44 protein-coding genes (1 of these 44 running past the window's edge) are annotated in these 52,104 nt (G+C 70.1%); 28 read left to right on the plus strand and 16 right to left on the minus strand.

Annotated elements, in window-relative coordinates; translation table 11 throughout:
* The 18 genes from AB0B68_RS03370 to AB0B68_RS03455 all read left to right on the plus strand — a co-directional run.
* Nucleotides 1-22: the 3' end of a demethylmenaquinone methyltransferase gene (locus AB0B68_RS03370; protein ID WP_196920656.1), read on the plus strand. It extends 689 nt beyond the left edge of the window; 22 of the gene's 711 nt are visible here — the last part of the coding sequence; its start codon lies beyond the left edge, outside the window; it ends in the stop codon at nucleotides 20-22.
* A gap of 87 nt (nucleotides 23-109) precedes the next feature.
* Entirely contained in the window at nucleotides 110-334 is a 225-nt protein-coding gene (locus AB0B68_RS03375; RefSeq protein WP_357196577.1) for a hypothetical protein, read from the plus strand.
* 139 nt (nucleotides 335-473) lie between these two features.
* Nucleotides 474-1,751 (plus strand): geranylgeranyl reductase family protein, encoded by a 1,278-nt coding sequence (locus tag AB0B68_RS03380; RefSeq protein WP_357196575.1) that lies wholly within the window; start codon nucleotides 474-476, stop codon nucleotides 1,749-1,751.
* Between the two features lie 135 nt (nucleotides 1,752-1,886).
* On the plus strand, nucleotides 1,887-2,252 hold the full coding sequence (locus AB0B68_RS03385; protein WP_007454588.1) for an NADH-quinone oxidoreductase subunit A: 366 nt from the start codon (nucleotides 1,887-1,889) through the stop codon (nucleotides 2,250-2,252).
* A gap of 14 nt (nucleotides 2,253-2,266) precedes the next feature.
* Nucleotides 2,267-2,944 (plus strand): NADH-quinone oxidoreductase subunit B, encoded by a 678-nt coding sequence (locus AB0B68_RS03390; RefSeq protein WP_124821345.1) that lies wholly within the window; start codon nucleotides 2,267-2,269, stop codon nucleotides 2,942-2,944.
* Nucleotides 2,941-3,678: an NADH-quinone oxidoreductase subunit C gene (locus AB0B68_RS03395; protein WP_357196572.1), complete on the plus strand. Its 738-nt coding sequence runs from the start codon at nucleotides 2,941-2,943 to the stop codon at nucleotides 3,676-3,678. The genes AB0B68_RS03390 and AB0B68_RS03395 overlap by 4 nt, the downstream gene beginning before the upstream one ends.
* On the plus strand, nucleotides 3,675-5,000 hold the full coding sequence (locus AB0B68_RS03400) for an NADH-quinone oxidoreductase subunit D (protein ID WP_357196569.1): 1,326 nt from the start codon (nucleotides 3,675-3,677) through the stop codon (nucleotides 4,998-5,000). The genes AB0B68_RS03395 and AB0B68_RS03400 overlap by 4 nt, the downstream gene beginning before the upstream one ends.
* On the plus strand, nucleotides 4,997-6,061 hold the full coding sequence (gene nuoE / locus AB0B68_RS03405; RefSeq protein WP_357196566.1) for an NADH-quinone oxidoreductase subunit NuoE: 1,065 nt from the start codon (nucleotides 4,997-4,999) through the stop codon (nucleotides 6,059-6,061). The genes AB0B68_RS03400 and nuoE overlap by 4 nt, the downstream gene beginning before the upstream one ends.
* A complete protein-coding gene (nuoF, locus tag AB0B68_RS03410; protein ID WP_357196563.1) occupies nucleotides 6,058-7,374 on the plus strand; it encodes an NADH-quinone oxidoreductase subunit NuoF in 1,317 nt (438 codons plus the stop codon). Before nuoE ends, nuoF begins: the two co-directional genes overlap by 4 nt.
* Nucleotides 7,374-9,881: an NADH-quinone oxidoreductase subunit G gene (locus AB0B68_RS03415; RefSeq protein WP_357196560.1), complete on the plus strand. Its 2,508-nt coding sequence runs from the start codon at nucleotides 7,374-7,376 to the stop codon at nucleotides 9,879-9,881. Before nuoF ends, AB0B68_RS03415 begins: the two co-directional genes overlap by 1 nt.
* Before the next feature lie 61 nt (nucleotides 9,882-9,942).
* Nucleotides 9,943-11,295: an NADH-quinone oxidoreductase subunit NuoH gene (gene nuoH, locus AB0B68_RS03420; protein ID WP_357196557.1), complete on the plus strand. Its 1,353-nt coding sequence runs from the start codon at nucleotides 9,943-9,945 to the stop codon at nucleotides 11,293-11,295.
* A 1-nt stretch (nucleotide 11,296) separates the two neighbouring features.
* Nucleotides 11,297-11,938: an NADH-quinone oxidoreductase subunit NuoI gene (gene nuoI / locus AB0B68_RS03425; protein ID WP_357196553.1), complete on the plus strand. Its 642-nt coding sequence runs from the start codon at nucleotides 11,297-11,299 to the stop codon at nucleotides 11,936-11,938.
* A complete protein-coding gene (locus AB0B68_RS03430; protein ID WP_355004852.1) occupies nucleotides 11,935-12,705 on the plus strand; it encodes an NADH-quinone oxidoreductase subunit J in 771 nt (256 codons plus the stop codon). The genes nuoI and AB0B68_RS03430 overlap by 4 nt, the downstream gene beginning before the upstream one ends.
* Entirely contained in the window at nucleotides 12,705-13,022 is a 318-nt protein-coding gene (gene nuoK, locus AB0B68_RS03435; protein WP_355004853.1) for an NADH-quinone oxidoreductase subunit NuoK, read from the plus strand. Before AB0B68_RS03430 ends, nuoK begins: the two co-directional genes overlap by 1 nt.
* Nucleotides 13,023-13,034: 12 nt before the next feature.
* The gene (gene nuoL / locus AB0B68_RS03440) at nucleotides 13,035-14,960 is read left to right on the plus strand and encodes an NADH-quinone oxidoreductase subunit L (protein WP_355004854.1); all 1,926 of its coding nucleotides are present in this window, start codon (nucleotides 13,035-13,037) and stop codon (nucleotides 14,958-14,960) included.
* Nucleotides 14,961-15,024: 64 nt separating this feature from the next.
* The gene (locus AB0B68_RS03445) at nucleotides 15,025-16,560 is read left to right on the plus strand and encodes an NADH-quinone oxidoreductase subunit M (protein ID WP_355004855.1); all 1,536 of its coding nucleotides are present in this window, start codon (nucleotides 15,025-15,027) and stop codon (nucleotides 16,558-16,560) included.
* On the plus strand, nucleotides 16,557-18,110 hold the full coding sequence (gene nuoN / locus AB0B68_RS03450; RefSeq protein ID WP_357196547.1) for an NADH-quinone oxidoreductase subunit NuoN: 1,554 nt from the start codon (nucleotides 16,557-16,559) through the stop codon (nucleotides 18,108-18,110). The genes AB0B68_RS03445 and nuoN overlap by 4 nt, the downstream gene beginning before the upstream one ends.
* 90 nt (nucleotides 18,111-18,200) lie before the next feature.
* Entirely contained in the window at nucleotides 18,201-19,286 is a 1,086-nt protein-coding gene (locus AB0B68_RS03455) for a polyprenyl synthetase family protein (protein WP_355004857.1), read from the plus strand.
* Here AB0B68_RS03455 and AB0B68_RS03460 read toward each other — a convergent pair.
* On the minus strand, nucleotides 19,262-20,491 hold the full coding sequence (locus AB0B68_RS03460) for an MFS transporter (RefSeq protein WP_357257661.1): 1,230 nt from the start codon (nucleotides 20,489-20,491) through the stop codon (nucleotides 19,262-19,264). The genes AB0B68_RS03455 and AB0B68_RS03460 overlap by 25 nt on opposite strands.
* Nucleotides 20,492-20,645: 154 nt before the next feature.
* On the opposite strand from AB0B68_RS03460, the gene AB0B68_RS03465 reads away from it, so the two are divergent.
* Nucleotides 20,646-21,428, plus strand: coding sequence for an IclR family transcriptional regulator C-terminal domain-containing protein (locus AB0B68_RS03465; protein ID WP_124821331.1), 783 nt, complete (start codon nucleotides 20,646-20,648; stop codon nucleotides 21,426-21,428).
* A 90-nt stretch (nucleotides 21,429-21,518) separates the two neighbouring features.
* Here the strand turns inward: AB0B68_RS03465 and AB0B68_RS03470 are convergent, their stop codons facing one another.
* Nucleotides 21,519-23,645: a PhoX family phosphatase gene (locus tag AB0B68_RS03470; RefSeq protein WP_357207271.1), complete on the minus strand. Its 2,127-nt coding sequence runs from the start codon at nucleotides 23,643-23,645 to the stop codon at nucleotides 21,519-21,521.
* Between the two features lie 215 nt (nucleotides 23,646-23,860).
* Between AB0B68_RS03470 and AB0B68_RS03475 the strand changes: the two genes are divergently transcribed.
* Nucleotides 23,861-24,376 carry a sigma-70 family RNA polymerase sigma factor gene (locus AB0B68_RS03475; RefSeq protein ID WP_051708644.1) on the plus strand — a complete coding sequence of 172 codons (516 nt, stop codon included), beginning with the start codon at nucleotides 23,861-23,863 and terminating at the stop codon, nucleotides 24,374-24,376.
* The gene (locus AB0B68_RS03480; protein ID WP_357207273.1) at nucleotides 24,373-25,080 is read left to right on the plus strand and encodes a zf-HC2 domain-containing protein; all 708 of its coding nucleotides are present in this window, start codon (nucleotides 24,373-24,375) and stop codon (nucleotides 25,078-25,080) included. Before AB0B68_RS03475 ends, AB0B68_RS03480 begins: the two co-directional genes overlap by 4 nt.
* A gap of 95 nt (nucleotides 25,081-25,175) precedes the next feature.
* On the opposite strand, the gene rarD is transcribed toward AB0B68_RS03480, so the two are convergent.
* From rarD to eccE, 4 genes are all read right to left on the minus strand, one after another.
* Nucleotides 25,176-26,099, minus strand: a complete 924-nt coding sequence (gene rarD, locus AB0B68_RS03485) for an EamA family transporter RarD (protein ID WP_357207275.1) — start codon at nucleotides 26,097-26,099, stop codon at nucleotides 25,176-25,178.
* Nucleotides 26,096-26,593, minus strand: a complete 498-nt coding sequence (locus tag AB0B68_RS03490; RefSeq protein WP_357257663.1) for a GNAT family N-acetyltransferase — start codon at nucleotides 26,591-26,593, stop codon at nucleotides 26,096-26,098. The genes rarD and AB0B68_RS03490 overlap by 4 nt, the downstream gene beginning before the upstream one ends.
* A 128-nt stretch (nucleotides 26,594-26,721) precedes the next feature.
* A complete protein-coding gene (locus AB0B68_RS03495; protein WP_091395522.1) occupies nucleotides 26,722-27,108 on the minus strand; it encodes a phage holin family protein in 387 nt (128 codons plus the stop codon).
* A 90-nt stretch (nucleotides 27,109-27,198) separates the two neighbouring features.
* On the minus strand, nucleotides 27,199-29,148 hold the full coding sequence (gene eccE / locus AB0B68_RS03500) for a type VII secretion protein EccE (RefSeq protein WP_357257665.1): 1,950 nt from the start codon (nucleotides 29,146-29,148) through the stop codon (nucleotides 27,199-27,201).
* Between the two features lie 292 nt (nucleotides 29,149-29,440).
* Here eccE and AB0B68_RS03505 point away from each other — a divergent pair, with 292 nt between their 5' ends.
* Together AB0B68_RS03505 and AB0B68_RS03510 are read left to right on the plus strand one after the other, a co-directional pair.
* Nucleotides 29,441-29,761 (plus strand): WXG100 family type VII secretion target, encoded by a 321-nt coding sequence (locus tag AB0B68_RS03505; protein ID WP_091395516.1) that lies wholly within the window; start codon nucleotides 29,441-29,443, stop codon nucleotides 29,759-29,761.
* A gap of 21 nt (nucleotides 29,762-29,782) precedes the next feature.
* Nucleotides 29,783-30,076 carry a WXG100 family type VII secretion target gene (locus AB0B68_RS03510; protein WP_355004864.1) on the plus strand — a complete coding sequence of 98 codons (294 nt, stop codon included), beginning with the start codon at nucleotides 29,783-29,785 and terminating at the stop codon, nucleotides 30,074-30,076.
* 85 nt (nucleotides 30,077-30,161) lie between these two features.
* Here AB0B68_RS03510 and mycP read toward each other — a convergent pair whose 3' ends face one another.
* A complete protein-coding gene (gene mycP, locus AB0B68_RS03515; RefSeq protein ID WP_357257757.1) occupies nucleotides 30,162-31,388 on the minus strand; it encodes a type VII secretion-associated serine protease mycosin in 1,227 nt (408 codons plus the stop codon).
* Nucleotides 31,389-31,540: 152 nt separating this feature from the next.
* Between mycP and AB0B68_RS03520 the strand changes: the two genes are divergently transcribed.
* On the plus strand, nucleotides 31,541-34,408 hold the full coding sequence (locus AB0B68_RS03520) for an SseB family protein (protein WP_357257667.1): 2,868 nt from the start codon (nucleotides 31,541-31,543) through the stop codon (nucleotides 34,406-34,408).
* Nucleotides 34,405-34,770, plus strand: a complete 366-nt coding sequence (locus tag AB0B68_RS03525) for a hypothetical protein (protein ID WP_355004867.1) — start codon at nucleotides 34,405-34,407, stop codon at nucleotides 34,768-34,770. The genes AB0B68_RS03520 and AB0B68_RS03525 overlap by 4 nt, the downstream gene beginning before the upstream one ends.
* Before the next feature lie 4 nt (nucleotides 34,771-34,774).
* On the opposite strand, the gene AB0B68_RS03530 is transcribed toward AB0B68_RS03525, so the two are convergent.
* The 6 genes from AB0B68_RS03530 to acs form a co-directional block, all read right to left on the minus strand.
* Nucleotides 34,775-35,707 carry an alpha/beta hydrolase gene (locus tag AB0B68_RS03530; protein ID WP_112638703.1) on the minus strand — a complete coding sequence of 311 codons (933 nt, stop codon included), beginning with the start codon at nucleotides 35,705-35,707 and terminating at the stop codon, nucleotides 34,775-34,777.
* A 143-nt stretch (nucleotides 35,708-35,850) separates the two neighbouring features.
* Entirely contained in the window at nucleotides 35,851-37,170 is a 1,320-nt protein-coding gene (locus AB0B68_RS03535) for a phosphatase PAP2 family protein (protein ID WP_357257669.1), read from the minus strand.
* A 147-nt stretch (nucleotides 37,171-37,317) separates the two neighbouring features.
* Nucleotides 37,318-38,109 (minus strand): hypothetical protein, encoded by a 792-nt coding sequence (locus tag AB0B68_RS03540; protein WP_357257671.1) that lies wholly within the window; start codon nucleotides 38,107-38,109, stop codon nucleotides 37,318-37,320.
* Nucleotides 38,110-38,371: 262 nt separating this feature from the next.
* A complete protein-coding gene (locus AB0B68_RS03545) occupies nucleotides 38,372-40,813 on the minus strand; it encodes an immune inhibitor A domain-containing protein (protein ID WP_357257759.1) in 2,442 nt (813 codons plus the stop codon).
* A 334-nt stretch (nucleotides 40,814-41,147) separates the two neighbouring features.
* Entirely contained in the window at nucleotides 41,148-43,943 is a 2,796-nt protein-coding gene (locus AB0B68_RS03550) for an immune inhibitor A domain-containing protein (protein WP_357257673.1), read from the minus strand.
* Nucleotides 43,944-44,211: 268 nt separating this feature from the next.
* Nucleotides 44,212-46,176, minus strand: a complete 1,965-nt coding sequence (gene acs, locus AB0B68_RS03555; RefSeq protein WP_357201885.1) for an acetate--CoA ligase — start codon at nucleotides 46,174-46,176, stop codon at nucleotides 44,212-44,214.
* Between the two features lie 361 nt (nucleotides 46,177-46,537).
* On the opposite strand from acs, the gene AB0B68_RS03560 reads away from it, so the two are divergent.
* The gene (locus AB0B68_RS03560) at nucleotides 46,538-47,284 is read left to right on the plus strand and encodes an oxidoreductase (RefSeq protein WP_357201882.1); all 747 of its coding nucleotides are present in this window, start codon (nucleotides 46,538-46,540) and stop codon (nucleotides 47,282-47,284) included.
* A gap of 18 nt (nucleotides 47,285-47,302) precedes the next feature.
* Here the strand turns inward: AB0B68_RS03560 and AB0B68_RS03565 are convergent, their stop codons facing one another.
* Entirely contained in the window at nucleotides 47,303-48,106 is an 804-nt protein-coding gene (locus AB0B68_RS03565) for an HAD-IB family hydrolase (RefSeq protein WP_357201880.1), read from the minus strand.
* Between the two features lie 772 nt (nucleotides 48,107-48,878).
* A complete protein-coding gene (locus tag AB0B68_RS03570; protein WP_357257675.1) occupies nucleotides 48,879-49,139 on the minus strand; it encodes a hypothetical protein in 261 nt (86 codons plus the stop codon).
* 382 nt (nucleotides 49,140-49,521) lie between these two features.
* Between AB0B68_RS03570 and AB0B68_RS03575 the strand changes: the two genes are divergently transcribed.
* The gene (locus AB0B68_RS03575; protein WP_357257677.1) at nucleotides 49,522-50,745 is read left to right on the plus strand and encodes a helix-turn-helix domain-containing protein; all 1,224 of its coding nucleotides are present in this window, start codon (nucleotides 49,522-49,524) and stop codon (nucleotides 50,743-50,745) included.
* Between the two features lie 24 nt (nucleotides 50,746-50,769).
* On the plus strand, nucleotides 50,770-51,237 hold the full coding sequence (locus AB0B68_RS03580) for an NUDIX hydrolase (RefSeq protein WP_357257679.1): 468 nt from the start codon (nucleotides 50,770-50,772) through the stop codon (nucleotides 51,235-51,237).
* 163 nt (nucleotides 51,238-51,400) lie between these two features.
* Here AB0B68_RS03580 and AB0B68_RS03585 read toward each other — a convergent pair.
* The coding region (locus tag AB0B68_RS03585; protein ID WP_357257681.1) for a tetratricopeptide repeat protein at nucleotides 51,401-52,104 on the minus strand (704 nt) is incomplete at its 5' end.

The raw sequence follows: 52,104 nt of genomic DNA on the forward strand, positions 1-52,104 counted from the left end.
GCACCGGGGGATCCGCGAGTAGCTGGCGGACCGCACCAATCGGCACTGACAATTATTCAGGTTCCGTAAATATCGGACTTGGTCCACTTTGCCCGGTACGCTCGATCGCATGACCGGAGCAGACCCGGCGGACCCGGTGGCCGCGACCGATGACGACGCGGCCGAGCTCATCTCCCAGTTGCGCCAGTTGGCCGGGGCCGACCCGGTGGAGGTCCGGCAGGTGGTCGCCGAGGTTCTGGCGGCACTGGACCGGGCGGCGGGTGGGGCGCTCCGCGAGCATCTACCGGAGACAATTCGGGTCGATGCGGGCCTGGACGCCTCCAGCCCGGCCTGACACCTGACCGCTGTGGACGGTGGTGAGGTGTCACATCGGCGAGTTAGGTACCCCTGATCCTGCGCTGGTATGACGCCGGTCATACACTCGTCCCGTCTGGCTTGTGAAGCATTTCACGAGCGTGCGGGAGGAGGCGCGGATGACCGCGGTGGAACATGACGCCGACGTCATTGTCGTGGGCGCCGGTCCCGGTGGATCAGCGACTGCGTACCACCTGGCCCGGCACGGCGTACGGGTGCTGTTGTTGGAGAAGACCGAGTTCCCCCGGGAGAAGGTCTGCGGCGACGGGTTGACCCCGCGCGCGGTGCGCCAGCTCATCCGCATGGGTGTGGACACCTCGCCCGAGGCGGGCTGGCTGCACAACCGCGGCCTGCGGGTCATCGGCGGTGGGGTGCGCCTCGAACTGGACTGGCCGGAGCTGGCCAGCTTCCCCAACTACGGTCTGGTGCGCACGCGCCTGGACTTCGACGACCTGCTCGCCCAGAGGGCGGTGGCTGCCGGCGCGAAGCTTCGGACCAGCGTCAACGTGCTGGGCCCGGTGCTCGACGGCGATGGCCGCGTCACCGGCGTCGAGGCGGAGGTCGGGCCGGGCAAGGAGCCCACCACCTTCCACGCCCCGCTGGTCGTCGCGGCGGACGGCGTCTCCGGCCGGTTCCCGCTGGCGCTCGGGCTGGCCAAGCGGGAGGACCGGCCGATCGGTGTCGCCGTCCGCCGCTACTACCGCTCGCCGGCCAAGCACGAGGACAACTACCTGGAGTCCTGGCTGGAGCTGCGCAGCAAGGACAGCGGTGACAACCTGCTGCCCGGGTACGGCTGGATCTTCGGCCTCGGTGACGGGCGGGTCAACGTCGGGCTCGGCGTGCTCAACTCGTCCTCGGCGTTCGGCAAGACCAACTACCGCCGGCTGCTGACCGACTGGCTCGCCAACACCCCCGAGGACTGGGGGATGACCGACGAGACCAACGCCGACGGCCCGATCCTCGGTGCCGCGCTGCCGATGGGCTTCAACCGGGTGCCCCACTACACCCGGGGAGTGCTGCTGGTCGGCGACTCGGGCGGCATGGTGAACCCGTTCAACGGCGAGGGCATCGCGTACGCGATGGAGTCCGGCGAACTGGCCGCGGAGGTCGTGGTCCAGGCTCTCGCCCGGCCGGCCGGCCCGGAACGCGAGCGCGCGCTGCTGGCGTACCCGAACGAGTTGAAGGCCCGGCTCGGTGGCTACTACCGGCTGGGCGGCATCTTCGTGAAACTGATCGGCCGCCCCGAGATCATGCGGATCGCCACCAAACACGGCATGCCACACCCGACGCTGATGCGTTTCGTGCTCAAGCTGTTGGCCAACCTGACCGACCCGCGCGGCGGGGACGCGATGGATCGGGTCATCAACGCGATGACGAAGGCCGCCCCAGCCGTATAAGTAGGACGGCATCGGTGCTGGTCAAGGCCCCGATGCCGACAAAGATCGACCCCCGCCGACTGCCACTGCGAGGGACGTGAATAGTGTGATTTTCGTCAAGCACCGAGGGCAGGGAAGGACGAGCAGGAGAAAACGATGTCGCTCTCGCCTTACGCACCGATCATCGGGCTGTTCGCCCTCGCCGCGGCGTTCTCGCTGTTTTCCGTCGGCGCCGCCCGCTTCGCCGGTCCCCGTCGCTACAACAAGGCCAAACTCGAGGCTTACGAGTGCGGCATCGAGCCCAGCCCGCAGCCGGTCGGCGGCGGGCGGTTCCCGATCAAGTTCTACCTGACGGCGATGCTCTTCATCGTCTTCGACATCGAGATCATCTTCCTCTACCCCTGGGCGGTCTCGTTCGACGCTCTGCCGATCTTCGGCTTCGTGGAGATGGTCCTGTTCATCGTCGCGGTCTTCGTTGCGTACGCCTACGTGTGGCGGCGCGGCGGCCTGGACTGGGACTGAGGAAGGAACGTCAGATGGGCATCGAGGAGAAGCTTCCCGCCGGCGTCCTGCTCACCTCGGTGGAGAAGCTGGTCAACTGGTCTCGGAAGTCGTCCGTGTGGGGCGCCACCTTCGGCCTGGCCTGCTGCGCCATCGAGATGATGGCCGCCGGTGGTCCGCACTACGACATGGGCCGCTGGGGCATGGAGGTCTTCCGGGCGTCGCCCCGGCAGGCCGACCTGATGATCGTGGCCGGCCGGGTGAGTCAGAAGATGGCCCCGGTGCTGCGCCAGATCTACGACCAGATGGCCGAGCCGCGCTGGGTGCTCTCGATGGGCGTCTGCGCCAGCAGCGGCGGCATGTTCAACAACTACGCGATCGTGCAGGGCGTCGACCACGTGGTGCCGGTCGACATGTACCTGCCCGGCTGCCCGCCCCGGCCGGAGATGCTCATCGACGCGATCCTCAAGCTCCGCGAGAAGATCATGTATGAGCCGCTGGGCCCGAACGGCCGCAAGATGCTGGCGGCCCGCCAGGAGCGCGGCGACGTTCCGATCGTCCCCTACGGCTCGATGCCCTCCTCGTACCGCAGCGACAAGGCCCGGCGCGCCGAGTGGACCCGGGCGGTCCGCGAGGGCCGCGAGGAGCAGCTGCGCATCGAGAACTGGATGAACGCTCAGAACCACCTCCACCCGCAGGCAGGCCCGAAATGACGTCACCCACCGACAAGCCAAACGACGGCGGGGTGCCGGTACCGGTCACTCCGGTCGGCGCCAGCAGCACCGCCCCGGCGGAGTACCCGCCGGCCAGCCCGGCGGGGCGCGGCATGTTCGGCAACCAGGGCACCGGCGACGTGTCCGGCTACGGCGGCCTGGTCCGCCAGCGCCAGCCCATCGAAGAGGCGTCCCGGCCGTACGGGGGCTACTTCGACGAGGTCCGCGACGCGCTGGAGGAGGCGTACCCGGCCTTCAACGACGCCATCGAGAAGGTGGTGGTCGACCGGGGTGAGCTGACCCTGCACGTACGCCCGGAGCGGATCGCCGAGGTGTGCCAGGTGATGCGGGACGACCTGGCGCTGCGCTTCGAGCTGTGCTCCTCGGTGTCCGGTGTGGACTACCTCGGTGCCGACGAGCGTCGGCTGCACGTGGTGTACCTGCTCACCTCGATGACGTACCGGCGGCGGGTCCGGCTGGAGGCCGCGGTCTCCGTCGAAGCCCCGCACCTGCCCAGCGTGACCGCCGTCTACCCGACGGCGGACTGGCAGGAGCGCGAGGCGTACGACATGTTCGGCATCGTCTTCGACGGCCACCCCAACCTGACCCGGATCCTCATGCCGGATGACTGGGAGGGCCACCCGCAGCGTAAGGACTACCCACTCGGCGGCGTGCCCGTCGAGTACAAGGGCGCGGAGATCCAGCCGCCGAGCGAGCGGAGGTCGTACCAGTGACGACGTCGAACTACGCCAGCGAGCGCGAGACCGACGAGGGTCGGGTCTTCACCGTCACCGGTGGGGACTGGGACACCATCGTCTCGGGCACCGACCCGATCAACGACGAGCGGATCGTCGTCAACATGGGTCCGCAGCACCCGTCCACGCACGGCGTGCTGCGGCTGATCCTGGAGCTGGAGGGCGAGACGGTCCGCGAGGCCCGCTCGGTCATCGGCTACCTGCACACCGGCATCGAGAAGAACCTCGAATACCGCAACTGGGTCCAGGGTTCGACGTTCGTGACCCGGATGGACTACCTCGCCCCGATCTTCAACGAGACGGCGTACGCCCTCGCGGTCGAGAAGCTGCTCGGCATCACCGACGACATCACCGAGCGGGCCACCACGATCCGCGTGCTGATGATGGAGCTCAACCGGATCTCGTCGCACCTGGTCTGGCTGGCCACCACCGGCATGGAGCTGGGCGCGATCTCGATCATGTTGTACGGCTTCCGCGAGCGGGAGTACATCCTCGACATCTTCGAGACCATCACCGGCCTGCGCATGAACCACGCGTACGTGCGGCCGGGCGGTGTGGCGCAGGACGTGCCGGACGAGGCGATCGTCAAGATCCGCGAGTTCCTCAAGATGATGCCGAAGAAGCTCAAGGAGTACGAGGACCTCCTCTCCGGCCAGCCGATCTGGACCGAGCGGACGAAGGGCGTCGCGGTGCTGGACGTCACCGGCTGCGTGGCGCTCGGCATCACCGGCCCGGTGCTTCGCTCCGCCGGCCTCGCCTGGGATCTGCGCAAGACCATGCCGTACTGCGGCTACGAGACGTACGAGTTCGACGTGCCGACCCACCCCGACGGTGACGTGTGGGGTCGCTACCAGGTCCGGCTCGCCGAGATCCGGGAGTCGATGAAGCTGGTCGAGCAGGCGCTGGACCGGCTCCGTCCCGGCCCGGTGATGGTCGCCGACCGCAAGATCGCCTGGCCGGCGCAGCTCGCCATCGGCGTGGACGGCATGGGTAACTCGCTGGAGCACGTCGCGAAGATCATGGGTCAGTCGATGGAGTCGCTGATCCACCACTTCAAGCTGGTGACCGAGGGCTTCCGGGTCCCGCCCGGCCAGGTGTACGTCGCCATCGAGGCGCCCCGCGGCGAGCTGGGCGTCCACGCGGTCTCCGACGGCGGCACCCGGCCCTACCGGGTGCACTACCGGGAGCCCAGCTTCGTCAACCTCCAGGCCCTCCCGGCGATGGCCGAGGGCGGTCTGATCGCCGACGTGATCGCCGGCGGCGCCTCGTTGGACCCGGTGATGGGTGGGTGTGACCGATGACGACGACTTTCAGTGACGAGACCCGGGAGCGGGCGCGCGACATCATCGCCCGTTACCCGGCGGACCGGTCCCGCTCGGCGTTGCTGCCGCTGCTGCACCTGGTCCAGGCCGAAGAGGGGTACGTCTCCCCGGCCGGGGTCGCGTTCTGCGCCGAGGTGCTGGGGCTGAACAAGGCCCAGGTCGGCGCGGTGGCCACCTTCTACACGATGTACAAGCGCAAGCCGACCGGTGACTTTTTGGTCAGCGTCTGCACCAACACGATGTGCAACGTGCTCGGTGGCCAGGAGGTCTACGACACCCTCGCCGAGCACCTGGGCGTCGGGCACGACGAGACCACGGCGGACGGCACGATCACGCTGGAGCACGCCGAGTGCCTGGCGGCGTGTGACTACGGCCCGGTGATGACCGTCAACTACGACTTCTTCGACGGCGTGGACGCCTCCACCGCTGTCGGTGTGGTGGACGAGTTGCGGGCCGGCGGTCGGCCGATGCCGACCCGGGGCGCCCGGCTCTGCACGCTGAAGGAGATGGCGGTGCAGCTCGCCGGTTTCGCCGACGAGCGCGACGGTGCGGTCGCCGACGGCGGGCCGGGCGAGCCCACCCTGCGCGGGCTGCGGTTGGCCCAGCAACACGGCGTCTCGGTGCCGGGCTTCGACCCGAACACCCCGATCCGCAGCAAGGCCGAGGCCGACAAGGCTGCCGCCGAGGCGAAGGCGAAGGCGGAGGCCGCCAAGCCGGCGCCCGTCGAGGCCAGCGCCGCGCCGGTCAAGGGCGGCGACGGGGCGTCCGCCCCGACGGGGGCCGGAGTCACCGGGCCGGCAGAGGCCAGTGACAGCCCCGGCACGAAGGTCCCGACGGACGGCACCGGCACCGCGTCCGAGGCTGGCGACGCGCGGTCGGCCGAGGCCGCCGGCGTGGCGGCCAACGCGCCGGCCAGCGACGGCAAGCCCGCCGGCGACGAGGCCGGGGCGCAGGAGCGCAACCTCACCGAAGCGAAGGCTGGGACGGACGCCGACGGCGCCGGCCCGGCGGACGCGAACGAAACGGGGGCCCAGAAGTGACCACTCCCCGCCCGGAGACGCTGGCCAAGCTGACGCCGGTGCTGACCAAGCGCTGGCTGTCGCCGGACGCCTGGCGCATCGGCACGTACGAGCAGTTGGACGGCTACGCCGCGCTGCGCAAGGCGCTCAAGGCCCACCCGGACGACCTGATCCAGCTGATCAAGGACTCCGGGCTGCGGGGCCGGGGCGGCGCAGGCTTCCCGACCGGCCTCAAGTGGGGCTTCATCCCGCAGGGCGACGGCAAGCCGCACTACCTGGTGGTCAACGCCGACGAGGGCGAGCCGGGCACCTGCAAGGACCTGCCGCTGATGACCCACGACCCGCACGCGCTGGTCGAGGGCGTCATCATCGCCTCGTACGCGATCCGGGCCGCCCGCGCCTACATCTACATCCGGGGCGAGGCGGTGCACGCCGCGCGCCGGCTGCGCAACGCGGTCCAGGAGGCGTACGACAAGGGTTACCTGGGCCGGAACATCCTGCGCAGTGGCTACGACCTGGAGCTGGTGGTGCACTCCGGCGCCGGGGCGTACATCTGCGGCGAGGAGACGGCGCTGCTGGACTCGCTGGAGGGGTTCCGGGGTCAGCCCCGGCTGCGCCCGCCGTTCCCGGCCACCCACGGCCTGTACGCGAGCCCGACGGTGGTGAACAACGTCGGCACCATCGCCAGCGTGCCGCCGATCGTGCTCGGTGGGGCCGACTGGTGGAAGAGCATGGGCACCGAGAAGTCCTCCGGGCCGATGATCTACTCGCTCTCCGGCCGGGTCGTCAACCCGGGCCAGTACGAGTGCTCGATGGGTGTCACGCTGCGCGAGCTGCTGGAGTTGGCCGGTGGCATGCATCCCGGCCACAACCTGCGGTTCTGGACCCCGGGCGGCTCGTCCACCCCGCTGCTCGCCGCCGAGCACCTGGACGTGCCACTGGACTTCGAGGGGGTGGCGGCGGCCGGCTCGATCCTCGGCACCACGGCCACCCAGATCTTCTCCGACCAGGACTGCCCGGTCTACGCGACGTACCGGTGGCTGGAGTTCTACCACCATGAGTCGTGCGGCAAGTGCACCCCGTGCCGTGAGGGCAACTACTGGATGGTCCGGGTCTACCGGCGGATCCTCGCCGGTCAGGGCACCCACGAAGACCTGGACACCCTGCTGGACACCTGCGACAACATCCTCGGCCGCTCGTTCTGCGGTCTGGGTGACGGCGCGACCAGCTCGGTGACCTCCTCGCTGCAGTACTTCAAGCAGGACTACCTCGACTACATCGAGGGTCGGACCGCACCCAAGCTGTCGGAGAAGACCCTGGTAGGGGCGCACTGATGACCGACGTAGCCAAGCAGACCGAGACCGTCACCCTCACCATCGACGGCGTCGAGGTCACCGCCCCCAAGGGGACGCTGCTGATCCGGGTCGCCGAGCAGATGGGCACCGAGATCCCCCGGTTCTGCGACCACCCGCTGCTGGCCCCGGCCGGCGCGTGCCGGCAGTGTCTGGTCGAGGTGGAGGGCCAGCGCAAGCCGGTCGCCTCCTGCACCCAGACCGTCGCCGACGGCATGGTGGTGCGTACCCAGATCACCTCCCCGGTCGCCAAGAAGGCGCAGGAGGGGGTGATGGAGCTGCTGCTGCTCAACCACCCGCTGGACTGCCCGATGTGTGACAAGGGCGGCGAGTGCCCGCTCCAGAACCAGGCGATGTCCACCGGCCGCACCGACTCGCGCTTCCACGAGCACAAGCGGGAGTACGAGAAGCCGATGGCGATCAGCAGCCAGGTGCTGCTGGACCGCGAGCGTTGCGTGCTCTGCCAGCGGTGCACCCGGTTCTCGGAGGAGATCGCCGGCGACAAGTTCATCGACCTGATGGGCCGGTCGTCCGCCGAGGAGATCAACATCTACCGGGACGACGCGTACGGCGAAGAGGGCGACGCCGGGGACGTCCCGTTCAACTCCTACTTCTCCGGCAACACGGTGCAGATCTGCCCGGTGGGTGCGCTGACCGGTGCCCAGTACCGTTTCCGCGCCCGCCCGTTCGACCTGGTCTCCAGCCCGAGCGTCTGCGAGCACTGCTCGGCGGGCTGCGGGCAGCGCACCGACTGGCGGCGTGGCAAGGTGCTGCGCCGGCTGGCCGGCGACGAGCCGGCGGTGAACGAGGAGTGGAACTGCGACAAGGGCCGCTGGGGCTTCCAGTACACCCGGGCCGCCGACCGGCTGACCACTCCGCTGGTCCGGGACGAGCGCACCGGTGAGCTGCGGGAGGCGTCCTGGAGTGAGGCGCTCACCGTCGCCGCCGAAGGGCTGCACATCGCTCGCGAGAGCGGGCAGGGCACCGCGGTGCTCACCGGCGGCCGGCTGACCGTCGAGGACGCGTACGCCTACGCCAAGTTCGCCCGTGTCGCGCTGAACACCAACGACATCGACTTCCGGGCCCGCCCGGTCTCCCGCGAGGAGGCCGACTTCCTGGCCAGCTCGGTCGCCGGGGTCACCGACGTCACCTACACCGACGTGGAGAACGCGCCAGCGGTGGTGCTGGTGGGCCTGGAGCCCGAGGAGGAGTGCCCGATCCTCTTCCTTCGGCTGCGCAAGGCGTACCTGAAGAAGACTCTGACCGTGTACGCGCTGGCGCCCTTCGCCACCCGCGGCCTGGAGAAGCTCGGTGCCAAGCTGGCCCGGGTGGTGCCGGGCGAGGAGGCCAGCGTGCTCGCCGAGCACGCCACGGTCAGCGAGGCGCTCAGCGCACCGGGCGCGATCCTGATCGTCGGCGAGCGGCTGGCCAGCGTGCCGGGTGGACTGTCCGCCGCCGCCGATGTGGCCCGACGTACCGGCGCGAAGCTGGCCTGGGTGCCGCGGCGCGCTGGTGACCGCGGCGCTGTCGACGCGGGCTGCCTGCCCAACCTGCTCCCCGGTGGACGCCTGGTCACCGAGCCGGCCGCCCGGGCCGAGCTGGGTGAGGCGTGGGACATCCCGGCCGGGGTGATCCCGAGCCAGGCCGGTCGGGACACCGACGGCATCCTTGCCGCGGCCGCCAACGGGCAGCTCGGCGCGCTTGTCGTCGGCGGTGTCGACCCGGCCGACCTGGCCGACCCGCGACTGGCCGAGTCCGCCCTGGACGCGGTGCCGTTCCTAGTCAGCCTCGAGCTGCGGGCCAGCGCGGTGACCCGGCGGGCGAACGTGGTGCTGCCGGTCGCCCCGGTGGCCGAGAAGGCCGGAAGCTTCCTGGACTGGGAAGGCCGGCTGCGCCCGTTCGAGGCGGTGCTGAACACCTCCGCGATGACCGACGGCCGGGTGCTCGACGCGCTGGCCGCGCTGCTCGACGTACGCCTCGGCACGGCCGACGTGCTGAGCGTGCGTCGTGAGCTGGGCACGCTGCCGGCGACGCGGATGTCCCGGCCGGCCGCGCCGTCGGTCGCACCGGGCCGCGTGCCGCAGCCGAACGCCGGGGAGGCCGTGCTGGCCACCTGGCACCAGCTGGTGGACCTCGGCACCCTGACCGAGGGCGACGAGAACCTCGCCGGGACCGCCCGCCCGCCGGTGGTCCGGCTGGGTAAGGGCACCGCCGAGGCACTCGGTGTGGTCGACGGTGACGCGGTCACTGTCGGCACCGACCGGGGGGCACTGACCCTGCCGGCGGAACTCACCGAGATGCCGGACGGCGTGGTCTGGCTGCCGACCAACTCACCCGGCTCGACCGTGCGGCGCAGCCTCGGGGCGACGTCCGGCGCGGTCGTCCGGATCTCCGTCCCCGCACCGAGTACGGCCATCCCGGCCGGACGCGTGGCGGCCGACGAGACCGGTCTCCCGGGTCCGCTCCTCAACTCCGGGGGTAACCAGTGAGTGCGAGGAGTGAACGAGCGCAGCGAGTGAGCCCCGCAGTCGCGAACGAAAGGTGGGCACAGTGAGTCCCTCCTACCTCGCCCAGGATCCGACGCTGGCCGACTTCGGCCGGGATCCGTGGTGGCTGGTCCTCGGCAAGATTGTCTTCGCGTTCGCCTTCGGTCTGCTGGCCACCCTGCTCGGTGTCTGGTTCGAACGGCGCGTGGTCGGTTACATGCAGGTGCGGCCCGGCCCCAACCAGGTCGGCCCGTTCGGCCTGCTGCAGACCCTCGCCGACGGCCTGAAGATGGCCTTCAAGGAGGACATCCTGCCGAAGGCGGCCGACAAGGTCGTCTACTTCTTCGCCCCGACCATCTCGGTGATCTGCGCGGTCACCGCCCTGTCGGTGGTGCCGTTCGGCCCGATGGTGAGCATCTTCGGTCACCACACGCCGTTGCAGGTCACCGATGTGCCGGTGGCGGTGCTGCTGCTGCTGGCCTGCTCCTCGATGGGCGTCTACGGCATCGTGCTCGGCGGCTGGGCCTCGGGCTCGACGTACCCGCTGCTGGGTGGTCTCCGGTCGAGCGCCCAGATGATCTCGTACGAGGTCGCGATGGGGCTCAGCATCGTGGCGGTCTTCATGACCGCCGGCACGATGAGCACCAGCGGGATCGTCGCCGCTCAGGGCGACGGCACCGAGCTGACCGTCTTCGGCCAGACCATCCCGGCACCGGGCTGGTACGCGATCCTGCTGCTGCCGAGCTTCATCATCTTCTTCATCGCCACAGTGGGTGAGACCAACCGGGCGCCGTTCGACCTGCCCGAGGCCGAGTCCGAGCTGGTCGCCGGCTTCATGACGGAATACAGCTCGCTGAAGTTCGCGCTCTTCATGCTCAGCGAGTACGTCGCGATGGTGACCATGTCCGCTGTCACCACCACGCTGTTCCTGGGCGGTTGGCGGGCACCCTGGCCGATCACCATCTGGGAGGGCGCCAACTCCGGTTGGTGGCCGATGCTCTGGTTCTTCGGCAAGGTGATCGCCCTGGTCTTCGTCTTCGTGTGGTTGCGTGGCACGCTGCCCCGGCTGCGGTACGACCAGTTCATGCGGCTCGGCTGGAAGGTGCTGCTGCCGATCAACCTGGCCTGGATCCTGGTCCTGTCGGGCCTGCGCTCCATCGAGGACTGGGACACCCGCGGCAAGGTGATCGCCGTTGGCATCCCGGCCGGCATCCTGCTGATCGCCACGATCTTCTGGCCCAGCCGGCGCCCGACGCCGAAGCCGACGACGCAGGAACAGGTCGACAACCGGCCGCACGGGAGCTTCCCGCTGCCACCGATGGATCTTCAGGTACCACCGAGCCCGCGCATCACGCGCGTGGTCGCCGAGCGGGAGCCGGCCAACATCGTTGCCGGCTCGGACTCCAGGGAGGTGTGACGTGGGCGCGATCACCGGAACGTTCAAGGGATTCGGTGTCACCTTCTCGCACATGTTCAGGAAGGTCGTCACGACCGACTACCCGTTCAAGCCGCCGGTGTCGGCGCCGCGCTACCACGGGCGGCACATCCTCAACCGGCACCCGGACGGCCTGGAGAAGTGCATCGGCTGCGAGCTGTGCGCCTGGGCCTGCCCGGCGGACGCGATCTACGTCGAGGGTGGCGACAACACCGACGAGGAGCGCTTCTCGCCGGGTGAGCGGTACGCCAGCATCTACCAGATCAACTACGCCCGCTGCATCTTCTGCGGGCTGTGCATCGAGGCCTGCCCGACCCGGTCGCTCACCATGAGCAACGAGTACGAGTTGGCGCGGGACAACCGGCAGGACCTGATCTTCACCAAGGAGCAGTTGCTCGCGCCGTTGCTGGAGGGCATGGAGCAGCCTCCGCACCCGATGCGGCTGGGTGACAGCGAGAAGGACTACTACGTCGGCGCGCTGGACAACCCGGGCACCTCCGCCGGTGCGGAGACGTCCCCGAAGGGCCCCGGCCGTTACCAGGTCGAGGAGCACCCCGGCGTGACGTTCCCGGGCGCCGAGCAGGCCGCCCAGCGCGTGGCGGGCGGCAAGGGAGAGGGAGCATGACCACGTCTACGGTGCTCGCCGCGGCGGGTTCGGTCTCCACCGGTGAGGCGGTCACCTTCTGGATCCTCGCCCCGCTCGCGCTGATCGGCGGGATCGGGATGGTGGCCGCGCGCAACGCCGTGCACTCGGCGCTGTGGCTGGTGCTGACAATGCTCTGCCTGGGCGTGTTCTACGTGCTCCAGGCCGGCCCGTTCATCGGCATGGTGCAGATCATCGTCTACACCGGCGCGATCATGATGCTCTTCCTCTTCGTGCTGATGCTGGTCGGCAGGGACTCGACGGACTCGCTGATCGAGACGCTGCGCGGCCAGCGCGTCGCCGCGATCGTGCTCGGCCTGGGCTTCGCCGGTCTGGTCGGCACCGGCCTCTACCAGGCGCTGGACCGGACCAACACGGTCGGTCTGGAGCAGGTCAACGCCGAGGGCAACGTGCAGGGCATCGCCCGGCTGCTGTTCACCAAGTACGTCTTCGCGTTCGAGCTGACCTCGGCGCTGCTGATCACCGCGGCGGTCGGTGCCATGGTGCTGGCCCACGTCGAGCGGCGGAAGCAGGACAAGGTCGACCAGGTGTCCACCATGAAGGCACGCTTCGCCCCGGGCAACTACCCCGGCCCGAAGCCGGGCCCCGGCGTCTTCGCGACCTCCTCCTCGGTGGCCACCCCGGCCCGGCTGCCCGACGGCCGCCTGACCGACCGCAGCACCCCGGCGATCCTTCCGCAGCGCGAGCTGACCGCCGAGGAGACCTCGCTGAAGGGGACGGACAAGTAATGGGATCGTTCTTCTCGGTCGAGCCGACCTACTACCTCGTGCTCGCCGCGGTGCTGTTCACCATCGGCGCCGCCGGGGTGCTGGTCCGGCGCAACGCGCTCGTGCTGTTCATGTGCGTGGAGCTGATGCTCAACGCGGCCAACCTGACGCTGGTCACCTTCAGCCGGATCAACGGTGACCTCAACGGCCAGATCATGGCGTTCTTCGTGATGGTGGTGGCGGCGGCCGAGGTCGTGGTCGGGCTCGCGATCATCATGTCCATCTTCCGGACGCGACGCTCGGCGAGTGTCGACGACGCCAACCTGCTCAAGTACTAGAGGGGTCCACCGGTGGAAGAGACTGTGGAATACGCCCAGGCCACGGGGCTGCTTGGGGGCGTCTGGCTGCTGGTGGCGATCCCGCTGCTCAGCGCGGCAATCCTGCTGCTGCTCGGCCGCCGGGCCGACCGCTGGGGGCACTGGTTGGGCGTCGCCGCCATCGGCGCGGCGTTCGTGCTCGGCCTGAGCTTCTTCTTCCAGCTGCGTGGCCTGGAGAACAAGTCCGTCGAGCTGAGCCTCTGGGACTTCATCGCCGTCGGTGATCTGCGCGTCGACTTCGGCCTGCTGTTCGACCCGCTGGCCGCGGTCTTCGTACTGCTGATCACCGGGGTGGGTTTCCTGATCCACCTGTACGCGGTGGAGTACATGTCGCACGACGCGGGCCGTCGTCGGTTCTTCGCGTACTTCAACCTGTTCGTCGCGGCGATGCTGCTGCTGGTCCTCGGCAACAACTACGTGATGCTGTACTTCGGCTGGGAGGGCGTCGGTCTGGCGTCGTACCTGCTGATCTCCTTCTGGACCGAGCGGCCGAGCGCGGCCACCGCCGGCAAGAAGGCGTTCCTGATGAACCGGGTCGGCGACGCCGGCCTGGCCATCGGCATCTTCATCATGTTCGCCACCCTGGGCACCACCCAGTACGACGAGGTGTTCAACGGTGTCGGCGCGCTGACCGGCACCACGGTGCTGGTCCTCGGCCTGTTGCTGCTGCTCGGGGCGGCCGGCAAGTCCGGTCAGTTCCCGCTCCAGGCCTGGTTGCCGGACGCGATGGAGGGCCCGACCCCCGTGTCGGCGCTCATCCACGCCGCCACCATGGTCACCGCGGGCGTCTACCTGATCGCCCGGTCCAACCCGATCTTCTCGGCCAACTCGACGCTGCAACTCGTGGTGGTCAGCGTCGGCGCGCTCACCCTGCTGATCGGCTGCATCATCGGTGCTGCCAAGGACGACATCAAGCGGGTGCTCGCCTGGTCGACGGTGAGCCAGATCGGCTACATGTTCCTCGGTGTCGGCCTCGGCGGCGCGGCGTACGCGCTGGCCATCGTGCACCTGCTGGCGCACGGCTTCTTCAAGGCCAACATGTTCCTGGGCGCGGGCTCGGTCATGCACGGGATGAAGGACCAGGTCGACATCCGCCGCTTCGGTGGGCTGTCCAAGTACATGAAGATCACCTGGTTGACCTTCATGATGGGTTGGCTGGCCATCATCGGCATGTTCCCCTTCTCGGGCTTCTTCTCCAAGGAGCCGATCATCGTGGCCGCCTTCGAGCGGGAGGACTGGACCGCCTGGCTCTTCGGCGGTGCGGCACTGCTCGGCGCCGGGCTCACCGCGTTCTACATGACGCGGCTGTTCGTCCTCACGTTCCACGGGCCGCAGCGGTGGACCGAGGACATCGAGCACCCGCACGAGTCGCCGAAGCTGATGACCATCCCGCTGATCCTGCTGGCGGTCGGGTCGGTCGGCGCCGGCTTCCTGCTCGCCACGTCCGTTCCGGACTGGTTGACGGAGACCGCCGGACTGGGCGGCGAGCACGCAGAGCACGAGGCGGTCCTCTCGCACACCGTGATCACCATCCTGTCGCTGCTGGTGACAGTGCTCGGTGCCGGGCTCGCCTGGTTCCTGTTCCGCGCCGGCACCGCCACCGCGCCGCAGCCGGCCGGGGTGCTGGTCACCGCCGCCCGGCGCAACCTCTACACCGACACGGTCAACGAGGCGGTCTTCGAGAAGCCGGGCATCTTCCTCACCCGGGCGCTGGTGTACCTCGACAACCGGGGCATCGACGGGCTCGTCAACGGGCTCGCCGCCGCGGTCGGCGGTGGCTCGGGTCGCCTCCGTCGGATGCAGACCGGCTTTGTCCGCTCGTACGCCACCTCGATCCTGGCCGGTGCGCTGCTGGTGATGGCGGCGTTCCTGGCGGTGCAGGCGGGGTGGTTGGCGTGATCGACCTCTTTCCGGCCGCCCCCGCCGGCGGACCACGCAGTGACGACGGAGGTAAGGCCGCATAATGTCCAACTTCCCGTTCCTCTCGGTGCTCACCGTGGCGCCGCTGGTGGGCGCCCTGGTGGTGGCCTTCCTGCCGCGCCACCGCCCGGAGCTGGCCAAGCAGGTGGCGTTCGCCTGGTCGCTGCTCGTGCTGGTGCTCTCGGTGGTGATGTGGGTCAGCTTCAACGCCGGCGGTGACCGGTTCCAGTTCCGCGAGTCGTACTCCTGGATCCCGAACTGGGGGGTCAGCTTCACCTTCGCCGCCGACGGCATCGCGCTGGTGATGCTGATGCTGATCGCGGTGCTGGTGCCGCTGGTGATCCTGGCGTCCTGGCACGACGCGGAGTCGTCGAAGCGGTCGGTGCCTGTCTACTTCGCGCTGCTGCTGGTCCTCGAGTGCACGATGATCGGCGTCTTCGCAGCCGCCGACGTCTTCCTGTTCTACGTGTTCTTCGAGGTCATGCTGGTGCCGATGTACTTCCTCATCGGCAGCTACGGCGGCCACCAGCGGCAGTACGCGGCGGTGAAGTTCTTCCTCTACTCGCTCGTCGGCGGTCTGTTCATGCTGGCCGCGGTGATCGGCCTGTGGGTGGTCGGCGGGAAGACCTTCGACTGGCAGGCGCTCTCGCAGGTCGACATCAGCACCGGCACCGAGCGATGGCTGTTCCTCGGCTTCTTCCTCGCGTTCGCCATCAAGGCGCCGTTCTTCCCGTTCCACACCTGGTTGCCCGATGCCGGTGGCGCCGCCCCGGCGGGGGCGGCGGCGCTGCTCGTCGGCGTGCTGGACAAGGTCGGCACCTTCGGCATCCTGCGCTACTGCCTGCCGCTGTTCCCGGAGGCGTCGAAGTGGTTCGCGCCGTGGGCGCTGGCCCTGGGCGTGATCGGCATCGTCTACGCCGCGCTGCTGGCGGTCGGCCAGAACGACCTCAAGCGGCTGGTGTCGTACACCTCGATCGCGCACTTCGGCTTCATCGGCGTAGGCATCTTCGCCTTCACCACCCAGGCCGGCACCGGCGCGGTGCTCTACATGCTCAACCACGGGCTGGCCACCGGCCTGCTCTTCCTGGTGGTGGGCATGCTGATCTCCCGGCGTGGTTCGTCGCTGATCAGCGACTTCGGTGGCGCCGGCAAGCTCGTCCCGGTGCTCGCCGGTGTGCTCTTCTTCGCCGGTCTCGCCTCGCTCGCGCTGCCCGGCACGGCGCCGTTCATCTCCGAGTTCCTGGTGCTGATCGGCACGTTCACAGTGAACAAGCCGGTCGCGGTGATCGCCACGCTCGGCATCATCCTGGCCGCCGCGTACGTGCTGTGGATGGTGCAGCGCACCACCCAGGGCACCCTCAACCCGGCGCTGACCGAGGTCGACGGGATGCGCAAGGACCTCAACCTGCGCGAGAAGGTCGTGGTCGCCCCGCTGATCGCGCTGATCGTGCTGCTCGGCTTCTTCCCCAAGCCGGTCACTGACGTGATCAACCCCGCCGTCCAGGCGACAATGGACGACATCGGCAGAACCGACCCGGCGCCGTCCGTGGGCGGCACCGTCCAGGAGGCGGCAAAGTGACCGAGTTGAAGCTGCCGTCGATCGACTACGCGGCGATCTCTCCGATCCTGATCATGCTGGGCACCGCGTTGCTCGGCGTGCTGGTCGAGGCCCTGGTGCCTCGTCGCTGGCGGCACGTGGTGCAGTTGACGCTGGCGCTGCTCGCCGTGCTCGCGGCACTGACCATGGTGGTCCTCAGCGCCGATGAGCGGATCATCACGGCGGGCCAGGCGCTCGCGATCGACGGGCCGACGCTCTTCCTCCAGGGCGCGATCCTGGTGCTGGCCGCCATGGCGCTGCTGCTGATCGGTGACCGCTCGGTCGAGCGGGGCGGGGCGTTCGTCGCCCAGGCCGCGGTGACCGCGGAGTCGGCCGACGACCGGCGGCAGGCCGAGGGTCGCAACGGTCTCACCGAGGTCTACCCGCTGACCACGTTCGCGATCGGCGGCATGCTGATCTTCGTGGCGGCGAACGACCTGCTGACCATGTTCATCGCCCTCGAGGTGTTCTCCCTGCCGCTCTACCTGCTCTGCGCGCTGGCCCGTCGCCGGCGTCTGCTGAGTCAGGAGGCGGCGATGAAGTACTTCCTGCTCGGCGCGTACGCCTCGGCGTTCTTCCTGTTCGGCGTGGCCCTGATCTACGGCTTCACCGCCGGAATCCCGGGCCGCACGGCCGGCGTCGACTTCGCCACCATCCACGCGGCGGTGGGTGAGTCGCCGGCCAGCCCGGTGCTGCTCTTCGCCGGCATGGCGCTGCTCGCCATCGGTCTGCTCTTCAAGGCCGCTGCGGCCCCGTTCCACGTCTGGACCCCGGACGTCTACCAGGGCGCTCCGACCCCGGTCACCGGGTTCATGGCGGCCTGCACCAAGGTCGCCGCGTTCGGTGCCCTGCTGCGCGTCTTCCAGGTCGCGTTCGCCGACGCCAACTGGGACTTCACCCCGGTCCTCGGCGCGGTGGCGGTGCTGACGATGCTCATCGGCGCGGTGCTCGCGGTCACCCAGACCGACATCAAGCGGCTGCTCGCGTACTCCTCGATCGCCAACGCCGGCTACCTGCTGGTCGGTGTGTTGGCACCGAGCCGCGACGGGCTCGCCGGCACGATGTTCTACCTGGTCGCGTACGGCTTCTCGGTGCTGGCCGCGTTCGCCGTGGTGACGTTGGTACGCGACGACGACGGCGAGGCCACCCACCTGTCCCGCTGGGCCGGGCTGGGTCGCCGGTCGCCGTTCTTCGCCGCGCTGTTCACGTTCATCCTGCTGGCCTTCGCCGGTATTCCGCTGACCAGCGGCTTCACCAGCAAGTTCGCCATCTTCGGGCCGGCGCTGGAGGGTGGCCAGGCCTGGCTGGTGATCGCCGGTGTGCTGACCAGCATGATTCTGGCGTTCCCGTACCTGCGGGTCGTGGTGATGATGTGGCTCTCCGAGCCGGGCGAGTCGACCCCGACCGTCACGGTGCCCGGTGGGCTCACCGCCGCCGCGCTGATGATCGGTGTGGTGGCGACCCTGGTGTTGGGTGTCGCCCCGGCGCCGCTGCTCGATCTGGCTACCGGAGCCGCCGAATTCGTTAGATGACCGAAGGATCGATCACCGGGGGTCGGCGCGTGTTCACGTGCCGGCCCCCGGTGCGTATCCCCGGGCCGGAGCAGGTCGAACGGGTGTGGCATGGTTGATAGCGTGGTGAATCCGGCGGGCGAGCGTTCAGGTGCCTCCGGCTCCGGCGGTCGACGGGGTCGGGCGAGCACGAGTCAGTTCGGCGCGCTTGGCCTGAGCCTCGCCGATCCCCGTGTCGAGGCGTCCGTGCTGGGTCTGCTGGACACGGTCGAGGTCGAGTTGCGGGCCAGCGTGGCCAGTGCTGACCCGTTCGTCACCGAGGCCGCCCGGCACCTCGTCGAGGCCGGCGGGAAGCGGTTCCGGCCGTTGCTGGTGGCGCTCGGCGCCCAGTTCGGTGATCCGACCGGTGCGCAGGTGGTCCCGGCCGCCGTGGTGATGGAGCTCACTCACCTCGCCACCCTCTACCACGACGACGTGATGGACGAGGCAGCCGTCCGTCGGGGCGCGCCGAGCGCGAACTCCCGGTGGACCAACTCGGTCGCCATCCTGGTCGGCGACTACCTCTTCGCCCGCGCGGCGGACATCGCCGCCGACCTGGGCCCCGAGGCGGTCCGGTTGCAGGCGCGCACCTTCGCCCGGCTGGTGCACGGCCAGATCGCGGAGACGGTCGGGCCGCGCGCCGACGACGACCCGGTGGCGCACTACCTGCACGTGATCGCTGAGAAGACCGGCTCGTTGATCGCCACGTCCGCCCGGTTCGGCGGCATGTTCGGTGGGGCCGCCCCCGAGCACGTGGAGGCCCTCGCCGGGTACGGCGAGACGATCGGCGTCGCCTTCCAGCTCTCCGACGACCTGCTGGACATCGCCTCCGAGTCGGTGCAGTCGGGCAAGACCCCCGGCACGGACCTGCGCGAGGGTGTTCCGACGCTGCCGGTGCTCTACGCCCGCGAGGCGGACGACTCCGACGCGTCGTCGGTGCGGCTGCGGGAGATCCTGGCGACCGGCCCGTTGACCGACGACGCGCTGCACGCCGAGGCGTTGGGGCTGCTCCGGGAGAGCCCGGCGCTCAAGCGGGCCCGGGAGACCGTCCGCAGCTACGCCGAGGACGCCCGCGCGCAGCTCGCCCCGCTGCCGCACGGCCCGTCCCGCAGCGCGTTGGAGTCGCTCTGCGACTACATCGCCGACCGCACCAGCTGATCCACGCCACGGCCCTTTGCAGCGCCGGCGCGGGTCAACAAGCGGCTGCCGACGAGCATGAGGGCGGCGGCGAGCAGCATCGCCACGGCCGCAACGGTCCACATCGCCGGGTAACCGAGGTGGGCGGCGAGCGGGCCCAGGCTCAGCGGGCCGAGGCAGCCGCCCGCGTACACCCCGGTCTGTGTGATCGAGGTGGCGGCGGCCGGTGACTGCGGGTGGAGCCGGACCACCGCGAAGTTCATCAGACCGGGCCAGGCCCAGCCCAGGCCGAAGCCGAGCACCACACCGACCACCAACGGCACCGAGCCGGTCAACGCGAGCAGGCCCAGCCCGACCGCGCCGACGAGCAGCATCGCGGCGATGACGGCGACGTGACCGGTCTCGCGGCGGTCGGCCAACCAGCCCGCGCCCACCCGGGCCGCCACGCAGACAGCGCTACCCAGGGTCAGGGTGAGGCCGGCGAGGCCCGGCGACAGACCTCGGGCCGCCGAGGAGTCCACCAGGAAGGTGCCGAGCGCGTTGGCCGCGCCCGACGCCAACGTCGCCGCCGCGCCGATCACCACCAGCGCCGCCGTCGCCCGCCCCGCGCGCGCGGCGCCGGCCCGACGGGCCAGGCCAGGCAACTGTCGGGGTACGGCGGCCAGCGTCGTCAGCGCCGCCACGGCGGCGGCCACGAACGCCCAGCGCCAGCCGGCGGTGAGCGCGATGGTGGGCACCGCCGCGCCGGCCAGCAGTGTGGAGACCGGGATGGCCGCCTGCTTGACACCGAACGACAGCCCCTGCCGCCGGGCCGGCACGTGCTGGGCCAGCGCCGCGTTGCTGGCCAACTGGCCGAGCGCGTTCGCGGCGGCGCTGAGCGCCAGCAGACCGACCAGCACCGGGTACGACCTGGCGAAGGCGGCAACGGCCAGCATTGACCCGGCGGCCAGCACGATGCCGCAGCGGGCGACCACCGCCGGTCCGTACCGCTCGACCAACCGCCCAGAGGGCACCGAGGCCAGCGCGCTGACCCCGAAGTAGACGGAGACGGCAAGGCCCAGGCCGGCCGGTGAGAAACCGAGGTCCGTGCCCATCTGCACGGCGAGACCGCCGAGCAGGAAGACGGGGAGTACGCAGGCCACCGTGGTGACGACTGCGCCGGCGCTGGCCCGGACCGGATGGGGTTGGGCAACGGCCGGATCGGGGGTGTTCGAGGTGTCGGTCATCGTTCGGCAAACCTACGCGAGCCCCGCTCACCGCACTCCCGGTGACCGGCGGGCAACAACCTGTGGATGGTGATCTGGCATCCTCGACCCGAACAGGCATTTCGCACCGGGCCTGTTTTTCATATGGTGTAAGTCCACGGCGGCGGAGGTGGTTGTGCGCGACCCCTTGGCAGAACCTTCGGACCTGATTCGCAGCGTGTCCCGAGCGCTACGGGTGCTGGAGTCGGTCGGTCGTGCCCCGAAGGGCCTGACCGTCAAGCAGATCGCCAGACGCTGCGAGCTGACCGTGGCCACCACCTACCACCTGGTTCGCACCCTCGCCTACGAGGGCTACGTGATCCGTCGCGAGGACGGCACGTACATCGTGGGGTTGGAGGTGGCCGACCGGTACCGGGAGCTGGTGACGGCGTTCCGGGGCCCGCCGGCGGTCGGTGAGACACTGCGCCGGGCCGCCCTGGACACCGGCTACAGCCACTACCTTGGTCGTTTCGTCGGCGGCCAGGTCGCCCTCACCGCCGTCGCCGAGGGCCACCGCTCGCCCTACCTGGAGGATCTGGTCCCCGGCTTCGACGAGGGTGCGCACGCGACAGCGCTCGGCAAGTCGCTGCTCGCCACCCTCACGACCGACCAGCGCTACCGCTATCTGCGCGAGTACGGCATGCGCCCGTTCACCACCGCCACGCTCACCACCACCGAGAGTTTCGAGGCGGACCTGGCCGCCGGCGACCGGCGCGGCATGCAACTGGAGATGGGGCAGTTCCGCCAGGGGGTGGCCTGCGCCGCGGTGCTCGTCGCGCCGGACAAGGACATGGAACGCCGGGTCGTGCTGGCCTGCGCGTTGCCGGCCAGCGAGATGATGACCTCCGCCCGGGTGGTACGCGCCAAGCTGCTCACAGTGGCCCGCAGCGTGGCCGACGGCATCGCCAGCGACAACTGACCGCCGAGAGGCCCTCTCCCGGGCTGGGAGAGGGCCTCTCGGGGCGGTCCACGCGGGACCGCCGGAGCAACGTCAGTGGCTGTCGTGCCGTCAGCTGCCCACCGGGCCGCCGTCGAGGCGCCAGGTGACCACCACGCCCGGCTTGGCGTGATCACCGTCCGGCCAGTTCGAGGCCGGGTTCTCCACCGAGGCCCCGGTGATCTCGCCCGGGTGCTGCACGGCGACGAAGACCGAGCGGTTGTCGCCGGTGATGAAGGGGCCGCAGGTCTCCGCGCCGAGCGGCACCGTCAGGAACTGCTTGAGGTGACCCCGCTCCGGACCCTCCACCGCGGTGGCGAACAGACCGTCGTTGCTGCCCAGCGCGTTGCCGTCGGTGGAGATCCAGAGGTTGCCGGTGGCGTCGAAGGCGACGTTGTCCGGGCAGGAGATCGGGGAGACCTTCGTCTTGTCGTACCCGGCGAAGAAGGTCGACGGGTCGGTCGGGTCGCCGCACACGATCGGCAACGACCAGGCGAAGGTCTCCGAGGTGTTGTCGTTGCGGTCCTCGACCAGTTCCAGGATCTGCCCGTGCTTGTTGGCGTTGCGCGGGTTGGCCTCGTCCGGCTTCGGGTTGCTGCCGACGCCCCGGTTGGTGTTGTTGGTCAGCGCCACGTACACCTTGCCGGTGAGCAGGCTCGGCTCGACGTCCTCGGGGCGGTCCATCTTGGTCGCGCCGACCTTGTCACCGGCAAGTCGGGTGAAGGTGAGCACGTCCGCCGCGGTCATCCCGTCGACGAACGACCGGTTGCCGCTGACCAGCCTGATCCAGCGCCCCCGACCGTTGAACGCGCCGTCGGTGGGGAGCTTGCCCGTACCGTCGATCTCGGCGGCGCTGGTCTGCTCGAGCTTCGCCACGTAGAGCGTGCCGGACTCCAGCAGGGTCAGGTTGTGCTTGCGCGCAGCCCAGGAGTTGCCCTTCATGAACTTCTTGTCCGAGACGAACTTGTAGAGGTAGTCGAACCGCTCGTCGTCGCCCATGTACGCGACCACGTGGCCGTCCTTCGCGACGATCACGTTGGCGCCCTCGTGCTTGAACCGGCCCATCGCGGTGTGCTTGCGCGGGCGGCTCTCCGGGTCGAACGGGTCGATCTCGACGACCCAGCCGAACCGGTGTGCCTCGTTGGGGTGCTTCGCCAGGTCGAAGCGCTCGTCCGCGCGCTCCCACTTGCGGCTGCCGCTGGGGTAGCGGCTGGCGGTGCTGATGCCGTAACGGTCCAGCTTCGGCTTCAGCTCGGCCGGGGCGGCGTCGGCGCCCACGAAGTACTGGTTGAAGTTCTCCTCGCCGGAGAGCACTGTGCCCCACGGGGTCACGCCACCGGCGCAGTTGTTCAGCGTGCCGACGACCGTACGGCCCCTGGGGTCGGCGGCGGTCTTCAGCCAGGCCGAGCCGGCGGCCGGGCCGGTCAGGTCGAACTTGGTGCTCAGGGCGGTGACCCGCCGGTTGTACGGCCGCGGGCCCTTGCCGACCGGCTTCCACTGCCCGGTGCCCGCGACCCGCTCAAGCTCCACCACCGACATGCCGTGCGCGGCCATGGCGGTGCGCACCTGCTCCACGGAGAGCCCGTCCAGGCCGGGGAAGCCCGGGAACATCAGGTCCTCGTTGGTGTACTCGTGGTTGACCACGAGCAGCGCCCGCTTGCCCTGCTTGTCCAGCGGCAGCACGCCCACGAAGTCGTTGTTGTAGCCGAACTGCCTGGACTGCGCGGCGGCGGTCTGGTGGTGCAGGTCGAACTCCGGCGCGCCCGGCAGCACCGGGTCACCCCACTTGATCACCACGGCGTGGTCGTAGCCGTTCGGCACGACCAGGGTGTCCAGCTTGTTCGGAGGGATCGGCTTGAAGGTCAGCGCGCCGCTGCCGATCCCGGTGCTCGGGCGGCCGAACCCGAAGTTCTCCGGAACGTCCGGGGCGGTCGGGGCCGCCATGGCCGGGGCCGCCCCGGCGAGCGCGCCAGCCGCCGTGCCGCCGAAGCCGAGCACCAGCGCGCCGACCGCGCCGGCCCGGACCACGCCACGCCGCGACACCTCGGCGTTCACCACGTCACCGAAGTACGCGTTGTCGGAGGTGTTCGGGACCGGGTGGTCACACGCGTTTCCGCACCGGTACAGACAGGTCATGGCATCACGGGTGCCATGACGGGTGCCGTTCAACAGGGGGAGCAGCCGGGGACGGTCGCTCATGGGGGAGGCCTCCAGAGAAGTCGGTGGCACGACAAGCGGCGTACCAGCCGGACGCTAGGAGGACGTGGTGAGCGCTCGTCAGCCGCGATGTGAACCGGGCATGAACACCTCTCCGGGCGGCACCCGTCTGACCTCGGGCTGAACCGATCGGCGTGACCGCACGTATTCCCGAGCGGACGCACCGCCGGACGCGCGCCGGAAGCGAGGAGACCGCCATCAGCGACCACGACGCCCAACTGCTCCGCGCGCTGCACGACGAGCACGCGGAGGCGCTGTACGCCCATGCCCTGCGGCTGGTCAACGGGGACCGGCAGCGGGCCGAGGACCTGGTACAGGAGACGCTGCTGCGGGCCTGGCGACATCCGGAGTCACTCGACCCGAGGCGCGGATCGGTGCGGTCCTGGCTGTTCACCACCGCCCGTAACCTGGCCATCGACGCCTGGCGGCGGCGATCCACCCGGGTCGGCGAGGTGTTCACCGACGATCTGCCCGAACCGCCCGAGGTGATCGACGAGGCCGAACGGGCGGTGGAGGCGTGGACCGTCGCCGAGGCGCTGAACCGGCTCAGCCCGACCCACCGGGAGGTGCTGGTCGAGTGCTTCTACCAGGGGCGGTCGGTGGCCGAGGCGGCGTCGCGCCTGGGCGTACCGCCAGGGACCGTGAAATCCCGCACCCACTACGCGCTGCGGTCTCTACGGTTGGTCCTGGCCGAGATGGGGGTGACGGGATGACCCGGTGCGAGTTCGCGTACGACGACGGCGCGTACGTGCTGGGCGCCCTGGCCCCTGCCGAACGGGCGGCCTACGAGCGGCACCTGGGCGGCTGCGCCTCGTGCCGGGAGGCGGTCGCCGAGATCGCCGTCCTGCCCGGGTTGCTCGGGCGCCTCGACCCGGCGGGGTTGGAGCAGATCCTGCCGCCGCCGGCCCCGCCCCGGGTGCCCGCGCTGCTCGACGAGGCCCGCCAGCGTCGTCGTAGGGAACGCGCCGCGGACCGGCGACGGTACGCACTGACCACACTGGCCGCCGCCGGGCTGGCGTTGCTGGTCGGTGTCGGCACCGCAGTGGCGCTGCCTCGACCGGCCGACCCGCCCAGCGTGCAGGGCAAGCCCGCCCCGCAGGTGTCGATGGTGGCCATGCGACCGGTGGCTTCCGCCGGGCCGGTGCACGCCGACCTCGGGTTGACCGGCACGAAGTGGGGCACCGAGGTGAGAATGCGTTGCGGGTACGACGCGCGGACGAGCTACGGCAAGGCGTACCCGTTCCGGCTGGTGGCGCGGGGCCCGAACGGGGCCACCGAGCAGATCGGCTCGTGGTTGGCGGCCCCCGGCGACGATCTGAGCTTCACCGGCACGACGAGGTTCACCGACGCCGAGCTGGTCAGCGTGGAGCTCCAGAAAGCCGACGGCACCCCCCTCCTGACCTACGCCGTCCCGTAACCCACCCCGTCCCTTTCGCGATCTTGCACTTTCTGTCCTTCCAGAAGGGGCATGGAGGGCATATCGGCGACAGAAACTGCAAGATCGCGGGGTGGTCAGGGGGTTGGGGTTGGGACGGGCGTTGGGAGAGGGGTGGGCCGGCGGGTACGGCGGGAGGCTCGGACGGCGTCGGCAGTGAAGACGATCAGGGCCAGCCAGACCAGCGCGAAGCCCGCCAGCCGGGCCGGCGGCATCGGCTCGTGGAAGATCAGCACCCCGCAGCCGAGCTGAAGGATCGGCGCCAGGTACTGGACCATGCCCAGGCTGCTCAAAGGCAGTCGGTTGGCCGCCCCGGCGAACAGCAGCAGTGGAATCGCCGTGGCCGCGCCGGCCAGCACCAGCAGCGCGGTGTGCCCCGCCGAGACATGCCCGAAGGTCAGGTCGGCCTTCGCCGTCAGCCAGCCCAGGTAGCCCAGCGCCGGCAACGCCAGCACCGCCGATTCCACGAACAGCCCCTCCGCCGCCGGCAGCCCGAGCCGCTTCTTCACCAGGCCGTAGCCGGCGAAGCTGAACGCCAGGGTCAACGCCAGCCAGGGCAGCCGTCCGTAGTCCACGGTGAGCACCGCGACCGCCGACGCGCCGATGCCCAGCGCCACCCACTGCGCCGGGCGTAGCCGCTCCCGCAGCACCGTCACCCCGAGCAGCACCACGACCAGCGGGTTGATGAAGTAGCCGAGCGCGGTCTCCACCACCCGGTCCGAGTTCACCCCGTAGATGTAGGTGCCCCAGTTGACAGCTATCAGCGCGGCGGCGGCGACGATCCCCGCCACCGCCCACCGGCGGCGCAGCAACGCCCGCAGGAAGCCGATGTTGCGCAGCGCGCCCAGCAGCAGAGCCACGAAGACCACCGACCAGACGATCCGGTGGGCCAGGATCTCCAGCGGGCCGGCGGGTCGCAGCAGCTTCAGGTAGAGCGGAAAGAAACCCCAGAGCAGGTACGCGCCGAGGCCGTAGAGGTATCCCAGGCGGAGTGGCGTCACGTCTCCACCGTAAGGGGCATAGTGCTGCTTTGTTCCTTTCCGGTGAGCGGGGTCACCGGGGCTCGCCGGTCCAGCTGCATCCACCGTTGCGGCGCGTCCAGCGGGGTGAAGCCCACCCCCGCGTACACCTGGTGGGCGTCGTTGGTGCAGAGCAGGATCCGGCGTACGCCCAGCTCATCCAGGTGGTCCCGGACCGCGCCGGCCAGCCGTCCGCCCAGCCCGCGACCCCGGGCGGCGCGGTCGACGTACACGTCGCAGAGCCAGGCGAAGGTGGCACCGTCGGTGACGACCCGGGCCACGGCGACCTGGCGGCCGTCCTCCGGCCGGTAGATGCCGAACGGCAGCGAGCCGGCGAACGACCGCTCGGTGGTCGCCCGGTCCCGTCCGAGCGCCCAGTACGCGTCGGTGGACAACCAGTGGTGCACCAGATCGAGGTCGATCCGCTCCGGATCGGTGCTGAGCAGGTGGCCGTCGGAATAGGTCAGCGAGAACATGCCGCGACGCTAACCGCCGAGGTGGGCGGTAAGGCCGCAACATTCCCGAACTCTGGTCATCGGCCCGCCGGGGCCCCGGCCGAGGTCGGAGCCCCGGACGGACCGGGTCGGTGCTTGCTGGTCGGCGGTCAGTCCCGGTCGAGGACGGCGCCGAGGATCCAGGTCACGATGCTCACGAAGAGGGCGCCGAGCACTGCCGCCGGCCAGAAACCGTCCACCGAGAACGGCAACCCGGCCTGGTCGGCGATCCAGCTGGTGAGCAGGAAGAGCAGCCCGTTCACCACCAGGGCGATGAGACCCAGGGTCAGCAGGTAGAAGCCACAACCGACGGTCTTGATGATCGGCTGAAGAACAGCGTTGACCACACCGAAGATAACCGCGACCAGGAGCAGCGTGGTCACCGTCTCGGTGGCCGAGTTCGAATCCAGGGAGATGCCCGGGATGAGGAGCGTGGCCAGCCAGAAAGCCAGAGCTGTGCTGGCCAGCCGAATCAGCAGACCTTTCAGAAAACCCATGGCGGGGATCGTGCCACGGACACCGCACGGACGTAACCCGCCGGCTGGCGCGTCCGGTGGAATCAGCCGCGCGTCGGCGGGCCGATCAGTTCAGCCGCGCGTCGGCGGGCCGACCAGTTGCGCCTCGATCGGAGTGGGGGAGAGCAGTGCCCAGCGCAGCGCCCGACGGTTGACCACCGCCACCATGTCCTCCCGGATCCGGGTCAGCCACTCGGCCGACCCGCCCAGCCCCAGCGCGGCTCCGGCCAGGGTGGCCTCGGCGGAGGTCAGTGGCTGGAGCAACGCCAGGTCGGCGCGGCTCAACGCGTCCACATCGGCCGGGGTCAGCTCGTCGCGTACCACAAGGGTGGCCCGCCACGGCGGGCCCGGCACGGCCTCGGCCGCCACCGGCCCGGCGTCGACGATCAGCAGCAAAGGCCGCAGCGCGGTGCCCACCCCGTCGGCGACCGCCCGACCGGGAGGGAGCAACGGGATCGTCCCGCCCGGTGCGCCAACCCCACGGACGAACGGCTCCCAGGCCCGTGGCCGGGCGGTCTGCACCACCACCAGGGCGCCGAGTGCCAGGGCGCGCAGGGCCACCAGCTGGGCTGCCCGTACCCCGCCGACCAGCAGCACGCGGGTGCTCTCCGGCCGGAACAGTCGCACTGTGACGGCGCGACCGTGCCGGTTGGTGCCGACCATCATTCCCGCGTCGCCCAGGGACAGCTCCCAGTCGTCCACGGTCGGCCCGGGCGCGGGTGGGCGGGGCTGCGCTCCCGGTGCCGTCAGCGCCAACGGCAGCGTGGCGGCCAACCCGCTCAGGTGTGCGCCGTCGAGTCGTCGCAGCTTTCCGCCCAGGTCGGTCACCAGGCGTACCAGGGCCTCGCCGGCCGCCGCCAACTCGGCCGCCGTCCCGGCGGCCAGGCGTACGGTCAGCTCGGTCGGCACTCCGCCGGCAGTGGGCGGAGCCGACGACGTCGACATCGTCGGCGACGGGCCTGAGCAGATCGACACCGTCGTGGCCGTCGCCGGCAGCGCCAGCAGGCGGGGTACCAGCCGGCGCCCAGCCGCAGCGCCCGCGTCGGGCCAGTGGAGCAGACGGAAGGTGGCCTGGACGAGACTGCCGGACCGGATCGCCGGCCACGACTCCCGGACCGGGTCGCCGTCGTGGTGGGCCAGCTCGCCCAGTACGCGCAGCGCCGCCGGCACCCCGAGCGGTCGCGCGGCCAACGGCCCGAGCCGGCGGACGATCCGGCGGACCGTGCCGGCGAGTACCCGGCGCAGGTCCTCCTCGGACCAACCGTTCACCCGCAGCACCCGGACCGCCACCACCGCCCGCTCGCGCCCGGCGAGCCGCCCGTCGGTGAGCTGCCGGTACGACGTGCCGACCGTGCCACCGGCGCTCGGCACCGGTGCCGGCGCACCGGCGAGCAGCAGTTGCACCAGCAGCGGGGGCTGGTCCGGCCCGGTCGGGGGGAGCAACGCGGCCGGGGCGGGGATCGCCTGGGACACGTCACCCAGCAGGTCGCCGGGGTCGCCGAGCTCCAGGAGCGCGACCATGCCGGTGGTGTCCTCCAGGAGGGCCGCCGGCCCGCCGGTCAACTCGGTCGAGCGGACCACTGTGCCCGGGGCTACCAGGTCGAGCAGTTCGGCCGCGTCGGCCGGCCCGGTCAACGCACGCCGGTGGGTGAGGTGCCCGATGGCGGTGCCGAGCCACTCGAACAGCCACCGGCCCCGCACCGGCACCCAGGCGGCGGCCACCAGCAGCACGGCCACCAGTACGGCTGCCGCGACGACCGGCGCGGGTCGGCCGAGGGTGACGAGCACCAGGGCCGCCGCGACCTGTGCGGTGACCAGTTGGCCGGCTCGCGCTCCGGCAGCCGCACGACGGCCGAGTGCGACCCAGTGGGCCGCCGGCGACCGGCGACGGGGGGTGCGCTGCTCGACCGGCAGTGGACCGCTGTCGGTGGATCGACCCGGCCCGCCCACCCGTGGGGAGGCGCCTGCCTCGGACCCGACCGGGGTCGGCGGGTGCGGCCCTCCGGTGGTGATCGCCGGCACCGTGCCTCCTCGACCAGTGGGGACCGGGGTCGGGCGGCCGGCCGCCCTCCGGCGGCCCGTCACGCGCCGCGACGTGGCTGCGGCACATCGTAAGCGACCGATGGCCGCCTCGGTTGTCCACAGGGGAAGCCGGTGGGGTAGCAGAACCGCTACGAGGTCGCTACCGTCAGCCACGAAGTCCTTCGCTGACCCGTGTCTCAGTGCTCGAAAGACCGGGCCAAGCGACGACGCGTCGCCCCGGGATGGGCGCGTCGACGGCCAGGTGCGATCCGAGAGACGAGGTGACGTCCGGATGTCCCAAACCAAGGCAGAAGCAGCGGTGATGCAGCAGACTGCCGCGAAGTTCGAGCAGGTGGACCAGTCGTTGCAGTCCATGCTGACCGGCCTGCTGGCCGAGCTGGAAGTGTTGCAGCAGGCCTGGCGTGGCGCTGGTGGCCGGTCGTTCGAGCAGGTCAAGCAGCAGTGGTCACAGGACCAGGCGGCGCTGCACCGCGCGCTGCGCGAGACCGCCGGTGCGATCCGCACCGCCGGTCGGCAGTACCACGCGTCCGACGACGAGGTGGCCAGCCGGGTGGCCGGCACCAACCGCGGCGGCATCCAGCTGCCGCTCTGATCCCGCTGGGGAGGGAATCCGATGGACCATGGTGTGCTGGTCGTCAACTTCGCCGCGCTGCAGCAGGCCGGCGCTGACATTCAGAAGGCGTTGAACACCCTCGACGCGCAGCTCGGTCAACTCGAACGCGACGCCGCCCCGCTGGTGGCGAGCTGGACGGGCGACGCGCAGCAGGCCTACGAACAGCGGCAGGCGCGGTGGCGTTCGGCCTCGCAGGACCTGCAGGGGATGCTGCGTGACATCAGGTTGGCGGTGAACGACTCCGCCACCGACTACCTGGACACCGAGAAGAAGAACACCGGGCTGTTCCAGTGAGCGATGTGGGCCGGGAGCGCTGACCGTGTCCGGGCCAGCGCCCCGCCCGCAGCCGGTCGGCGGCGAGGGCCGTGTGCGGGCGGCCTCAGGCCGGGCCGGCCGGTCGCCAGCGTCGACGGGTGCCCCGGGGCACCACCAGGGCGAGCAGCGCCACGGTGACCGCCGTGATGCCGGCCACCGCCCCGACCAGCAGGGCTCGGTCCCGTGCGGCGACCCGACGGGCCTGATGGGCGAGCTGCGCCGGGTCGGCCCGGTCGTCGGCGAGCGCGGCGACCTGCGGCGCGCCGGCCGCACGGCCGCCGCTGGTCTCGGTGACCGCCCGGTAGGGGTTCAACACTCCGGCGCCGTACCCGCCGCCCCGGCCCGCGCCCGGAGCTGGGTCGGCGGTGGCGATGATCCGCTCCGCCACCTGGGCGGCGGTCAGCTCCGGCCGGTACTCCCGCAGCAACGCGGCGGTGGCGGCCACGAAGGGCGCCGCGTAACTGGTCCCTTCGACCCGATGGTGGCCGACACCGGGTGCGGCGGTCAGCACCTCGCTGCCCGGAGCGACGAGATCGACGTACGAGCCGGTCTGCGAGAACGCCGCCCGCCCGCCGTCCGCCCCGATCGCGCCCACGCCGAGCACCCCGTCGTAGCCGGCGGGAAACGGTCGGGGGTCTCCACCGTCGTGCAGGTTGCCGGCGGCGGCCACCAGCACCACGTCCCGCTCGACCGCGTACCGCACCGCCGACCGGACCTCCGGGTCGTCCGCGTACAGCACGACGGACAGGTTCACCACGTCGGCGTCATGGTCGACGGCCCACCGGATGGCCCGGGCGAACTCGCCGGCGCTGACCGTACGCCCCGACTCCCGCCCCTGCACGACCTGCTGTTCGCTCACCCGCACCGGCAGGATTCGGGCACCCGGTGCCAGGCCGCGGAAGGCGACGTCGGGGCGGGGTGCCGCGGCGATGATGCTCGCCACACCGGTGCCGTGCCCGGCGCAGTCCCGACCGCCGTCCCCGCCGGGGTCGAGCAGGTCGGTGCCGGCCAGCACCCTCCCAGCCAGTTGCGGGTGCACCCGGTCCACCCCGGAGTCGACCACCGCGACCGTCACCCCGTCGCCGGTGGCCAGCGGCGCGAGCCGCGCCGGGTCGTACCGTTGCTGTGGCCAGGGCCTGGCGGCGACCGGTCGGACGGGGGCGAGTGGGGTCGCGCAGGCCGGTGCCGACGCTCCGAGCCCGGCGGTGGCGGCGACGGTCGGAAGGGCCGGTACGGTCAACAGGCTGGCGGCCAGACCTGCGAGGACCGGGCGCGTGATCGATTGGGACAACGACACCCTCCGTATCGTGTCGGCTCCGAAACGGGATGTTATCGCCTCCCTCGGGCCCTGGCAGGCCGCCGCCGGCCAGCCATTGTGATCTTGGTACCACCTTGTAGGTTGTACGCGATACCTGTGGCCTGTTCTCGGAAGGGGAGGTGGCCGTGACCGCATGGGAACCGGCCACGGAGGCCGAGGTGGCGATGCGCGACGCTCTGCGCGCGAACGACCAGGAGCTCTACTTCCGGCTCCTGTCCCGCACCGATGTGCTGCTGCCGGTCTCCGCGCCGACGCAGCCCGGCCAGCCACCTGCCGGGTGGGGCACCTGGACCACCGGCGGCCGGACCCACGTCCTGGCCTTCACCTCCGCCGCCGCACTGCGAGCCTGCCTCGGCGATCACGCCGGCAGCAACCGACGCATCCCCTTCGCCGACCTCGCGGCCAGCTGGCCCAACCACGAGTGGTGGCTCGCCGTCAATCCGGGTCTGCCGGTCGAGGGTTACCTCCCGGCCTGGTTCGTGTCGCAGTTGTCCCGAGGTGACGTGCGGCTGCCCGGCCGTGCCATGGGTGCCCGCGCTCGCCTGGAGCGGGCCGAGACCCTGGCCCGCAGCCGGCCCGGCGCGCCACCGCGGGACACTGCCGCAGCCGCTGGATCACCTCCCGTGACGGGGGTGGCCTCGTCCGCGCCCGAGAGCGCTCCGCTCGCACCCCGAAGGCCCGCGCGGAGCCCGGGCCCTCGGGTGGGTGCCCCGCCGGTGCCGGGTCCGGCGCCCCGGCCACCCGCCTCTGCTGAGCCGCCGCGCCGACCTGGCGAGGAGGACCTGCCCGCCGCCGGTCAGCGGCACCCGACCGAACCGCCTCGGCCCGGCCCAGGCGTCGGAGCACTGCCCCGCACCGGCCGGCCGTCCCGGTTCACCCCGTTGGCTACCGCCGGCCCCACCACCGACCAGGCTGGGCCGGGTGCGGGCTGGCCGGCAGCGACCCGGCCGGGCGACGTCGACGGCCCCGCCCCGGCCAACGGCAACGGTGGCCCCCAGGCCGCGCCTCGGCGCTCCTTCTTCGACCCCACTCCGGCCCGCGACCCGGCCGCGAGCGGGGGACGCCCCGGTGACCGGGCGGCCCCGCCGACCCGGTTCGGTCGAGGCAGCCAACCCTTCCCTCGCCGCCGCCCAGCCGATGCGCCGGCCGACGAGACAGCGACGCGGGCCTTTCCGATGGCGGCGGACCCGGCCGCCACTCAGCCGGTACGACGGCCGGAGGGCGGCCTCGGCGCGCCTCGCGGGATGGACGCGCCGCCGTCCGGCGAGGAGATCACCCAACCGCTGCCGCCGCGCCGGCACAACCCGCTGGCCGAGGAGCCCACCCGCGCGTTCCGGGTGACCGGCGAGCCTCGCCCGACCGGTGGGCTCGGTCGGCCATCGGCGGAGGAGACGCAGGCGATTCCCCAGGACCGGCCGGGCAGGTTCGAGCCGGCCGAGGATCTGCCGGTGTCCGTCGCGGAACCGGTCTCCGCCCCGCCTGCGCCGCGCCGAGGCTTCACGCCCATCGTCATCGAGGGCACCATCATCGAGTCCCGCGACCTCACCGACCCGGTCGAGAGCATCGCGCCGGTCGACGCGCCCCGGCGACCCAACCCTGCCGAGGCCGCCCCGCCGCCGTTCGGCTCGACGCCCCCCGGTCCGGGCCTGTTCGGTCCGTCGTCGCCCAGCCCCACCGAGGCCGCCGCGCCACCACCGTTCGGCCCGGCGTCTTCCGATCCGGGCCTGTTCACGGCGTCCCCCAGCCCCGCTGAGGCCGCCCCGCCGCCGTTCGCCAGCCCCGGTCCGTTCGCACCCCCGTCCTTCAGCCCCGACCAGCCCGCTCCGAGCCCGTCCGTCCCGCAGCCCGTGATTCCGGCGGAGTCCGGCGCTGTCGGCGATGGCCTGGGCAACCTGAGGGCCGACGCCCCGCTCAGTGACGATCGCTCCGACAGTGGGGGCTTGTCGGGAAGCCCGGCCGGCGGCGAGAGCATGACCGCGGCTGACGGCCCCTACCCGCCTGCCGACGAGCCGCCGCCGGTCGAGTTCGAGCCGGCGAACACGGTCGAGGAAGACCTGCTCAATGCCGCCGGCTCGGGCAGCACCGACACGTTCCTGTCCACCCTGCTGCTGGCTCGGGTGCTGCTGCCGGCGGCACCGGACTCGGCGCGGGGAAGCCGCCCCGGGGATCCCGGCTTCGTCTGGCGTACCGGGCAGCTCGACGGCGAGACGTACGTGGTGGTCTACACGTCGTCGGAGCGCCTCGCCGACCATGTCGAGGGAGACATCGACACGGTCCGGGTGAAGTTCGCCCAACTGATCCGGCGCTGGCCCGACGAGGACTGGTCGTTCGCCGTCAACCCGGGCACCCCGGTGGGTGCCAAGTTGCCCGGCGAGCAGATCGTCGCGTTGGCCAACTGGGCCGCCGAGGTGGGGCTCGGGGACGACCTGGAAGTGGACCAGGTGGAAGCGCCGGCCGTGGCCGAACCCGCCGCCCGTCCCCGGTACGCCCCCGCAGCGGTCGACCCGACCCGGCCGACGGTCATGCAGAAGGCGATCGCCCCCAGCCAGCTCGCGTACTACCTGGATCGCGGGTACGACCGGGTGTCCGGGTTCGTGCACCGGGCCGGCGAGCTGTCCCACCTGACCACACCGGCTCAGTTGCACGAGGCGCTGGGCCTGAGCTACCCCGGCTCGCCGTTCGCCCAGGACGCCGAGGAGATCTACGTGCTGCGCTGGCCGGCGCACCGGCCGAGCCTCTACCGCATCCCGTACGGAGGTCAGAACGAGCCGGCGATGCGGGCCATGGAGGGCTGGGTCATCGAACGCCCGCCGTTCCGGGGCAACGGCTTCGCCCCGGGTGAGAGCAGCGACGTGGTGGCGGAGTTCAAGGTGGACAGCGCACGGCTGCCGCACGGCGCCCAACTCTGGCGCATCGGCGCGGACGGCAGCGAGCGGGTGGTCGCCGAGCTGGACACCGACTCGGTCACCTGGCGACGGGTCGGGGAGGCGTGATGCGCGACGGCTACGTGGCCCGTTGGCGGGGCCGGGAATACCAGGCCAGCCCGGACGGCGACGACATCCGCCTCTACCAGCCCGAGCCGGGTGAGGGCTTCGAGGAGGTCCGCGCGGGCCGCTACGTCCGGGTGCTGCCGGCGAGCGAGATCGAGGATCTGGCGTACGTGCGGACCACCTGCACCTGGCAGGGGCAGCCGTTCATAGTGCTCGGCGAGCACGACGCCTGGCTGCGGGTGGAGTACACGGGTGGTCGCTGGCCGGTGGCCGAGGCGATGCGGCTGGAGGTCTTCGACTTCGGCGTCTACCAGGGTTGGGCGCCGGCCGCCGAGGTCACCGACCTGCGGGAGCAGCGGGTCTGACCGGTCAGGTCTTCGCCCATCGCAGGATCTCACCGAGCACCAGCTCCGGCGCCTCAAGGTGCGGGAAGTGCCCCACCCCGTCGAGCAACCTCCACTCGTACGGGGCGACGACGTACCGGCCGGAACCCAGCGCGGTGCGGGGCAGGGAGGCGGTGTCCAGGGCGCCGTGCAGCTGCAGGGTCGGGGTGGACAGCGGCTTCTGCATCAGGCGGACGAACCGGTAGCCGTGCAGTCGCAGCAGCGAGCGGAACGCCCAGCGGTAACCCTCCAGCGCGCAGAACGCCGCCTGCGGGATGCACATCGCCTCCCGGCACCGCTCGGCGTACGCCTCGAAGTCCGGCCCGGCTACCCACTGTGGGCCGCCCCAGCGGCGCATGATCTCGCCGACGGCCGCGGCGCCGTCGCGGGTCAGGACGTGCTCGTAGCGGGGTAGCTGGAACTTCAACGCCGGGGTGGACGCGGTGAACTGCCCGCGCGGGTCGGCGAAGATGGCGGCGCGCAGTCGCAGCGGATGCGGTGCCCCCAGCACGACGAGCCGGCGGACCAGGGACGGGTGGAACGAGGCCACCGTCCAGGCCACCATGCCACCGAGGCCGCTGCCGACGATCGTCGCGGACCGTTCACCGAGCGCGCGGATCAGTCCGGCGATGTCGGCGGCGAGGGTGTAGCCGTCGTACCCCCGGGGTGGTTTGTCGCTCGCCCCGTAGCCGCGCAGATCGACGGCGACCGCCCGGAAGCCGGCGTCGGCGATCGCCGGCAGCATCTGGTGCCAGGCCCACCAGTGCTCCGGGAAGCCGTGCAGGAAGAGCACCATCGGCCCGGTGCCGCCCTCGACCACGTGGAACCGGCTGCCGTTGGCGCCGACGAAACGGTGCGTCCACGGCCCCTCGGTGAGGACACAGGACTCGTCGACGGCCCCGCCGCGCTGGTCGGTCATGGCAGACAGCCTAGAACCCGAGGTCGCGGTGACAGTCGCCACGGCCACGTCGCGACCGCAAAGGTGTGCCGACAGGTACGAGGCTCGAACGCGCGACGATCCCGGATCGGTGAGGTGCTCACCGATCCGGGATCGCTGTCGGTCTACCGCAGGTAGGTGCTGAAGGCCCGGTTGGCCACCTGATCGCCGACGGTCAGTCCGGAGTCAGCGTCCCACTGGTAGTGGACACCGAGCCAGACTCGACTGCGGGCGTTCTCGATTGCAGCCGCGCTGAAACTGGTGAAGGTGCGCGTGACGTTGACCGCCTGGGGATCCTCGGTGGTGGCGGCGAAGGTGAACGCGTCAGTGCCGTAATGGCGCTTCATGATGCCGGCCCACGCGCCGGCGAAGGTCGCGTGCCCGGACACGTACGCCGGGAAGGGCGGGGAGAAGTGGTTGCCGCTTCGATCGGCCGACAGGGGCTCCCAGGCGGGGTTGGGCGTGGTTGCGGCGTTGTTGTCCGTCTCGGGCTCGGCGATCGCGGTGTCTGGGCGCCACAGGTCGATGCTGGTGTTGTATTTGGCGTCCCAGGCTGCGATGGCGGCGTCGGCCATCGCCATCGCCACCAGGGCGAACAGTCGCGGGGTGTCGAGAGGGCTCTTGGTCGCGACGATCTGGGTGTGTCGGAAGAGTTGGCCCGGCGGCTTGTAGGTGCCGTCCAGGTCGTTGGCCCAGAAGTACGCCGCCTGGGTCTGGTCTGCGGTGCGGTCCTCGGTGCTGGCGGTAGCGGAGCCGCGCTTCCTGACCTCGTTCACCTGCTCCGCGTAGGCGCTGCTGCGGAGCATCGTGTCGACGTTGGTGAAACCGCCCGGTAGCGGGGGACGGAACTGCGAGCCCGAGGTGAGGGCGAACGGCGTGACCGCGCCCCAGTTGGGGCTGGCCGCAGCGCCGGAGCCGGTCGGTCGCCACTGGCCGGCGGTGAAGCTCGGTGTGTACGCGGCGTTGTTGGTGGAGCCGTCGTTGGCGCGGGCATTGATCATGTTCTGTGCCGCGCCCTCGCCGACGCTCGTGCTCCATCCCTCAGGTCCAGGGTTGCCGATCGGCGGATAGGAGCGGGAGCCGGCGAAGTCGTTGGAGAAGTCCCGCGTCGGCCAGATGGAGCCGAGAACGGTCACCGCCGCCACGTCCATGTTCCACTGGCGGTCGTAATTGTAGTTGGGTATTTTCGCGATCCGGGCGATGTACGGAGCGCCGTTGCCGCCGAGCGACACGTGCGCGTCGTACATGGCGAGATGCATCATCGCGCCGGCCCGAGACAACACCGTCGGCGGGCCCCCGACCGCGCGGTAGGTCTTCAGCAGAACGTTGTTCCAGTAGATGACATGGTCGAAGCCCTCCGGGACGGCTTGCGCCGGCCGGGGTACTGCGGTGATGGTGCCGCCGATGGTGAGTGCGGCTACGAAGAGGGCGACGGTCCGTCGCATTCCGATCCTTCGCAAGTGGATCCTTCCCCGTTGAACATCCGCGCCGGAGGCGCGTCGCCGACAGGATCTCCATCGGCTTGTGTCAATGATCGGGGGCCCCGGGAGGCAGGGACATGGCGAAGTGGCCGCAGTCCGCAAGTTGCAAGATCAAATCCAGCCGCGTTGCGCGGCGGCGACCCCGAGGGTCAGCCTGTTGGACGCACCGAGCCGCTCGGAGAGCAGTTCGAAGTGGCGGCGTACCCAGCGAGGGCTGCGCCCGAGGCTGCGCGCGATGGCCTCGTCCTTCGCGCCGCTCGCGGCCAGTCGGAGAATCTGTGACTGCACCGCCGTCGGGCCGTCGCTCTCGCCGGTCTGCCGTTCGGCCAGTGGTACGGACCGTGACCACAGGCAGTCGAAGTGGTGCGTCATGAACTCCACCAGCGCGGCCGTGCGAAGGAACAAGCCCGACCACCGACCGGCGCCATCCGGAGCGATCAACGCGGTGTGTCCACCGATCACCATCGACGTGGGTACGGATGCCGCCATCCGTACCTGGGTGGTGTCGACGCCGCGTAGGTGGTTCGGCGTGTCGAGTACGCGGTGATCGACGATCGTCGGGTGGCGCCGCGCCGATTCCGGATAGCCCCAGAGCGTGCCACCGCCGGCCGGAGGCGGCACGCCGCGCAGCGACCGGCAGTCGTCGTTCTCGACGGTCAGGCGGTCGGCGAGCCGGACGAACTCGGCCCAGTCGCGGACCGTGTCACGCTCCTCCGCCGGTGACGTCGTCTGCTGCTCCCGCTGTTCAAGCCGGGTGTAGTGCTCCATCAGGCGGTGCTGGGCCTGGACAAGTTCTTGTTGCCCGGCGGCGAGCCGCAACCTCAGTTCGAGGGCGGAGACGGTGGCCAAGCGCACTGTCGGTGCGCCGCCCCCACCCAGATCCAACTCAACGTCACTCGACATGCGAACCACCCCCGTGGTTGTGCCTGCCGTGGCTGGCGCGTGATTCGGTCAGCGCCGAGTCGAGGTGACCCGGGATCCACAGTCAGGCGATACCAATCGTCACGGTCGGTCGATGTGCCGTCAACCGCCCGTACTGGCGTTGACTGTGATCGATTGATGTGCTCCGAGGCCCGGCGCTGTCGGCCGAGGAGAACCGCCGCCAAAGGGCGACGCCCGGGCAGATGACCTGCCCGGGCGTCGCTGGGTGTTGCTGAGTCAGTGGTCAGCTGACCCTGATCTTCATCGAGGTGCCGTTCTGCTCCTTGACCTCGATCTTGACACCGGTCGCGGGGAGCTTGACGCCGTGGTTCGGCAGCTCCTCGTAGAAGTACTTCTTGGTGTCGTTGAACACGGGCTCAGCGGCCTGACCGCGGATGTACTGCGGCTGGCTGTTGAGGTGCAGGGTGAACGAGTCAGCCTTGTTCAGGCTGAACGGTGCGTCGTACACCTGGATACGGGCGCGCCACGGGGCTCCGGTCAGGTTGTAGATCGGGCGCGGGTGCGCGTCGATGTACAGGTTGCGGCCCTCACCCGGGTGACCACCCGGGTTCGTCACCGGGTCGTACGGCGCGGTGTTGTTGTCGGAGAACCGGGTGTTCCAGTACGAGATGAGCAGGCCCTCCTGGTACGCGTAGTGGTCCACCCAGTCCGGGCGGGTGTTCGCGTAGCCGAAGAAGTACGGGCCCGTCTTCAGGTACTTGTCGTACGAGACGTACGACCGGTTGCCGGCGATGTAGAAGTTGTCGAACAGCCGGGTGTAGGTCGCCCCGACCACCTCGAACTTGGAGAGCGTCCAACCGGCGTCGGTCTCGGCACCGTCGCTGAACACGGTCTGGCCGTCGGCGGTCACGGTGATCGCGTCGCCGAAGAAGCCGCCCTCGGAGACCCCACCGTCGGTGACGTAGTGCAGGCGGACCTGCGCCACCTTGCCGGCGACCGAGGTCAGCGGGATGTTGATGTCCGCCCAGGCGCCCTTGCTGCTGCCGGCCAGGGCCGGGCGACCCGCACCGTCGACGCCGATCGGCTTGCCGTTGACAGTGCCGTCCAGGTCGGCCCAGGTCTGACCGCCGTCCGTCGACGCCTCGAAGTAGAGGTAGTCGTAGCCGGCCTCGATGCTGTACTTGCCCTTGAGCGACAGCGCCGCCGAGGACTTCCCGGTGAGGTCGAACGTCCTCGTCATCTTGCTGTCGAGGTCGTCCTCGTTACCGGAGAAGTACTGCTTCGAGCCCTCGAACGGTGCCCCGTAGTTGAAGGTGTACTCCCGCTGCGGGAGCACGACCACCGCGGCCTGCGCCTTGTCCGAGTTGTACTCCTGCGGGCCGAGTTCCAGCGTGCGCTTCTGACCCGCCACGATGACCTCGTAGTCGAGCCAGCCGAGCTGGAGCTTGTTCCACGCGCCGAGGTCGCCGCCCCGGTCGCCGATGCCGACGTCGTTCTTCGCGCCGAGCCGGCTCTGGGCCATCAGGGTCCAGTGCTCGTTGTTGTTGTCCGCGGGGCCGTAGTCGTCCGGCAGGCCCAGGTCGTGGCCGTACTCGTGGTAGAAGACGCTGCGGCCGCCGTTTTCCGGCTGGATCGTGTAGTCGCGGATCCAGACGCCGGTGTTGCCGATCTGGGTGCCGCCGATCGGGAAGTTCGGCGGGCCCACGGGCGAGCTGTTGAACGCCGACCAACGGTGGCTCCAGATCGCGTCCTCACCCTGCTGCGGGTCACCGTCGGCCTGGTCGCCGCCGGAGTGGACGATCTGGAAGTGGTCGATGTAGCCGTCCGACTCGTTGAAGTCGCCGTCACCGTCGTAGTCGAAGCGGTCCCACTGGTCGAAGGACTTCATCTCGGTGGCGATCTGCGCGTCCGTACGGCCCTTGGCCTTCTGGTCGGCGACCCACTGGTTGGCGGCGTCGGCGATCAGGTTCCAGGTGTTCGCGCAGACGTTGTCGTTGCAGACGGCCGGGTCGTTGGCCGGGACGTCCAGGTCGTCCGGGATCGGGTCGTCGGAGCGACCGTATCGGGCCTCGTTGTACCGGACCTTGACCCAGTCGGTCACCTCACCGTCGACGGTGTAGCGACCCGAGGACTGCGCCTCGTAGTACTGCTTGAGCGACTCGTCGCCCGGGTTGGTGCCGAAGTAGAGCTGGCGGAAGTGGTCCGGGCTGAAGTCCGGCTGCCAGATGGTGGAGTTGTCCACGGCCCGGTTGGGCTCGGGGATCTTGTTGTGCAGCGGCCCCTCGAACGTCGCCGGTCCGGCGATGTCCGGGTTCATGTCCTTGTCCGGGTAGGACGGGTGCCGCTCGTCACCGAACTCGGCCAGGATCACGAAGATCTTGTCGGTCCGCTCGCGCTTGAGCTCGACGTACTGGTCCTTCGTCGCCTGAGCGCCAGCGGCGGAGCGTGCGTTGCCGTTGGTGGCCGTCTTGCCGACCTGGCCGACCTTGACGACAGTGCTGCCGTTGCGCTCGATCGGCTTGCTGCGCCCGCTCAGCACGTCGGCGAGACCCTGCTCACGCAGCTCGCGGCGCTTGTCCTCGAGCTTGTCGGGGAGTTCATCCTTCAGCGCTTGTGGTTCGGCAGCGGCCGGTGCCGCTGCCGGCAGTTTGGGCTGCGGGGCGGCCGAGGCGGACGGGCCGAACGCCAGGCCTGTCGCCGTCAGTGAGAGCCCGAGCAGACCCACTGCGACTTTGCGCACGTGGTACCTCCGGTGTGAGGGAACCGGCCCAACGGGGGTACGGGGCCGGTGGGAGATCGATCCCACTAGTGGGACCATTGGTGAACATAGTTACTGGCGGGACAGGTGGGAAGACGAACGCGTCGATTTGTTGCAAGATTTTGTTGGGAATGCTTTTCACCGTCACACCCCGCCGGTTCATCAGCCACGGTGAGCAGCGCGGGTGCGACCGCGACCGTATACAACGACATTTCTCGATCAATCTGGCCGCACGCAAGACAGTGGGGCCGGCAGCGTCTCCGCCACCGGCCCCACAGTCAGTTGTCGCGCAGTGAAACAGTTACTTCTTTGCCGGGGTCACGTAGATCTGGGCCGACGAGTTGTCCCCGGCGGCCTTCTTGATCGTCAGCGAGACGCCGTAGTTCACGCCGGCGTCGCCCGGGTTTCCGGTACCCAGCACGATCGCGCCACCGCCCAGGGTCACGCCGTAGAACTCCGGCGCAGGGCTGCCGTCCGGGTTGGTGACCCGGGTGGTGTACGGCGCGTTGTTACGCGACGGCAGGACCACCGACGCGTCGTTGTCGCGGGCGTAGGCAGCACCGTCGCGCATCTCGATGCCCGGGTACCAGCCCTTGGCGTCGGTGAACGCCTTCACCGGCGGCAGCCCCTTGAACTTCGTGCAGTACGCGCTGTACGGCTCGTCGGCCGCCTCGAGGCACTCGGTGAACGGGTACGTCCGGTTCAGCGTGAACGCAGCGTTCGACGACTGCGGGCGGCTGGGCAGGTTGTCGGTCACCGACGGGTCCTTCACCGCCGCCTCGCCGGTACGGCGCAGCGGGTCGAAGTGCGAGTCGACGATGAGCAGGCCGCCCTTCGCGCCGTAGCTGGGCAGCGCGGTCATCTGCCCGGTGACGTGGTTGACGTCGCCGAGCGCGGTGTCCCGGTACCACACCAGCATGCCCGGAGCGTTGTAGGAGATCCGGTCGACCTTCCACGCCTCGTGCGAGTAGATGGTGTCGTAGGCGTACTGCAGGCCCTTGTCGAAGCCGTCGAAGTTACGCCACTCCGCCAGGTAGTACTGGGCGTGCACCTCGGTGCCGCTGGAGACCTTCCAGCCCGCGCCGGTGGTGTCGACGAAGGTGCCGCCGGTGGCCGTCCAGCCGTTGGCGCCGCCCTCGACGTCGTCACTCCAGGTGGTGGCGCCGCCGCCGGTGACCGAGAAGTCGTCGACGAACCAGTTGCGCTCTTCGAACGCCTCGTCGGTGGCCAGACGCAGCCGCACCTGAACCGTCGTCCCGGCGTACGCCGACAGGTCGACGTAGTCGTGCCGCCAGCCGTCGGTGCTGCCGGTGAGGCCGTACTTCTTGCCGCCGAAGTCGTTCATCCGGCCGTTCGGGTCCGGGTAGCCGTCCGGCGTGGTGACCACCGTGCCGCCCTCGTCGTACACCTTCTGCTCAGTCCAGGTCGTACCGCCGTCGGTGGAGAGCTCGACGAAGCCGTAGTCCCAGTCCTCCTCGATGATGTAGTTGTTCCACATCCAGAACTTCGAGTCGGCGGCTGCCGGCACGTCGACCGAGCGGCTCAGCTTGACGTCGGCCCACTCCTGGTCGTTGTTGCTGTGCCACATCTTCGTGCCGCTGTGCGGGGTCGCCAGCGTCGTCACCTTGTCCGGCAGGTCGACCTTGATGCCGTCCTCGGAGTCGATCGGGGTGCGCGACGTCTGGCCGAGCTTGACCTCACGCGGGTTCGACCCGGGGCGGATGGTCAGCGGGTCGGCCCAACCGAGCACCCACTTGTCCCAGATGCCCATGTGCGTGGGCAGCGCCTGGAAGATCTCACCGGAGTGCGAGCCCGAGGCCATCAGGTCCCAGAAGTCCACGTCGGAGTCGGCGTTGCCGGACGTGTCGTAGAGGTCCGGCAGACCCAGGTCGTGGCCGAACTCGTGGGCGAAGACACCGACGCCGGCGTCTTCCGGCTGCACGATGTAGTTCGACGCCTTCAGGTTGGTGCCCGGGATGGTGTAGCCACCGGCAACCGTGGAGGAGTGCGCCCACACCGCGTACACGCCCTGGTCGCCGCCGCCACGGGACTTGCCCTGGCCGGCGTGCACCAGCACGAGGTGGTCGATCACGCCGTCCGGCTCGAAGACGTTGCCGTCACCGTCGCGGTCGGCCTGGTCCTCGATGTCGTAGTCGGCCCACGGGAAGTTCGGGTCCTTCGCGACGAGCGCGTCGATCGCGTCGGTCGCCAGGCGGCCCGCGCCGGCCGGGTTGTCCGGGTGGCCGTTCATCGACTGCTCACGGCCGGGAACCCACGCGCCGGTCTCGTCCTGGAAGCAGCGGTTGGCCGCGTACCAGCCCTCCGAGTGCGGCACGGTGATCCACGGGCTGGCCTGCCCGTCCACCGTGTACGCGTTCTTGGACATCTCCAGGTACATGTTGTGCATCGTGCGACCGGACAGGTCGATGCCCTTCTTGCCGTCCGGGCCCTTCAGGTCCGTGCGGACCCGCTCGGTGATGCCCTTCTTGCTGTAGAGCATCTTGTTGTAGTGCTGCGGCGAGAAGTCCGGCACCCACATCGAGTTGTTGTCCTCGTGGGGCAGGCGCGCCGGGTCCGCGATCTTGTTGTGCTTCGGGCCGTTCTGGACCGTGCCGGGGACGCAGGTGCGGTCCTCGAACACCGTCTTGGGGACCATGACGTTCGTGAAGTCGTCGTTGGCCTTGTCGTTGAACTCCACCAGCAGCGTCAGCAGCTTCGCCGTCTGGGTGGTCGGGGCCTTCTTGAACTTGCGGGGATTCTGACCCGTCTTCAGCGACTTGGCCTCGTCCTTGGCCAGCTGCCGTGCGGTCACCGGGTTGCCCCGGGCGTGCTTCTGGTCGAACGCGCGCGCGGATTCCGCGGCAGGGGTGTAGATGCCACCCTTGCCCTTCACCTCACGGCCGGTGGTGTCCGGCTGCACCTCGGGCTCGGCGTAGTTGATGTAGTGCTCGTCCGCGCCGATCACCGCCTGGGGGGTGCCGGACGACGGCTGGGCTGCCGCACTGCCACTCACGGTCAGTGACGTGGCCGCGAGGGCGATGACGGGCAGTGCGACGAGTAGTCGTCGCCGCGCCCTGGACTGCGGTTTGTGGTTCATGCCGCTCCGTTTCTCGGGCATGGGGAGGAGGACGTTGGGGTTGCCGACCATCGAAGCGATGTCTGTCGAACTCTGCCAACCTGCGTGAACCTAAAGCACAACCGGCCGAAAGGACAGTGGTGGCCGACGCCTGTGCCCGTTCAGCTTTCCCCGACTCCCCCGACCGACCGATGTGACACCGGCAGGGCGGCGCGGACCGCATCCGTAAGACATGGCAGAGGGTGGCGGCCCGAAACGGACCGCCACCCTCCAATGAGTACGCCTACCGTCAGTCCTCGTCGGACTTCGTACCGCTCATCCCCGAGGAGATCAGGTCCATCACCGAGGAGTCCTGCAACGTCGTCACGTCGCCCAGCGAGCGGTTCTCCGCCACGTCCCGCAGCAACCGTCGCATGATCTTGCCGGAGCGGGTCTTCGGCAGCTCCGGCACCAGCATGATCTGCCGCGGCTTGGCGATCGGGCCGAGCGTCTTCGACACGTGGTTGCGCAGGTCGGCGATGAGCTGCTCACCCGCCTCGCCGGCGATGTCGGTGCTGCCCCGCGGGATGGCGAACGCGACGATCGCCTGACCAGTGGTCGGGTCGGTCGCGCCGACGACCGCCGCCTCGGCCACCGACGGGTGCGACACCAACGCCGACTCCACCTCGGTCGTCGAGATGTTGTGCCCGGACACCAACATCACGTCGTCCACCCGGCCGAGCAGCCAGATGTGCCCGTCGTCGTCCTTCTTCGCACCGTCGCCGGCGAAGTACATGCCCTGGAAACGCGACCAGTACGTGTCGATGAACCGGTCGTCGTCACCCCAGATGGTGCGCAGCATCGACGGCCACGGCTCGCGCAGCACCAGGTAGCCGCCACCACCGTTCGGCACCGACTGGCCCTGGTCGTCCACCACGTCGGCCACGATGCCCGGCAGCGGCGTCATCGCCGAGCCCGGCTTGGCCGCGGTCACCCCCGGCAACGGCGAGATCATGATGGCGCCCGTCTCGGTCTGCCACCAGGTGTCCACCACCGGCAGTTCGCCCCGGCCGATGTGCTGCCGGTACCACATCCAGGCCTCCGGGTTGATCGGCTCGCCGACGCTGCCCAACAGGCGCAGCGACGACAGGTCGAAGCCCGCCGGGAGGTCGTCGCCCCACTTCATCATCGTCCGGATCAGGGTGGGAGCGGTGTAGAGGATGCTCACCCCGTACTTGTCGACGATCTCCCAGAACCGGCCCTTGTGCGGCGTGTCCGGGGTCCCCTCGTACATCACCTGGGTGGCGCCGTTGGAGAGCGGGCCGTACACGATGTAGGAGTGCCCGGTGACCCAGCCGATGTCGGCCGTGCACCAGTAGACGTCCGTCTCCGGCTTCAGGTCGAACACCGCGTGCGTGGTGTACGACGCCTGGGTGAGGTAGCCGCCGGTGGTGTGCAGGATGCCCTTCGGGCGGGCCGTGGTGCCACTGGTGTAGAGGATGAACAGCGGGTGCTCGGCGTCGAACGGCTGCGCGGTGTGCTCGGCCGACGCGGTCTCCACCGTCTCGTGCCACCAGTGGTCCTTCTCGGTCCAGGCCACGTCCTCGCCGGTGCGGCGGACCACGAGCACGTGCTCCACCGACGGGGAGTTCGCGACCGCCTCGTCCACAGTGGGCTTCAACGCCGACGGCTTGCCCCGCCGGTAACCACCGTCTGCGGTGATCACCACCTTGGCGCTGGCGTCCTGGATCCGGTTGCTCAACGAGTCGGCCGAGAAGCCACCGAAGACCACACTGTGCGCGGCGCCGATCCGGGCGCACGCCAACATCGCCACCGCCGCCTCCGGGATCATCGGCAGGTAGATCGCCACCCGGTCGCCGGCTGTCACCCCCAGGTCGGTGAGCGCGTTCGCCGCCCGGCAGGTCAGCTCGTGCAGGTCCGCGTACGTGATGGTGCGGGTGTCGCCCGGCTCGCCCTCCCAGTGGATCGCGACCTTGTCGCCCCGGCCCGCCTCGACGTGCCGGTCCAGGCAGTTGTACGCGACGTTGAGCTGCCCACCCACGAACCACTTCGCGAACGGCGGGTTCGACCAGTCGAGCACCTCATCCCACTTCTTCGACCAGGCCAGCCGATCGGCCTGCTTCGCCCAGAAGGCCAGCCGGTCGGCCTCAGCCTCGGCGTACGCGTCGATGGTGACGTTGGCGTGCGCGGCGAGTTCGGCCGGCGGGGGGAACTGGCGCGTCTCGTTCAGCAGATTGGCCAATGCCTCGCTCATGCCGTGACTCCTCATCCTCGGGGTGACCTGGGTCTCGATGGCACGAGGGTAGTCGCGGGGCCTGCGAGCGGCCACGGCTGCCCACTGCCTCGCGCCGAGCGGCCCCCGGGGCGCGCCCGGCGGCCCATCCCACCTGTCCCCGCCGCGCGCGGGATGCCTTGATCAACACGGTTTCATGGAAATCGGGGTGTCCAGGCCAGGCGGACACCCCGACTTCAAGGAAACCCGTGCGGAACTGCTGCGGTGGTTCGGCTGTCCGACCGCGCCGGGCCTGGTGCGGTGCCGCGCCGGGAGGGTGGTCCCTGTCGCGTTGGAGGCGGGTGCGGCCCGCCGCGCCGGGCCGGGTCGTTAGCGTGGCGGGGTGACCACCGACCCGCTCGCCCCGTTGCTCGCGCTCGCCGACATCGCCGCCGCCGTCGATCAGGCCCGCGCGCGGTTCGACCAGGCGCTCGGGCACCGGGCGCTGCGCCGGCACGGCGGACAGGTCGCCGCCGAGGTCAGTCTGCGCTCCGCTGTCGCCAGCGCGGCCCTCGAGGGGGCCGGGCACGAGCGTGAGGCGGTCCGGGCCGGCACCGTCACCGACCCGGTGCTCCAGGGGGCGCTGCGGGTCGCCGGAGCGCTGCCGGGCCTGAGCGAGCTGTGGCCGAAGGCGCCCCGCCAGGCGCTCGCGAAACTGCACGTGCTCGCCGCACGGGACATGGTGACGGAGGCCGAGCTGGGCCGCCCGGTCGCCGACCCGGTGGTCGCCACCCGACTGGACGGGCTGGCCGGCCTCGTCGCCGGCGGCACGAAGGTCTCCCCGTTGGTGCTCGCCGCTGTCGTACACGGGGAGTTGTTGAACCTGCGCCCGTTCGCCGGGCCGTCCGGCGTGGTGGCCCGGGGGGCGGCCCGACTGGTGCTGCTCGCCAGCGGCCTCGACCCGCGTGGCCTGCTCGCCGTCGACGTCGGGCACCGCGAGCGCGAGCCCGAGTACGTCGGCGCGGCCGGTGCCTTCGCCACCGGCACCCCCGACGGGCTGCGCTCCTGGCTACGGCACTACATGGCCGCCGTCGAGGTCGCCGCCGACCAGCTCACCGCCATCGGAGACGAGATCCTCGCCGCCGCCTGAGCAGTTGGACGGGTGGTGTCAGGCGGTGGTGGCGGCTCGGGTTCGGCGGTGGCGGCCATACCAGGCGATGCCGATGGCCACACCCACCCCGACCCCCAGAGCCGCCGCGGCCACCGGGACAGCGGGCCGTTCCCGCCACCGCCGGCCCAGCGGGATCGGATGGCGGAACTCCAGCACCGGCCACGCGTTCTCCGAGGCCAGCTTGCGCAGCTGCCGGTCCGGGTTGACCACACTCGGGTGGCCCACGCACTCCAACAACGGGCGATCGCTGTACGAGTCGGAATAGGCGTACGAATCAGCCAGGTCGTAGTCCCGGGCGGCGGCCAACTCGGTGACCGCCTCGACCTTGCTCGGCCCCGCCGCGTAGAACTCGACCTCGCCGCTGTACCGGCCGTCCTCCACCGTCATCCGGGTCGCGATCACGTCGGTGACGCCGAGCAGCTCACCGATCGGCCGGACCATCTCCTCGCCGGACGCCGACACCAGCACCACGTCCCGCCCAGCCGCCTGGTGCTCCACGATCAGGGCGGCGGCCTCGGCGTACACGTAGGGGTTGATCAGCTCGTGCAGCGTCTCCGCGACGATCTGGCGGACCTGCTCCACCTGCCAGCCCTTGCAGAGCGCAGCCAGGTAGTCCCGTGTTCGGGCCATGGTCTGCTCGTCGGTGCCGCCCAGCCGGAACATCAGCTGCGCGTACGCCGACTTGACCACGTCCCGCCGGGTGATCAGCCCATCCCGGTAGAACGGCCGACCGAACGCCAGGGCGCTCGACTTGGCGATGACGGTCTTGTCCAGATCGAAGAAAGCGGCACTTCGGCCCACGGCGCGAAAGTCTAGCCGGATGGTCTATCGTCGGCGGGTGCCCGGGGTCATGCCACCCCTCAGACCTGCGGGCTCTCCGCTCCGCGTGATCACGCTCACACTCTGCGAGGAGATTTTCGCAGTGAGTGGAGGCAGCACCACTCGACGTGACGGGCCCGCTCAGGCAGACTTGTCCGTACGACGAGCTTTCACATCCCCGAAACAGACAGACCCTCAGCGGTTGCACCCCCCGTGACCGCTGAGTGGTTCGGCTCGACCCCCCCGGAGCCGAACCTCCGACGACCCCCGTCTCCCCCCGACGGGGGTCGTCCCTTTCCCGGGAGCGCTTCCGGCCAGGTGAAAGTGTGTCTCCCGGGTCGGCCGGTCGGGACGGCGAGCGGAAAGGCAGCGGATCGGCAGCGAAGGTCAGCCGGACCGGTCGCGTAGTGCTCGGGCCTGTGCGCGTAGCGGTGCCGAGTGCGCCACCGCCGCCGCATCGGTCGGAAGGTCCGTCCGCTGTTCCCGGCCGTTCCGATTTGGTCACGCCGACGGGGACGCTCCATGGACTGAGCCCTCCGGTGGAAGCCTGCTCGCGCGTACCAGGATCTGTGTTTGAGGGCCACGACGGCCCGACGCAGAAAGCCTGATGCCCTCGACCCAGATCCACTCATCGCGCGGCGGGCGGTTGGCCACCAGCCGTACCCCGGTCACCCACAACCGCACCGGTCCGTCCGAAGGCAGAAGGCGATCGACCGCGTCGATGTCCAGCACCGCGCCGAGTCGTACCCGAACGTCAAACACCGCGTCTCCTCGTCGTTGGCGCCGTGTTGTGGAGAGGCGGCGCGCTGTCGGTGGTGCGTCGTTGGATCTGGAGGCCGGCGATCTGGGCGAAGACTTCCCGTCGTGCCAGGGCTGCACCGGTGGCCAGGTCGATGGAGTAGCCGGTCAGCCACACCCAGCCGTGGTACGTCGGCTTGTCGCAGACCGAGGTCACCCGCAGCCACAGCGCCCGATGACCGCCGAACTGCACCGATGCCCGGCCGTCAATCAGCACCAGGTCACCAGGAACGGGGACACCCGGCCGGTGCGGCGTCGATGTGCGCAGCGCCGAGGCGGGCGGGCCATTCACGGGTCGTCGTTCGGGTCGCGGTCTCACGCCAGTACCCACCCCGGGCCAGCCTCAGCAGGTCGCCGCGCGACCGGAAACCGCGCAGTCCAGGCATGACCGACGCGCGAAGGCGCTGGTCCACTCCGCACCACGCCCGAATGCCCGGACCGCCGCACGGGCGAAGGCGTACTTCCAACCCGCGCCGAGCAGGATTGGCAGTTGGTCGATGCATCCAGCCCCGTCATGCAGACAGGTTGTGGCACATACCGCCCAGCTACCCGGAAAATCCTTCCGGGGTCACAGCCGACCGAGGGGAGACGGTGAACCGGTGCGCGGAAGAACCAATAACCTGACCATCGGCGAACGCGTCGCCTGGTACCGCTACCGACGTGGCCTGTCCCAGGAGGTCCTGGCCGGTCTCGTCGGCCGGACCGCCGACTGGCTGGGCAAGATCGAGAACAACCGGATCGAGCTGGACCGGCTCTCCGTCATCAAGTCCCTCGCCGAAGTCCTGGACGTCTCCCTCGGCGACCTACTCGGCGAACCCGGGCTGCTCGACTGGAACAGCGACAGCGGCATCACGACCGTCCCCGCCCTGCGCGCCGCCCTGATGAACTACCGCGCCCTCGGCCCGTTCAGCGGCGGCACGAAAACCGTGCCATCGAGCGTCGCCGTACTCAGGAAGGAGGTAGGCGCCCTCTGGGACGCCTACCAAGACTCCCGATTCGCGTACGTCACCGGCCGCCTGCCCGACCTGCTGCACCGCGCCCGAGTCGCCGCCGACCACCACGACGGCGACGGCCAGGACCAGGCCCGCCGCCTCCTCGGTCTGACATACCAACTCGCTGCCACCCAGCTCACCAAGCTCGGCGAGAGCGACCTCGCCTGGATCGCCGCCGACCGCGGCTTGACCGCCGTCTGTCCCACCGGCGACCCACTCATCACCGGCTCCCTCTTCCGCTCGGTGGGCCACGCCCTACATGCCACTGGCCGCTATACCGAAGCCGTACGCCTCACCGAGGACGCTGCCGGCTACCTTGAGCCTCACCTCAAGCACGCCACGCCAGCGCTGCTCTCCGTCTACGGAACCCTGTTCCTGTCAGGCTCGATGGCCGCCGCCCGCGCCAACGATGCCGCCACCACCCGCACCTTCCTCGCCGCCGCTGACCACGCCGCCGGCCAGCTCGGAGCTGACGCCAACCACCTCTGGACCGCGTTCGGCCCGACCAACGTCGCCATCCACCGCGTCGCCACGGCCGCCGAGCTGGGCGACCTACAGGTCGCCATCGACCTCGGCCCGCGCGTCAACACCACCGGGCTGCCGATGGAGCGCCGAGTGCGGCACGCCCTCGAAGTCGCGCGCGCCTACAACTCGTGGAACCGGCTCGACGACGCCCAAGCCGTTCTGCTCGACGCCGAACAGATGGCACCCGAACAGCTCCGCCACCACTTCCTCAGCCGCCAACTCGCGCTGACCTGGATCCGACGGCAGCGAGGCAAGCCCTCGGCCGAACTGGTCGGCCTGGCCCAGCGACTCAAGGTGCTCGACTGAACCCAGCCCCTCTAGGCTGCCCTGGTGACGGCCAACGAGATGCCACCCTTGGCAACCCCACGCGTCGCCGCCGGTGCCCTCTTCTTCGACGACCAGGGCCGCGTGCTCCTCGTGCGTCCCAGCTACAAGAACCACTGGGACATCCCCGGCGGCTACGTCGAACCCGGCGAGTCACCTCGCGACGCATGCATGCGGGAGATTCAAGAAGAGCTTGGTCTCGCCGCGGCGCTCGGGCCGATGCTCGTTGTGGATTGGGCGCCCGCCGAACACGAGGGCGACAAGCTGCTCTTTATTTTCTCTGGCGGATCACTCAGCCCGGAGCAGGAGCGCGAGATCCGCTTTGTAGACGGTGAACTGACCGAGTGGCGTTACGTGAGCGCAGAGTCCTTGGAGCAGCACGGCCCACCCCGACTCGCCCGCAGGATCCGCACTGCGATCGCGGCGCTCAGTGACGGCATGTCCGCATACGCGGAACACGGCAGCGCCATCTAGACCGCAATTTCGATACGACATTAAGGCGTTGTCATGTGGCATGCACGTGCTGCCTACGCCTCGGATCGCTGTCGATAAGCATCAAGGAAATTGCGATCCCGGCTGGTCGTGCAAGCTAATCATGGTAGCCGGAGAATGAGATACGGGATCGCGTGTCCGGGCTTTACTCGCGGTTATCGTTAATGGCGTTGAGTATGCCGATGAGAGCTGATGCCTCTCTTGTGTTCAAAACTTCGCCGAGTTCCTCCGGACTTAACTCTCGCCGAAGCCTGCCAAGGGCAGTCAATGATTCCATCGGCCATTCACGGTGCAATTTTTGCCAAAGGATAGCGGCGTTCACGAACGCCTCCGCAGCCTGCTTGAAGCGCCGTTGCTCCGAGGCGATCTCCCCGAGTCTCTGGTAAGCGACAGCGGAGAGGTGCTGGTCATTAAGGTCAGAAGATAACCTGAGGACATGCCGATAGTAGCTCTGCGCTTCGTCGAACCGCTCCTGCTGTTGTGCGACGTTGCCGAGCTGGTGGTAGGTGATTGCAGCGTTTCCGCGGTCGTTGAATTCGAGCTCGATGTCGAGTGCCTGCCGGTAGTGGGCTTCGGCCTCGTCGAGCCGTGCTTGCTGTTGTGCGACGTTGCCGAGTTGGTAGTAGTTGGCTCCGATGTTTCGGCGGTCGTTGAACTCCAAGGCGATGTCGAGTGCCTGCCGGTAGTGGGCTTCGGCCTCGTCGAGCCGTGCTTGCTGTTGTGCGACGTTGCCGAGTTGGTAGTAGTTGGGTCCGATGTTTCGGCGGTCGTTGAACTCCAAGGCGATGTCGAGTGCCTGCCGGTAGTGGGCTTCGGCCTCGTCGAGCCGTGCTTGCTGTTGTGCGACGT

It is taken from the genome of Micromonospora sp. NPDC049049 (genome assembly GCF_040649115.1).
Lineage (GTDB): Bacteria > Actinomycetota > Actinomycetes > Mycobacteriales > Micromonosporaceae > Micromonospora.

What these genes read in the sequence shown, in the direction of transcription:
- AB0B68_RS03495 (WP_091395522.1), bottom strand. Translation starts at nt 27,108, where the DNA reads ATGGGTTTTCTGAAAGGTCTGCTGATTCGGCTGGCCAGCACAGCTCTG.
- AB0B68_RS03395 (WP_357196572.1), top strand. Translation starts at nt 2,941, where the DNA reads ATGACGTCACCCACCGACAAGCCAAACGACGGCGGGGTGCCGGTACCG.
- AB0B68_RS03490 (WP_357257663.1), bottom strand. Translation starts at nt 26,593, where the DNA reads ATGTTCTCGCTGACCTATTCCGACGGCCACCTGCTCAGCACCGATCCG.
- AB0B68_RS03455 (WP_355004857.1), top strand. Translation starts at nt 18,201, where the DNA reads ATGGTTGATAGCGTGGTGAATCCGGCGGGCGAGCGTTCAGGTGCCTCC.
- AB0B68_RS03550 (WP_357257673.1), bottom strand. Translation starts at nt 43,943, where the DNA reads ATGAACCACAAACCGCAGTCCAGGGCGCGGCGACGACTACTCGTCGCA.
- AB0B68_RS03460 (WP_357257661.1), bottom strand. Translation starts at nt 20,491, where the DNA reads ATGACCGACACCTCGAACACCCCCGATCCGGCCGTTGCCCAACCCCAT.
- nuoE (WP_357196566.1), top strand. Translation starts at nt 4,997, where the DNA reads ATGACGACGACTTTCAGTGACGAGACCCGGGAGCGGGCGCGCGACATC.
- nuoK (WP_355004853.1), top strand. Translation starts at nt 12,705, where the DNA reads ATGGGATCGTTCTTCTCGGTCGAGCCGACCTACTACCTCGTGCTCGCC.
- AB0B68_RS03480 (WP_357207273.1), top strand. Translation starts at nt 24,373, where the DNA reads ATGACCCGGTGCGAGTTCGCGTACGACGACGGCGCGTACGTGCTGGGC.
- AB0B68_RS03530 (WP_112638703.1), bottom strand. Translation starts at nt 35,707, where the DNA reads ATGACCGACCAGCGCGGCGGGGCCGTCGACGAGTCCTGTGTCCTCACC.
- AB0B68_RS03470 (WP_357207271.1), bottom strand. Translation starts at nt 23,645, where the DNA reads ATGAGCGACCGTCCCCGGCTGCTCCCCCTGTTGAACGGCACCCGTCAT.
- acs (WP_357201885.1), bottom strand. Translation starts at nt 46,176, where the DNA reads ATGAGCGAGGCATTGGCCAATCTGCTGAACGAGACGCGCCAGTTCCCC.
- AB0B68_RS03390 (WP_124821345.1), top strand. Translation starts at nt 2,267, where the DNA reads ATGGGCATCGAGGAGAAGCTTCCCGCCGGCGTCCTGCTCACCTCGGTG.
- AB0B68_RS03385 (WP_007454588.1), top strand. Translation starts at nt 1,887, where the DNA reads ATGTCGCTCTCGCCTTACGCACCGATCATCGGGCTGTTCGCCCTCGCC.
- AB0B68_RS03380 (WP_357196575.1), top strand. Translation starts at nt 474, where the DNA reads ATGACCGCGGTGGAACATGACGCCGACGTCATTGTCGTGGGCGCCGGT.
- AB0B68_RS03510 (WP_355004864.1), top strand. Translation starts at nt 29,783, where the DNA reads ATGGACCATGGTGTGCTGGTCGTCAACTTCGCCGCGCTGCAGCAGGCC.
- AB0B68_RS03505 (WP_091395516.1), top strand. Translation starts at nt 29,441, where the DNA reads ATGTCCCAAACCAAGGCAGAAGCAGCGGTGATGCAGCAGACTGCCGCG.
- AB0B68_RS03415 (WP_357196560.1), top strand. Translation starts at nt 7,374, where the DNA reads ATGACCGACGTAGCCAAGCAGACCGAGACCGTCACCCTCACCATCGAC.
- AB0B68_RS03535 (WP_357257669.1), bottom strand. Translation starts at nt 37,170, where the DNA reads ATGCGACGGACCGTCGCCCTCTTCGTAGCCGCACTCACCATCGGCGGC.
- AB0B68_RS03445 (WP_355004855.1), top strand. Translation starts at nt 15,025, where the DNA reads ATGTCCAACTTCCCGTTCCTCTCGGTGCTCACCGTGGCGCCGCTGGTG.
- AB0B68_RS03540 (WP_357257671.1), bottom strand. Translation starts at nt 38,109, where the DNA reads ATGTCGAGTGACGTTGAGTTGGATCTGGGTGGGGGCGGCGCACCGACA.
- AB0B68_RS03375 (WP_357196577.1), top strand. Translation starts at nt 110, where the DNA reads ATGACCGGAGCAGACCCGGCGGACCCGGTGGCCGCGACCGATGACGAC.
- AB0B68_RS03430 (WP_355004852.1), top strand. Translation starts at nt 11,935, where the DNA reads ATGACCACGTCTACGGTGCTCGCCGCGGCGGGTTCGGTCTCCACCGGT.